Source organism: Enterococcus sp. AZ009 (assembly GCF_050548785.1).
Taxonomy (GTDB): Bacteria; Bacillota; Bacilli; order Lactobacillales; family Enterococcaceae; genus Enterococcus_D; species Enterococcus_D entomosocium.
Genome location: NZ_CP172960.1, coordinates 700,001 through 757,671 on the forward strand (window position 1 = coordinate 700,001; position 57,671 = coordinate 757,671).

Annotated in this window: 51 protein-coding genes, 2 tRNA genes and 1 other annotated feature (2 of these 54 running past the window's edge); of the genes, 40 read left to right on the plus strand and 13 right to left on the minus strand. The window is 44.2% G+C overall.

Features of this window, described 5'->3' with window-relative positions; all coding sequences use genetic code 11:
* Positions 1–159, plus strand: the 3' end of a protein-coding gene (locus tag IGJ74_RS03265; protein ID WP_034872409.1) for an HAD hydrolase-like protein. Its footprint begins 492 nt before the window's first position; only the last 159 of its 651 coding nucleotides appear in the window; the start codon falls outside the window, past its left edge; the stop codon is at positions 157–159.
* 48 nt (positions 160–207) lie between these two features.
* Here IGJ74_RS03265 and IGJ74_RS03270 read toward each other — a convergent pair whose 3' ends face one another.
* Entirely contained in the window at positions 208–564 is a 357-nt protein-coding gene (locus IGJ74_RS03270) for an iron-sulfur cluster biosynthesis family protein (protein WP_008376995.1), read from the minus strand.
* A 391-nt stretch (positions 565–955) separates the two neighbouring features.
* On the opposite strand from IGJ74_RS03270, the gene IGJ74_RS03275 reads away from it, so the two are divergent.
* A complete protein-coding gene (locus IGJ74_RS03275) occupies positions 956–1,390 on the plus strand; it encodes a universal stress protein (RefSeq protein WP_005237544.1) in 435 nt (144 codons plus the stop codon).
* 691 nt (positions 1,391–2,081) lie between these two features.
* Here IGJ74_RS03275 and IGJ74_RS03280 read toward each other — a convergent pair.
* Positions 2,082–2,154: transfer RNA gene (locus tag IGJ74_RS03280), tRNA-Thr, on the minus strand.
* A 194-nt stretch (positions 2,155–2,348) separates the two neighbouring features.
* Between IGJ74_RS03280 and IGJ74_RS03285 the strand changes: the two genes are divergently transcribed.
* Positions 2,349–2,422 (plus strand) — tRNA-Asn (locus IGJ74_RS03285).
* Positions 2,423–2,536: 114 nt separating this feature from the next.
* On the opposite strand, the gene IGJ74_RS03290 is transcribed toward IGJ74_RS03285, so the two are convergent.
* Together IGJ74_RS03290 and IGJ74_RS03295 are read right to left on the minus strand one after the other, a co-directional pair.
* Positions 2,537–3,925, minus strand: coding sequence for a hypothetical protein (locus IGJ74_RS03290; protein ID WP_008377002.1), 1,389 nt, complete (start codon positions 3,923–3,925; stop codon positions 2,537–2,539).
* Complete coding sequence (locus tag IGJ74_RS03295; RefSeq protein WP_005237540.1) at positions 3,922–4,311, minus strand: GntR family transcriptional regulator; 390 nt, start codon at positions 4,309–4,311, stop codon at positions 3,922–3,924. Before IGJ74_RS03295 ends, IGJ74_RS03290 begins: the two co-directional genes overlap by 4 nt.
* Positions 4,312–4,475: 164 nt before the next feature.
* Between IGJ74_RS03295 and IGJ74_RS03300 the strand changes: the two genes are divergently transcribed.
* The 6 genes from IGJ74_RS03300 to IGJ74_RS03325 all read left to right on the plus strand — a co-directional run bounded on the left by IGJ74_RS03300 (position 4,476) and on the right by IGJ74_RS03325 (position 11,233).
* On the plus strand, positions 4,476–5,492 hold the full coding sequence (locus IGJ74_RS03300) for an acyltransferase family protein (RefSeq protein ID WP_087665111.1): 1,017 nt from the start codon (positions 4,476–4,478) through the stop codon (positions 5,490–5,492).
* A 119-nt stretch (positions 5,493–5,611) separates the two neighbouring features.
* The gene (locus tag IGJ74_RS03305; RefSeq protein WP_430608682.1) at positions 5,612–6,940 is read left to right on the plus strand and encodes a C1 family peptidase; all 1,329 of its coding nucleotides are present in this window, start codon (positions 5,612–5,614) and stop codon (positions 6,938–6,940) included.
* Positions 6,941–7,285: 345 nt separating this feature from the next.
* Positions 7,286–8,674, plus strand: a complete 1,389-nt coding sequence (locus tag IGJ74_RS03310; protein WP_008377011.1) for an L-cystine transporter — start codon at positions 7,286–7,288, stop codon at positions 8,672–8,674.
* A 158-nt stretch (positions 8,675–8,832) separates the two neighbouring features.
* Positions 8,833–9,612, plus strand: coding sequence for a tyrosine-protein phosphatase (locus IGJ74_RS03315; protein WP_016611700.1), 780 nt, complete (start codon positions 8,833–8,835; stop codon positions 9,610–9,612).
* Between the two features lie 16 nt (positions 9,613–9,628).
* Positions 9,629–10,459 carry a fructosamine kinase family protein gene (locus IGJ74_RS03320; protein ID WP_087665112.1) on the plus strand — a complete coding sequence of 277 codons (831 nt, stop codon included), beginning with the start codon at positions 9,629–9,631 and terminating at the stop codon, positions 10,457–10,459.
* A gap of 15 nt (positions 10,460–10,474) precedes the next feature.
* Positions 10,475–11,233, plus strand: a complete 759-nt coding sequence (locus IGJ74_RS03325; RefSeq protein ID WP_005237534.1) for an acyl-ACP thioesterase domain-containing protein — start codon at positions 10,475–10,477, stop codon at positions 11,231–11,233.
* Positions 11,234–11,283: 50 nt separating this feature from the next.
* Here the strand turns inward: IGJ74_RS03325 and IGJ74_RS03330 are convergent, their stop codons facing one another.
* On the minus strand, positions 11,284–12,252 hold the full coding sequence (locus IGJ74_RS03330) for an asparaginase (RefSeq protein WP_005237533.1): 969 nt from the start codon (positions 12,250–12,252) through the stop codon (positions 11,284–11,286).
* An 88-nt stretch (positions 12,253–12,340) separates the two neighbouring features.
* Between IGJ74_RS03330 and IGJ74_RS03335 the strand changes: the two genes are divergently transcribed.
* The 3 genes from IGJ74_RS03335 to IGJ74_RS03345 all read left to right on the plus strand — a co-directional run bounded on the left by IGJ74_RS03335 (position 12,341) and on the right by IGJ74_RS03345 (position 14,675).
* Complete coding sequence (locus IGJ74_RS03335; protein WP_016610430.1) at positions 12,341–13,171, plus strand: DUF72 domain-containing protein; 831 nt, start codon at positions 12,341–12,343, stop codon at positions 13,169–13,171.
* A gap of 8 nt (positions 13,172–13,179) precedes the next feature.
* Entirely contained in the window at positions 13,180–14,040 is an 861-nt protein-coding gene (locus IGJ74_RS03340) for a Cof-type HAD-IIB family hydrolase (RefSeq protein ID WP_016611697.1), read from the plus strand.
* A 104-nt stretch (positions 14,041–14,144) separates the two neighbouring features.
* Positions 14,145–14,675, plus strand: a complete 531-nt coding sequence (locus tag IGJ74_RS03345) for a haloacid dehalogenase (RefSeq protein WP_005237530.1) — start codon at positions 14,145–14,147, stop codon at positions 14,673–14,675.
* Between the two features lie 71 nt (positions 14,676–14,746).
* Here the strand turns inward: IGJ74_RS03345 and IGJ74_RS03350 are convergent, their stop codons facing one another.
* Positions 14,747–16,096, minus strand: coding sequence for an aspartate kinase (locus IGJ74_RS03350; protein ID WP_430608683.1), 1,350 nt, complete (start codon positions 16,094–16,096; stop codon positions 14,747–14,749).
* Positions 16,097–16,454: 358 nt separating this feature from the next.
* Here IGJ74_RS03350 and ezrA point away from each other — a divergent pair, with 358 nt between their 5' ends.
* From ezrA to IGJ74_RS03400, 10 genes are all read left to right on the plus strand, one after another.
* Positions 16,455–18,176 carry a septation ring formation regulator EzrA gene (gene ezrA / locus IGJ74_RS03355; protein WP_016611694.1) on the plus strand — a complete coding sequence of 574 codons (1,722 nt, stop codon included), beginning with the start codon at positions 16,455–16,457 and terminating at the stop codon, positions 18,174–18,176.
* A gap of 186 nt (positions 18,177–18,362) precedes the next feature.
* On the plus strand, positions 18,363–19,505 hold the full coding sequence (locus IGJ74_RS03360) for a cysteine desulfurase family protein (RefSeq protein WP_304414156.1): 1,143 nt from the start codon (positions 18,363–18,365) through the stop codon (positions 19,503–19,505).
* A 47-nt stretch (positions 19,506–19,552) separates the two neighbouring features.
* Complete coding sequence (gene thiI, locus IGJ74_RS03365) at positions 19,553–20,761, plus strand: tRNA uracil 4-sulfurtransferase ThiI (protein WP_430608684.1); 1,209 nt, start codon at positions 19,553–19,555, stop codon at positions 20,759–20,761.
* A 153-nt stretch (positions 20,762–20,914) separates the two neighbouring features.
* Positions 20,915–21,568: a redox-sensing transcriptional repressor Rex gene (locus tag IGJ74_RS03370; protein ID WP_016620881.1), complete on the plus strand. Its 654-nt coding sequence runs from the start codon at positions 20,915–20,917 to the stop codon at positions 21,566–21,568.
* 65 nt (positions 21,569–21,633) lie between these two features.
* Positions 21,634–22,125 (plus strand): thiol peroxidase, encoded by a 492-nt coding sequence (gene tpx / locus IGJ74_RS03375; protein WP_008377033.1) that lies wholly within the window; start codon positions 21,634–21,636, stop codon positions 22,123–22,125.
* Between the two features lie 57 nt (positions 22,126–22,182).
* Positions 22,183–22,417, plus strand: a binding site (T-box leader).
* 557 nt (positions 22,418–22,974) lie between these two features.
* Positions 22,975–25,620 (plus strand): valine--tRNA ligase, encoded by a 2,646-nt coding sequence (locus IGJ74_RS03380; protein WP_061053800.1) that lies wholly within the window; start codon positions 22,975–22,977, stop codon positions 25,618–25,620.
* 148 nt (positions 25,621–25,768) lie between these two features.
* Positions 25,769–27,082, plus strand: a complete 1,314-nt coding sequence (locus IGJ74_RS03385) for a bifunctional folylpolyglutamate synthase/dihydrofolate synthase (RefSeq protein WP_008377037.1) — start codon at positions 25,769–25,771, stop codon at positions 27,080–27,082.
* Positions 27,075–27,749, plus strand: coding sequence for an HAD family hydrolase (locus IGJ74_RS03390; protein ID WP_016611929.1), 675 nt, complete (start codon positions 27,075–27,077; stop codon positions 27,747–27,749). The genes IGJ74_RS03385 and IGJ74_RS03390 overlap by 8 nt, the downstream gene beginning before the upstream one ends.
* 82 nt (positions 27,750–27,831) lie before the next feature.
* Positions 27,832–28,524, plus strand: a complete 693-nt coding sequence (radC, locus tag IGJ74_RS03395) for a RadC family protein (RefSeq protein WP_008377042.1) — start codon at positions 27,832–27,834, stop codon at positions 28,522–28,524.
* 200 nt (positions 28,525–28,724) lie between these two features.
* A complete protein-coding gene (locus IGJ74_RS03400) occupies positions 28,725–28,925 on the plus strand; it encodes a cold-shock protein (RefSeq protein ID WP_005225155.1) in 201 nt (66 codons plus the stop codon).
* Positions 28,926–29,068: 143 nt separating this feature from the next.
* Here the strand turns inward: IGJ74_RS03400 and rnjA are convergent, their stop codons facing one another.
* A complete protein-coding gene (gene rnjA / locus IGJ74_RS03405; protein WP_087665117.1) occupies positions 29,069–30,748 on the minus strand; it encodes a ribonuclease J1 in 1,680 nt (559 codons plus the stop codon).
* Position 30,749: 1 nt separating this feature from the next.
* Positions 30,750–30,962, minus strand: coding sequence for a DNA-directed RNA polymerase subunit epsilon (locus IGJ74_RS03410; RefSeq protein ID WP_005225157.1), 213 nt, complete (start codon positions 30,960–30,962; stop codon positions 30,750–30,752).
* 401 nt (positions 30,963–31,363) lie between these two features.
* Between IGJ74_RS03410 and IGJ74_RS03415 the strand changes: the two genes are divergently transcribed.
* The 3 genes from IGJ74_RS03415 (at position 31,364) to IGJ74_RS03425 (ending at position 35,507) form a co-directional block, all read left to right on the plus strand.
* Positions 31,364–33,097, plus strand: a complete 1,734-nt coding sequence (locus IGJ74_RS03415; protein ID WP_008377050.1) for an ABC transporter ATP-binding protein — start codon at positions 31,364–31,366, stop codon at positions 33,095–33,097.
* Entirely contained in the window at positions 33,094–34,851 is a 1,758-nt protein-coding gene (locus IGJ74_RS03420; RefSeq protein ID WP_005237514.1) for an ABC transporter ATP-binding protein, read from the plus strand. The genes IGJ74_RS03415 and IGJ74_RS03420 overlap by 4 nt, the downstream gene beginning before the upstream one ends.
* Positions 34,852–34,913: 62 nt before the next feature.
* Positions 34,914–35,507 carry a gamma carbonic anhydrase family protein gene (locus IGJ74_RS03425; RefSeq protein WP_016611938.1) on the plus strand — a complete coding sequence of 198 codons (594 nt, stop codon included), beginning with the start codon at positions 34,914–34,916 and terminating at the stop codon, positions 35,505–35,507.
* A 60-nt stretch (positions 35,508–35,567) separates the two neighbouring features.
* Here IGJ74_RS03425 and clpP read toward each other — a convergent pair whose 3' ends face one another.
* Entirely contained in the window at positions 35,568–36,158 is a 591-nt protein-coding gene (gene clpP, locus IGJ74_RS03430) for an ATP-dependent Clp endopeptidase proteolytic subunit ClpP (protein WP_005225161.1), read from the minus strand.
* 175 nt (positions 36,159–36,333) lie between these two features.
* On the opposite strand from clpP, the gene IGJ74_RS03435 reads away from it, so the two are divergent.
* The 6 genes from IGJ74_RS03435 to glnA all read left to right on the plus strand — a co-directional run bounded on the left by IGJ74_RS03435 (position 36,334) and on the right by glnA (position 42,048).
* A complete protein-coding gene (locus IGJ74_RS03435) occupies positions 36,334–36,852 on the plus strand; it encodes a hypothetical protein (RefSeq protein WP_218193261.1) in 519 nt (172 codons plus the stop codon).
* A gap of 221 nt (positions 36,853–37,073) precedes the next feature.
* Positions 37,074–37,823 carry a glycerophosphodiester phosphodiesterase gene (locus tag IGJ74_RS03440; protein WP_218193262.1) on the plus strand — a complete coding sequence of 250 codons (750 nt, stop codon included), beginning with the start codon at positions 37,074–37,076 and terminating at the stop codon, positions 37,821–37,823.
* Positions 37,820–38,737 (plus strand): tRNA (adenosine(37)-N6)-dimethylallyltransferase MiaA, encoded by a 918-nt coding sequence (miaA, locus tag IGJ74_RS03445; protein WP_008377061.1) that lies wholly within the window; start codon positions 37,820–37,822, stop codon positions 38,735–38,737. The genes IGJ74_RS03440 and miaA overlap by 4 nt, the downstream gene beginning before the upstream one ends.
* Positions 38,734–39,978, plus strand: coding sequence for a GTPase HflX (gene hflX / locus IGJ74_RS03450; RefSeq protein WP_218193263.1), 1,245 nt, complete (start codon positions 38,734–38,736; stop codon positions 39,976–39,978). Before miaA ends, hflX begins: the two co-directional genes overlap by 4 nt.
* 289 nt (positions 39,979–40,267) lie before the next feature.
* Positions 40,268–40,648, plus strand: coding sequence for a MerR family transcriptional regulator (locus IGJ74_RS03455; RefSeq protein ID WP_005225166.1), 381 nt, complete (start codon positions 40,268–40,270; stop codon positions 40,646–40,648).
* A 59-nt stretch (positions 40,649–40,707) separates the two neighbouring features.
* On the plus strand, positions 40,708–42,048 hold the full coding sequence (glnA, locus tag IGJ74_RS03460; protein ID WP_005225167.1) for a type I glutamate--ammonia ligase: 1,341 nt from the start codon (positions 40,708–40,710) through the stop codon (positions 42,046–42,048).
* Positions 42,049–42,367: 319 nt separating this feature from the next.
* Here glnA and IGJ74_RS03465 read toward each other — a convergent pair whose 3' ends face one another.
* On the minus strand, positions 42,368–42,757 hold the full coding sequence (locus tag IGJ74_RS03465; RefSeq protein WP_005237494.1) for a DUF1093 domain-containing protein: 390 nt from the start codon (positions 42,755–42,757) through the stop codon (positions 42,368–42,370).
* A gap of 234 nt (positions 42,758–42,991) precedes the next feature.
* Between IGJ74_RS03465 and IGJ74_RS03470 the strand changes: the two genes are divergently transcribed.
* From IGJ74_RS03470 to IGJ74_RS03480, 3 genes are all read left to right on the plus strand, one after another.
* Complete coding sequence (locus IGJ74_RS03470) at positions 42,992–43,594, plus strand: LysM peptidoglycan-binding domain-containing protein (RefSeq protein WP_016620555.1); 603 nt, start codon at positions 42,992–42,994, stop codon at positions 43,592–43,594.
* Positions 43,595–43,747: 153 nt separating this feature from the next.
* Complete coding sequence (nagB, locus tag IGJ74_RS03475) at positions 43,748–44,449, plus strand: glucosamine-6-phosphate deaminase (protein WP_005225171.1); 702 nt, start codon at positions 43,748–43,750, stop codon at positions 44,447–44,449.
* A gap of 230 nt (positions 44,450–44,679) precedes the next feature.
* Positions 44,680–45,390, plus strand: coding sequence for an MgtC/SapB family protein (locus IGJ74_RS03480; RefSeq protein ID WP_008377072.1), 711 nt, complete (start codon positions 44,680–44,682; stop codon positions 45,388–45,390).
* Between the two features lie 61 nt (positions 45,391–45,451).
* Here the strand turns inward: IGJ74_RS03480 and IGJ74_RS03485 are convergent, their stop codons facing one another.
* Positions 45,452–46,276, minus strand: a complete 825-nt coding sequence (locus IGJ74_RS03485) for a DUF92 domain-containing protein (RefSeq protein WP_218193312.1) — start codon at positions 46,274–46,276, stop codon at positions 45,452–45,454.
* Between the two features lie 136 nt (positions 46,277–46,412).
* Here IGJ74_RS03485 and IGJ74_RS03490 point away from each other — a divergent pair, with 136 nt between their 5' ends.
* The 6 genes from IGJ74_RS03490 (at position 46,413) to IGJ74_RS03515 (ending at position 54,522) form a co-directional block, all read left to right on the plus strand.
* Positions 46,413–47,720, plus strand: a complete 1,308-nt coding sequence (locus IGJ74_RS03490; RefSeq protein ID WP_144330677.1) for an NAD(P)/FAD-dependent oxidoreductase — start codon at positions 46,413–46,415, stop codon at positions 47,718–47,720.
* Positions 47,710–49,152, plus strand: coding sequence for a helix-turn-helix domain-containing protein (locus IGJ74_RS03495; RefSeq protein WP_218193313.1), 1,443 nt, complete (start codon positions 47,710–47,712; stop codon positions 49,150–49,152). Before IGJ74_RS03490 ends, IGJ74_RS03495 begins: the two co-directional genes overlap by 11 nt.
* Before the next feature lie 131 nt (positions 49,153–49,283).
* Positions 49,284–50,804 carry a glycerol kinase GlpK gene (gene glpK / locus IGJ74_RS03500; protein ID WP_008377082.1) on the plus strand — a complete coding sequence of 507 codons (1,521 nt, stop codon included), beginning with the start codon at positions 49,284–49,286 and terminating at the stop codon, positions 50,802–50,804.
* Between the two features lie 3 nt (positions 50,805–50,807).
* Entirely contained in the window at positions 50,808–52,637 is a 1,830-nt protein-coding gene (gene glpO, locus IGJ74_RS03505; protein WP_005237472.1) for a type 1 glycerol-3-phosphate oxidase, read from the plus strand.
* The gene (locus IGJ74_RS03510; protein WP_218193314.1) at positions 52,630–53,346 is read left to right on the plus strand and encodes an MIP/aquaporin family protein; all 717 of its coding nucleotides are present in this window, start codon (positions 52,630–52,632) and stop codon (positions 53,344–53,346) included. The genes glpO and IGJ74_RS03510 overlap by 8 nt, the downstream gene beginning before the upstream one ends.
* Positions 53,347–53,436: 90 nt before the next feature.
* On the plus strand, positions 53,437–54,522 hold the full coding sequence (locus tag IGJ74_RS03515) for an alpha/beta hydrolase (RefSeq protein WP_218193315.1): 1,086 nt from the start codon (positions 53,437–53,439) through the stop codon (positions 54,520–54,522).
* 58 nt (positions 54,523–54,580) lie between these two features.
* Here the strand turns inward: IGJ74_RS03515 and nrdF are convergent, their stop codons facing one another.
* Entirely contained in the window at positions 54,581–55,546 is a 966-nt protein-coding gene (gene nrdF, locus IGJ74_RS03520; protein WP_005225180.1) for a class 1b ribonucleoside-diphosphate reductase subunit beta, read from the minus strand.
* Between the two features lie 97 nt (positions 55,547–55,643).
* Positions 55,644–57,671 carry the 3' portion of a class 1b ribonucleoside-diphosphate reductase subunit alpha gene (nrdE, locus tag IGJ74_RS03525; RefSeq protein ID WP_008377092.1) on the minus strand. The gene runs 132 nt beyond the window's last position, so only the last 2,028 of its 2,160 coding nucleotides appear in the window; its start codon lies beyond the right edge, outside the window; it ends in the stop codon at positions 55,644–55,646.

A 57,671-nucleotide genomic window follows, 5' to 3' on the forward strand; every position in this document is an offset into this window, starting at 1 on the left:
GACCGTGAGCATGATATTTTAGGTGCAAAAGAAAACCAGTTACCGGCAATCGGTGTTTTATATGGTTTTGGGTCACGAGAAGAATTGCTTGATGCTGGTGCAATCGCTTTAGCCGCTGAGACACAAGAACTTCTTTCGTTGATTTCCCATTCCGTATAGAGAAAAAGAGCTGACAAGCACCTTACAAGGCGTTTGTCAGCTCTTTTGTTACACATTCGTTTGCTTCAACTGCGGAGAAGCTTCCAATAAAAGATTGGTATCCAAATAGCCGCTTTCGTTTTTCAAAATCAAGGTTCCTGAAGTTGGGTGAACATCTAGAATTAGATGACCAGTCAAGAACATTTGATCATAGGTTGATGTAAAAAAAGTAAACTGATTGCTTGAGACTAACTCATTGTATGGGTCTAACGGTTCGTCGATCGGTGTGATCAAAAAACGTTCGCCGATCATACAGCATCCAGCTGCTGAAGAAAATTGGTTCGATCCGTCATTACTCGTCAGAATATATAAGTCGTGTCCTTCTGGAAAGCGAGCAGCGGCATTAGGGGTAATATGTAAGTCCATTTTGCATGATCTCCTTTTTGAAACGAGTGAGCAGCAAGCTGTTCGTTTCGATAATTGTTGATAAACCAAGTGTATCACTCCTCTTAGGGATGTGACAGCAACTTGCTTTTCAACAAACCAAGCTTAAAGTTTTAGCAAGAAAAAGGCGATAATACCGATTATCAGCAAGAAAAGCCCTAAGTACAAGAGCACAGTGACTGCAGCATGGAAAAAAGAGCGCATTTCTTTCACCTCGAATCATTGTTCTTCTTATTTTACTGCATAATTGCGGAACCAAGTAAGGACCTTCACAAATCTTAAAGGAAGTTTTAGGTCTCTTAAGAGTAGACCTCGTCCTTTTTTGTAACGCTTCCATTTTTTGTGGTAAAATAAAGAAAAGGAGGCGATTTGGATGTTACGTAATTCTCAAAATGTACTTGTAGCCTTAGATGGGTCGGATCAGTCAGAAAAAGCGTTCCAAGAAGCACTCGCGATTTGCCGTAGGAACAAAGCCAAATTGTATGTCCTCTCTGTTATCAACAATGCTGAGTTATCCACAAGTGCCTATGCTTTTGCGAAAATTTTTGATCAAGAAAAATTACGTGTGGAAACGGATATGTTGAAAAAAATCTATGATGCCAATCAACATGGGGTGGAAGATGTTGAGGTGATCGTTGAAGTCGGTGATCCAAAACGTTTTATCATTCATGCAGCGACTGAATTGTATCCAATTGATTTGATCGTTATCGGTGCAACTGGTAAAGGCACATTGACCCGAGCTGTCGTGGGCTCAACCACCGATTATGTCGTTAATCATTCGAAATGTACGGTGCTGGTCGTGAAGTAAAAATTTAAATTAAACGGAAAAATATGTTATTTTTTAAGTCAGCATAAGGCATATCCTTTCAAAAAAATTCAGTTTAGTTGAAAAATCTGCTCTCTTAGCTTTAGGAGAGCGGGTTTTTTGTTGTAAAAAAGAAGTGCCTAAAATTGAGCTGTGAGTAACGATTGAAAACCCATTTTAATCTTTTTAACAAAGAATAACTATGTAAATTGAACAAGTTTGACCATTAGAAGAGAAAGTTTGTTACACTTTTAATAAGCAAAGGATGTAGGAAAAGTATTGGAGAGAGGGGCTGATAATTTACTGAGTTTCCATGATTCAGCTGGTTGCAAGTGGCTATCATTGGAAAGGAGAATGAAATGAAGCGTGTTGCAGAAAACTATTAGGTTGTTTTTTCGATTCTTTTGCTGAGTATATGGTTAGGCTTGATCCAAGTGAAGGAATATTCGCAAGAAGCAGTCCTGTCGATCATTTACTTTATTAATCTTTATACGCTCTTGTTCAAATTTAAAGATGCAGCGAGAATGGTGAAAGCCGTTGTATCTTTCGTACTATTGGGTTTTACGATCTTATTTCTTTTGTATATCGCAAGTAATTAGAGGCAATACGAATTGTTAACTTTAGAAATTATCGCTATATATTGGGAATTAGATGTACAAAAAAAGACAACGTTCGACAAACGTTGTCCTACCAAAGCCACTTGACGGGCTTGAACCGTCGACCTCATCCTTACCATGGATGCGCTCTACCAACTGAGCTAAAGCGGCGTGTTATTTAACACAAGATATAGAATACCGTAAAGGCGCTACTTTGTCAATGAGATTTTCGGATATTTCTTGAGAAAAACGCTTTGCGGGAAGGGAAGTTTCTAAAAGGGGATTTTCTTGAAAAAAAGGATCAAAAAATTGATTTTTGCTCTTGCTAAATTATCTGACTATTTGGTATAGTACAGATAGATTCTTCCGGCATAGCTCAGTTGGTAGTAGCGCATGACTGTTAATCATGATGTCGTAGGTTCGAGTCCTACTGCCGGAGTATCAAAAACGACCTTCGTTTCTGAAGGTCGTTTTTTTGTTGGAAAGAGTCCGTTCTTTTGTTGGTTGTGGATAGCCTGGGGATAATGGGTTCCCCAGTTTTTTTCCAGAACACTCACTCCGCTGAGGAAATCTTCTGTACTAGTTCCTCGTATAAATCCGTCGTTTCGGCGGCTTTTTTATTTGTGTAAAAAACGATTGGGCCATCGTTAGTAGTGACTTTTAAAATGGGCGTCACCTTTGTGTCGACGAACATTCTGGCAGGCTCACCGGCAACGGTAAACTGACCGATTTGGTAACTGGCGGTTCCTACACCCATGGTACGAACACGAGGCGATGGCAAAGCTTCGATCAATTCCACCGTTTCTATATCTGCCAAAGAGACCGTTGTTTTCCCGGTCATTGGTGCATCAAAGGTGACTTCTTGTCCTTGCACTTCACCGGTGATCGCATCAGGAGCGAAATCTAAGCGGTACATTGGAATGATGGTACCGACCATTAACACAAGTAAGAAGACCGCGGTGATGCCTGCGACGATTTGTCCGCTGCGTTTGCCTAAATTGATGCCGATATTCATCCCAACACGGTCAGGAACGAACAGTCGCGCATCATTAGGATTGATGTAAAAACCATATCGCCAGTAAGCATCTTCGCCATAATAGCGCGGTTGTGCTGCCGGTTCTAAGAGCTGATCTTGTTTTTTACGCAGATCTAGCAACAAGAAGAAGGTAAAGACGATCAAGAAAACCACCAAAACAACAAAGAGCACTAAGAGGATAGTACTGAATGCTCCAGTGGCGGACATGGACGCCAGCGGGACAGTCAATAAGAGCAGTGTAATGGTACAAGTGACAGCGATCAATAAGGACCAATAGCGCTTTGTTAAATCATTGATGTGCTGGTCGATAGCTGAATCACCGCTGATCCCGCGAACGGGTAAGCGGCTGATGATCACCCAGAGATAGAGGAACAGCGCAAAAATTGCTAAGGAGACACCGCCCATCAAGTATCCTGTAGAAAGATCAGGCAACTGCCATGCTTGGTACAAACTGATCATCAACAAAATCCCCGCAGGAACGAGGCTATACCACGGCAGCATCCGCTTATTTTTGGTTTGAACGAGTTTCGTATCGATCCGAATCGGATCGATGGGTAGTTCCCATCCATTGGTAAGGATCAATTGCCGCATTTTTCCGATGTAATGTACTTGCACCAAGTAAGCTGTCCCCAGCAAAGCGGCCATATAAAGCCAGAACAGGGTAAGGATGATGGAGTCAGATAAATTGAACAAAAAAAGGAGACTTGCTACACTAAATGTACCAACGACTTGTAAGATACGCTTGCGAAATTCTGTGATCAAGCTGTGGACGCTAGGATCATCCAGATGCTCAGGGGCAAGGGTATTTTCGAGTAAAACATTTTTGTGGGGTTTACTGATCAAGCGTAAACCAAATGCGGTCGTCCCACAGAGGACGAGGGCAATAATGAAAAAAAGATAAGTCATTTGCATTCATTCCTTTCAGGAAATTGGTCCAGAAGTTGTTGAACATCCGTTAAAAGCGCTTGCTTGCTTTTGCCGTGTAAGAGAGCGGTTGCTAGCTGTAGCTGTAAGTTTTGGCGATACTCCGCTTCTTGTCCGGAAGTAAACGGTGGTGGCGCGGCAACGGCGGTTCCTTTGCGGCGATCTGTGACTAACAAGCCTTCTTCTTTGAGGGAATTGTAGGCTTTTGAGATCGTCATGGTATTGATGCCGATCTCTTCGGCTAATTGACGGACGGATGGCAGCAATTCGCCAGCGGCCAAATCGCCTTTTGCGATACCGACAATGATCTGTTCCCGCAACTGCTGGTAGATGGGTTGGTTGCTTTGGGTTTGAATATCAAATATCATCGAAAACAGCTCCTTTGTATTATATATATTAATACAAACTATACAAAATAGCAACTGGTAATCAAATGAACAAGAATCGTTAGAAAAAAGTAAATAGCTTGTTACAGTTCTGTTTCATGGATCAGGTATCCTTTGACAGATACAACTTAGAGGAGGAACTTTTTATGAGCCAATCGCAAAGAACGGCTTACTTTGATAATGCAAAATTTTTACTGATGAGCTTGGTCGTCTTCAGTCACTTGCTGCAGCCTTTTATCGGCGATCAGAAGTTTTATCATGACCTATATTATTTTATCTTCACTTTCCACATGCCAGCTTTTGTTTTTCTGGCTGGGTACTTTGCCAAACCGTTGACGAAGGGACACAAGCTTCGTGAGTTGATGAAAAAGTTCTTGCTGCCTTATGTCTTCTTTCAGGTGTTTTACACCGTCTATTACTGGTTGATCGGTCTACGGGAGTCGCTAAAAATCCAACTGTTGAATCCGCAATGGGCACTTTGGTTTTTGCTTAGCATGTTCTTTTGGCAGCTCTCGCTGTTGATCTTTCAAAAAATGTCCAAAAAGCAGGCGATCCTGCTGAGTATTGGCTTGAGCATCTTTGCTGGCTACGTGCCGTTTTTAAATCAAGTGTTGACCTTGCAGCGGACCTTTGTCTTTTTGCCGTTTTTCATTATCGGGTTTTATTTTCCCAAAAATGAGATGCGCTTTTTATTGAAACCAAAGATTCGAACCATCAGTTTGCTTTTCCTACCGATCATCTACACCTTTATCGCGTTTTTTCATGGGATGAACAAGTACATGGTTTTTGGTTCCAAGCCTTATGACGATTACTTGAGCTATCCGTTGTTCGGCGGTCCCTTGCGTGCGGTCTTTTTCGTGATCGGGCTGATGGGGATCATCGGTTTTCTGAGCCTCGTGCCCAGAGAGCACCTATTTTTTACGAAGTGGGGCAAAAACACACTGCTGGTCTATCTTTTACAGGGGATCTTCATCAAGGGCTTGCGGGCATTAGCCATCACCGACTTGAATCTGTCGGTATTAGGCTTTGTGACGTTGGTGTTAGCCAGTGTTTTACTGACGATCTTGCTAGCTAGCCGCCCGATCCGCTTCCTGTATGCACGATTTGAACGAGGACTATCCTTTGTTTTACTTGGCTTTTTGCTTTTGATGCTAACCCTTTAAATCCTTGATACGAGCAACCGCTCTTAGAAAGATGATTTTTTCATTTTTCTAGGAGCGGTTGTTATTTGAGAGGCAGAGGCGTAAAATGGAAGGAACGGAAAGTGAAAGGATGAAGAAATATGTCAGAAATTTCAAAAAAGACCACCGCTGCCTTTGCGCAAGCGTATCAAGAAAATAATAAACAAACGGCACTGCAACGGAGTGTTGTGAAAAATGGGATCACCGCTTCTACAGAAAACGTGTCAGCAAAAGTCAACAATGTGCCGGTTTTCTCAGTCGATGTGACAACAGGGAAAGTCTCAAACCAAAAACAATCAGGCCGCTGCTGGATGTTTGCCGCATTGAATACATTCCGTCATAAGATGCTGAATGATTTCAATTTAAAAGAATTTGAATTGTCGCAAAACCATACCTTCTTTTGGGACAAATACGAAAAAGCCAACTATTTCTATGAAAATATTTTAGCAACTGCTAACGAACCTTTAACAAGTCGCAAAGTTGCTTTCTTATTGCAAACACCACAACAAGATGGTGGGCAATGGGACATGATCGTTTCGATTTTCCAAAAATATGGTGTCGTACCAAAAACGGTCATGCCAGAAAGCAGCAACTCTTCCAATTCTCGTGACCTAAACAATTACTTGAACAAAAAACTGCGTAAAGATGCGGTTGCTTTGCGTCAGCTAGTGGCTGAAGGCAAAACAGCTGAAGACATCCAAACAGCCAAAGAAGCGATGTTGGAAGACATTTATCGTTTCTTAGCGACTTCTTTAGGCACACCGCCAGAAACCTTTGATTTTGAATACCGTGATGAAGACAAAAACTATCACATTGATCGCAACTTAACACCACAAAGCTTTTATGAAAAATATGTCGGGGTGGATCTTGACGATTATGCCAGTATCATCAACGCACCAACTGCCGACAAACCTTACAATCAATCGTATACCGTAGAAATGCTAGGCAACGTGGTTGGCGGCAAAGAAGTCAAATACTTGAACGTCGATATGCCGACCTTCAAAAAATTAGCGATTGCTCAATTGGAACAAGGGGAGTCCGTGTGGTTCGGTTGTGATGTCGGTCAATCTTCTACCAGAGATACTGGGATCATGGCATTAGATGCGTATGATATTAACGACCTATTTGATATCGACTTTACGATGACCAAAGCAGAACGCTTAGATTTTGGCGAAAGCTTAATGACCCACGCGATGGTCTTGACTGGCGTTGACTTGATCGACGGCGAATCAACCAAATGGAAAGTCGAAAACAGCTGGGGGGAAAAAGTCGGAACGAATGGCTTCTTCGTCATGAGCGATGCATGGATGGATGAATACACCTATCAAATCGTGGTTCGAAAAGAATTCCTGACAGCAGAACAATTGGCTGCCTTTGAAGCAGAACCAACGGTCTTAGCACCTTGGGATCCAATGGGCGCTTTGGCGTAAGTCAGCAATTTCTAATGGCCAACTGAATATTTACTGAAAATTTTCAAAAAGACGAAATAAAAAAATAACGAACCAGTTGCCGCAATCTAACTGTTAGGAAAGCAGAAATCCTAGCAGCATGGGGGTGTGGCAATGGTTCTTTTTTTATTTACTGACAAAAAAGCGGTACCATCCCAGAAAACTGGGAACTTATTTATTGTAAGATGAAGCAAACTTCTTTAAAATGGAATAGTCACTAATGATGCCACACGTCTCATTAGAGTGAACTGTTGAAGAATGGTCACTGGGAACCTTTACTTCCTCTGACAGACTTTGTCATGTTTATTGAACAAAAGGAGGATTCAAATGACAAATCTGTTAACTATTATTGTTGTTCTACTTTTTGCTGCCCTTATTTATGGGTTCTACTTATTGCAAAAGCGTCACCTGAAGTTTTCAACGCGGGTCTTTGCGGCGTTGTTCGTCGGGATCGTTTTTGGTGGTGTGCTACAGCTGATTTTTGGGACAGGCTCTGATGTTGTCACGCAAGCTCTTGACTGGATCACGATGGTCGGTAGCGGCTATGTGGCCCTCTTGCAAATGCTGATCATGCCCTTGATCTTCGTTTCGATCGTTGGCGCTTTCACTAAGATGAAAGAAAGCGAAAAAATCAAGAAGATCAGTTTTACGGTTCTTGCGACTTTGCTAGGGACAACGGCGATCGCTGCCTTGATCGGGATCGTGATGGTCATGGTCTTTGGTCTTGACGGTGCCAGCTTTACCGAAGGGGCAACGGAAACAGCGCGGATCGCAGAATTAGCGGAACGTTCGACACAAGTCCAAGATCTATCGATCCCACAACAAATCGTTTCTTTCATCCCAAGTAATGTCTTCGCCGACTTTGCTGGTACTCGTTCGACAAGTACGATCGGGGTCGTGATTTTCTCAGCCTTTGTTGGGATCGCCTTTCTTGGTGTCAAACGCAAATCACCGAAAGAAGCGGAAACTTTTGCGAATTTGATGGACAGCTTATATAAAATCGTGATGCGTATCGTCACGTTAGTTTTGCGCCTGACACCTTATGGCGTTTTGGCATTGATGACAAACGTATTAGCTTCAAGTGATTTTGAAGCCATCTTGAACTTAGGAAAATTTATCATCGCTTCTTATGCCGCTTTGATTTTGGTCTTACTCGTTCATTCATTATTGCTGATCGCTGTTCGGGTCAATCCAGTAACGTATTTCAAAAAGGCCTTTCCAGTCTTGAGCTTCGCCTTTACTTCTCGTTCAAGTGCGGGTGCCTTGCCATTGAACATCGAAACCCAAACCAAAGCGTTAGGTGTTGATGAAGCCACGGCTAACTTTGCAGGCAGCTTTGGGTTATCGATTGGTCAAAACGGCTGTGCGGGTGTTTATCCAGCGATGTTGGCAACGATCGTTGCACCAACGGTTGGGATCAATGTCTTTGATTGGCAGTTTATCCTGCTGCTAGTTGCAGTAGTTACGATCAGCTCATTCGGCGTTGCTGGTGTCGGCGGTGGCGCAACCTTTGCTTCATTGATCGTCTTAGGCTCAATGAACTTGCCGATCGCCATCGTAGGCTTAGTTATTTCTGTTGAACCATTGATCGATATGGCACGGACACTCGTTAATGTCAGCGACAGTATGGTTGCGGGAATGGTGACCAGCAGCCGTATCAACGAACTGGATCGTTCGATCTTAGATGATTCTGCCGCCGTGATCGAAGCCGAATAGAAACATTTTTTAACAAGCGAAAGCAAAGAAAGACTGCGTGTGGTCTTTCTTTTTTTTGTCCGTTAAAGCTCAGCTCATAGAAAAATCTAGGTTTCAGTGCCCTTAATAGCGAAGTTTCTGCTATACTTTTAACTAGAACATCGCGGGAGGGATAAGCAATGACACAATTGATTCAACTAGAACGAGCAGCAAACGTCAGAGAACTTGGCGGCTATCAAACGATAAACGGCACGACGATCAAACGAAAAAAATTGATCCGCAGTGCGGCGATCAATGAATTGACTGCTTCAGATCAAGCAGTACTGGCAAACTATGGGGTCAATCAGGTCATTGATTTTCGCTCCATCGCTGAAGCCAATGCACAGCCTGATCGACCGATCGCCACAGCAAAGCAGCTTTTTTTACCTATTTTCAAAGAAGACGAAACGATGGTTTCCTTGTCGCCAGAAAGCTTGAAGCAGCGCTTGGAAGATGGGGAAGATGCCGAAGAGCAGATGAAAAAAGTCTACCGTCACTTTGTTGAAAGCGACTATGCCCGCCAACAATATCGGCAGTTCTTTGATCATGTGATCGACAATGCGGAAGGCGAAGGAGCAACCTTGTTCCACTGTACCGCCGGCAAAGATCGCACAGGCTTTGGCGCCTTTTTATTGCTGCATGTGTTGGCGGTGGCACCAGCGACGATCAAAGAAGATTATTTAGCGACCAATCGCTATCTAGCCCCAATGCTAAAAGAAAAATTTGCCCCAATGACCCAGCATTTGCCGCAAGAGCTGTTAACGGCGATTACGGTTTTGATGAGTGCCAAAGAGAGTTTTCTTGAGGAAAGTTTGGCTGCGATCGATCAGCATTTCGGTTCGGTCGATCAGTATCTCCTGCAAGGACTAGGTGTGACGAAAGAAGAGCAAGCGTATTTGACTGCCCAACTGACTGAGTAAAGAAAGGGAGATCCGTATGGAGGAAGCATTGTTCGCAGCAATCGGGATGACCGGCTCGCTGACGCCCATCAGTGGTGGGGATGTCAATCAAACGTATCGGTTCACTACAGGAGAAAATCGCTATTTTTTAAAGACCCATCCTCATGTTTCATCGATGTTCTTTCAAGCAGAAATCAACGGCTTAGCTGAATTAGCCCCTTTCGTGCGGGTGCCAAAAATCGAACGCCTCGGTCAGACCGAAGAGGGGGCATTTTTATTGATGGAATGGATCGATAGTGGGGAAGGACAGCAGCGGCGCTTAGGCCAATGCTTGGCTCGGCTTCATCAGCAGACGCAGGAGTCTTTTGGTTTTTACGAAGACAATTACATCGGCTTTTTGCCGCAAGTCAATCCGAAAACCACCGATTGGCTTGATTTTTACACAGTCTGCCGTTTGGATGTGCAAGTCGAATTAGCGAAGCTGGGTAATCACTGGCATGCCAAACGGGAAGCCGCTTATCTGCGTTTGAAAGAATTTTTGCATGAGAATTGGCGTGATCGCAGCGTCACACCTGCTTTATTACACGGTGATTTTTGGCGGGGGAATGTGCTGTTCGATCAACAAGGAGAACCAGTGTTTCTTGATCCAGCAGTCGCTTATGGGGATCGAGAAATGGATATTGCGATGTCCCAGCTCTTCGGCGGTTTTCGTCAGGAATTTTTGGAAGGCTATCAAGAAGTCTATCCATTAGATGAGAATTGGAAAGAGCGACTGCCAGTGTATCAATTGTATTATTTATTGGTCCATTTGAATCAATTTGGCGAAAGTTATGGACCAACTGTCGATGAAATATTGAGTCGTTTTTAGGAGGCAATTAGAACTATGGCAGCAAAGTATCAAACCACGCATGAAGTGGCGTATTATGAATGTGATGTCAACCAAACGATGACGTTTCCAGCCATGCTAGGCATCGCCATCAAGACATCAGAAGAACAAAGTGCGGCGTTAAACCGCGGACCGGAAGTCATCGCTAGTTATGGCTTGACCTGGATCATTACCAGCTATCACATAACGGTAACTCGTTTGCCGCGCGTAGGGGAGCAGATCCAAGTGGCGACCCAGGCGAGAGAATACAATAAGTTTTTCTGCTACCGTTACTTTTGGTTATTGGCAGAAGACGGAACGGAATTGGTCAAAATCGAAGCGGTTTTTGCGTTGATGGACCCGGAGACGCGCAAAGTCAGCAGTGTTCCGGATGAGATCGTGGTACCTTTTGGCAGTGAAAAAATTAAGCGAATCAAACGCTATCCGAAGATCACCCCTATCACGCAAGGACAATTTTTGCCGTATCGGGTGCGTTTCTACGATATCGATAGCAATCAGCATGTCAACAACGCCATGTATTTCAATTGGCTGATGGACGTCTTAGGCTATGAGTTTTTAACAAAACATGAAGTGACACAAGTGACGATCCGCTTTGATCGGGAAGTTGCTTACGGCCATTTGATCGAAAGCCATTTTCAAATCAATGAAAAGACAGTCGATGAAGCCGGCGAGGCTGTGCCGCTGCAAACGATCCACGAGATCAAGATCGGTGAGGATACTTACTGCGAAGCCATCTTTACTTGGCGAGAAAAATAAAACAACCCTTTTGCCTCCGTTAACGGAATGGCAAAAGGGTTTTTGTTTGGTCAATTCTCCATGAAATCAGGAAGCTCATCCATGGTCAACCCACGGTTTTTCGCTATCAACAATTTGATGCGGGCTTTTTGGCTATTGATGCTATTGCAGAAAATCACCCCAAGAGCTTGCAATTCGATCCCGCCGCCTAAGTAGTCATAGACCGGCTCGGCAACTCCGTTGAAGCAGCGAGAAACTAAGACGACCGGAATGTTTCTAGCGATCAGTTTTTTCAAAGGCTCAATGGTTTGAGGCGGCAGATTGCCAGCGCCTAAAGCTTCGATCACTAGTCCATCGATCAGCGAGTCGGCTAAAGCATCGAACAATTCCCCGGTCATCCCAGCATAGGCTTTGACGATCGGAAACAAACCATCGACACGATCAACATCCAAATGGCGGTTATTTAACAGCTCTTGCATAAACAAGATTCGGTGCTTTGTGACTAAGCCGATCGGACCTAATGTCGGGGTGCGGAACGTCGCAATATTGGTGGTGTGGGTTTTCGTAACATAACGTGCGGAATGGATCTCATCGTTCATGACGACTAAGACACCTTTTCCTATGGCATCGGGGGACTTGGCGACCCGAATCGCACTTTCAAAGTTATAAAGCCCGTCACTGCCGATTTCATTACTTGAGCGCATGGCACCAGTCACCACGATCGGTAACTGACCGCCGATCGTGGTATCTAAAAAGAAGGCCGTTTCTTCCAGCGTATCGGTTCCGTGAGTGATCACGACCCCATCGACACCGCTTAAATGCGCCAGCTGGATACGTTCTTTCAGTTGCAGCATTTCTTTTGGCGTCATATGAGGACTAGGAATATTAAAAATGTCTTCGACGATCAATTCAACATCGTCATCAATGTGGATCGGTGCATCCATCAGCGGATTGCTGACATCGGGGCTGACGCCGCCTGTCAGGGTATCTTCTTTCATGGCGATGGTGCCGCCAGTGTGCAACACGAGAATTCGTTTCATTTTTTCATCACCTGCAATGATTTATTTACTCTTAACTCAAAACTATTGTATACTATTAAAATAAGAAAACAAGGAGCGATGGGAAAAAATGATTCGAATTGGTTGTACCACATTTAGTGAACATGGCAGTCTCGTGCAAAGAAAAAACTCGAAATTATTTGAGTATGCCCGTTATTTTCCGTTAGTTGAGCTGGATACCACCTATCATTTTTTGCCAAAAGAAAAAGACGTGCGCAATTGGTTGACCCAGATTCCCGAAAATTTCCGCTTTGTGTTGAAAGTCCATCAAAGTGTGACCACCCAAGGGGATTTGCCAGATCAGTTGACCATGACCGAAGCGCTGCAGCTTTATAAAGAAGCGATCGCGCCAATGGTAGAAGCGGGCAAACTGTTTTGCCTATTGGCGCAATTTCCCAACAGCTTTAAATGTACGAAAGAAAATGTCGCCTATTTAGATCAAGTGCGAGAATGGTTTGCGGGTTACCCAGTGGCGATTGAGCTGAGAGACAGCAGCTGGTATCAGCCGAAACTGTATCCGGGAATGATCGATTATATGAAGCGAAAACAGTTTTCCTTAGTAGTCGTTGATCAGCCGAAAAAGCTATCGACCACGATTCCCCTTGATCCAACCGTGACCAATCCTGCGTTTGTCCTGTGCCGTTTTCATGGACGCAACGACAGCGGCTGGACAGCGACGGGGCCAGATGCCAAAAATCTGCGGACCTTGTATCGCTATGACCAAGCCGAACTAACGGAGTTAAAACACGCAGTCCAAGCCATCGAAGCCAATGCCAAAGAAGTCGCAGTGGTCTTCAATAATAATGCCGGTCGTGATGCCGCTGACAATGCTCGCGCATTGATCGATGCGCTGCAGATCGATTACGAAGCATTAAATCCTAATCAGTTGAAATTATTTTGAGGAGTCATATGATAAAAGCAATCTTTTTTGATATTGATGGCACGCTGATTGCCAGCAACGGCAAGGCGCTTGCCAGTACCCGTGAAGCCATCAAACAAGCCCAAGCCAATGGCGTCCTCTGCGGCATTGCCACCGGACGTGGTCCGGTTGATTTAGAGAAGGTGATCGATTACTTGTCGTTAGACATGTTTATCACCTATAACGGCCAATATGTCTACACGAAGGAAACCTTGATTTATGCTAAACCTTTTCCAAAACAAACGCTGGAAGCGATCGTAGAATACGCAGATGAAAATTACCGCCAAGTCATGTTTGGCGGAGAAACCCAAGTGGCTGGCAGCTTAACGATCCGCTTAAGCCAATCACCCGTCATGCAGCGCTACTTGCGCTATGTACCGAAAAAATTTCCCGTCGGTTTTTTAAAGAAAGTCTTGCAGCGCTTCAGTCCCAATCGCAACGCCAAACGTTATGAATCATTGGACATTTTACGAGAGCCAATCTATCAGTGCATTATGCTGAGCCCTGAATCAGAGCGCGAAAAATTACGCTCCAAGCTGCCGCAATGTGATTTTAAGCGATCCAATGCCTATTCTGTTGATATCGTGCCGAAAAACGGTTCGAAAATCAAAGGGATCAAAGAATTTTTGGCCTATGAAGGAATCGCGATGGAAGAAGCGATGGCCTTTGGGGATCATTTTAATGATGTGGAAATGTTAGAAGGCGTGGGGATCGGGGTTGCGATGGGCAATGCCCAGCCCATCACCAAAGCCAGTGCTGACTTTGTGACGGACACCAACGATCATGACGGCATCAAGAAAGCCTTGATCCATTTTGGGATCATTGCCGAGGATGCCCAAGCAAGGGATTGAATTAAAAAAAATAAACAAGGTGTAGCCAATCCATGAAGCAACGTAGGAGACAGCGCAGAACCATGAAACAGAACCATTAGAAAAAGCAGAAAGAAGCGAGAGAAATGAGTCCATTTGAAATGACGGAAGAGTTTCATAAAACCTTTGATCCAACACGACCGCCATATCCACAAGCTTTTTCAGCGGAAAAAGCCCAGTTTCGTGCTGGTTTTAAAATTGAAGAATTAGTTGAGTTCCTTTATGCTGCCAGCAACAATGACGAAGAGACCTTTCAAGCAGGGTTGACCCATTTGCATCAAGCGATTGATCAAGCCCAAGCCAAGCTGGCTGCCAAACAACAGCCTGTCAGTGATTCCCTAGTAGAACAAGTCGATGCGCTCTGTGATCTGCTGTATTTTACCTATGGCTCTTTTTCACTGGTAGGGGTCGATCCAGCGCCGATCCTGGCTATCGTTCATGACGCCAACATGGGGAAACTTTTTCCAGATGGGCAGCCCCATTATGATCCTGAGACCCACAAAGTCATGAAGCCTAGCGATTGGGAAGAACGGTTTGCTCCTGAACCGCGAATCAAGGCAGAAATCAAACGCCAATTGGCACAAAAACAAGCGCAAGCCCAAGAATCGTCAGAATAATAAAGAAACGTGCCAGTTGCCCGTTCCGATTGCTTATCAGCAAAAGGAGTGGTGCAACTGGCACGTTTGGTTTAATCAAAGAAAGTGTAGTAAAGGGTTCTGACAGCGGCTTTTTCTTGTTCTTTGTGGATGCCGAACATGATGCTGACCTCAGAGGACCCTTGGTTGATCATCTCTAAGTTGATATTTTTCCGCGCAAGGGCAGCGGTACTGTCGGCAGTGATCCCGACCCGCTGACGCATCCCTTCACCAACGACGACGACCATGGATAGATCGTGGGTCATTCGCAGTTCATCGGGATCGATCTCGTAGGCGATCTTGCGCAGCAGTTCTTCTTCCAATACTGGATTCAACTGGTTGGAGCGCATAATGATCGAGATATCATCGATTCCTGAAGGCATGTGTTCATAATTTAAATCAAATTCCCGGAAAATCTCTAAGACCCGTAACGTGAACCCAACTTCGCGGTTCATCAAGTATTTGCGGATATAGATCATACAAAAGCCTTCGTCACTGGCAACGCCGATCACCGGCTGATCCAAATTGTCTCTTTGGTTGGTGATCAAGGTGCCGGGATGACTTGGGTTATTGGTGTTTTTGATCACCACGGGAATTTTCGCATGGTATGAAGGCATCAACGCCTCATCGTGCAACACAGTAAAACCGGCATAAGACAGCTCCCGCATTTCTCGGTAAGTCACTTCTTTGATGGACTCTGGATGATGAACGTAGCCTGGATGAGCAGAAAAAATCCCATCGACATCGGTAAAGTTTTCGTACAATTCTACTTGCAGACCAGCCGCCACGATGGCACCAGAAATATCAGATCCCCCTCGAGAGAAGGTACAGATTTCGCCGGCTTCTGTGTAACCAAAGAAGCCAGGAATCACTAAGATTTCAGGACTATCGCGCCATTGTGCGATCTTAGCGTACGATTTGTTCAAGATACGGGCGTTTTGGGGTTCATCCGTCACCAGCAACCCAAGTTCTTGTGGATTCATGTAGCGAGCAGCTAATCCACGGCTTTGCAAAATATCTGCGATCAATTTGGCATTGTTGTCTTCGCCGCTTGCCAAAACCGTATCATAAAGATGCGGATTGTCTTGGATAGGCAGCGTTTGAAAAGCCGCCAATGATTGCCAGATACGGTCTAAATGGACTTGGTCGATACCAAAAGGGGCGGCGATCGCTGTATAGCGGGCATAGATTTCTTCTATTAAATCAGTAATTTCTTCTTGGGCACACAGACGGGTACAGACTGCTAGTAAAAGATCGGTGACTTTCTGATCGTCGCTGGAACGCTTACCAGGCGCTGAGACAACAACAAACCGTCTTTTAGGATCACTTTCAATTATCGCAACAACTTTTTCGACTTGTTCGGCTGAGGCAAGGGAACTGCCTCCAAATTTCGCTACTTTCATTTGACATTACTCCTGTTCAAGCTTTTTACTAGAGTACAGTTTCAATAGGGAGAAATCAAGCGGTTTCTTGAAAAAAATCGGAAAAATCAGAAAAAAAGTCACTTGTTGATGTAAATTTCACGATTTGTTTTCATTATCGATGGAAAAGCCGTGAATGATTTTATTCAATGCGAAAAAAGTCGATCTTTTTTGCCTCAATCTAATGCTTGATTTTTTTCTTTATGCTATAATCTAGCGTAGATGCTTTTTTATAAAGGGACTGTCTGTCCTTTTTATACTCAATGAACTTATCAATCAATCTGCTGATCAGCAGATTTTAGACGAAACATGTATATTTGAAAATTGGAGGAACCACAAAATGGGAACTAATATCATCTTTGGAATTGTCATTGCCATCATCATCATCGCAGCGGTCTTGTATGCAATTGGCTTTTTCATGCGGAAGAAAAACCAAGAAAAGCTAAATGACTTGGAAAAACGCAAAGAAAATCTGTTTGACTTACCGGTGATCGAAGAAGTCGATGAAGTAAAAAGAATGCACTTGGTTGGTCAAAGTCAAAACACCTTCCGTGAGTGGAACCAACAATGGACAGATATCTCCACAAAATCTTTTGCTGAACTTGAGAGTCAAATCTTTGAAGTGGAAGAACTAAACGAACGCATCCGCTTTTTCAAAGCAAAAGGGGCGATTGTTCAAGCGGAAGCGACCATGGATGAGATGGAACGCCAAGTAGAAGAGATTCGCGCCGGCTTGAAAGAATTACGAGAAAGTGAAGAACGAAATTCACTGGAAGTCCAAAAAGCGTTGGACGTTTACGAAGACTTGAAGAAGAAGCTACGGGATCAAGGCGAAGAATTCGGTCCTGCTTACAATGAGCTGCAAAAACAAATCAAAAACATTGAAATTGAGTTCACCCAATTTGTTACCTTAAATACTTCAGGCGATCCTGTGGAAGCACGGGAAGTGTTAGACCAAGCAGAAAAACACACCTATGAAGTAGAAGACTTAATGAAACGGATCCCAGCGGCCTACGAAGAATTAAACCGTACCTTCCCAGATCAGTTGAAAGAAATCCAAGATGGCTACAAAAAATTATTAGAACAAAAATATGTGTTCCCAGAAGCAAACTTCCAAGAAGAAATCAACCGTGTGAAAAAACGAGTTGAAAACTCCATGAATGATCTAGCGAAAACAGAAGTCGCTTCCGTTGAAGTGGCAAGTCGTGATACTGCAAGTGATATCGATGCCTTGTATACGGTGATGGAACGTGAAATCAATGCCAAGAAATATGTCATGAAAAACCGCCAAATCATTGAAGACTATATTGACCACGCAACGAAGAACAACCGTCAATTGTTGATCGAGTTGGATCATACGGCACAAAGCTACACATTGAATCATAATGAATTAGGTCGCGTTCGTGGTTTCCAAACGGAAGTCGACGAATTGGCTCGTCGCAACAACGAGTACCTACCACAATTAGAAAAGCACGAAATTCCTTATTCAGAAGTGCAAAGCTTCTACAAAGATGCCTACAAGATTTTGGATGATGTGGAAAGCCAGCAAGTCGAAATCGATGATTCCCTTGCGGAATTACGTCGTGGCGAAAAAGTTGCGCAAGAAAAAGTGGAAAGCTTCGAATTCCGTCTACGCAACTTGAAGCGGTTTGTTGAGAAGCAACGCTTACCTGGTTTGCCAGGCGAGTATTTAGAATTCTTCTTCGTGGCAACAGATCGGGTGGAAGAATTAGGCAAAGAATTGAACAAGATTCGCATCAACATGCAAGAAATCAATAAATTGGTTTCTGTCTGTGAAGAAGATCTTGATCTTTTAGATGAACAAACGAAAGACTTAGTGGATGCTGCGGCATTGACTGAGCAAATGATGCAATATGCCAACCGCTATCGTCATTCTCATCCAGATATCAAGGCAGCGATCGACAAATCACTTTACTTGTTCAGTAAAGAATATCGCTATCAAGATGCGCTAGATGAAATCGGCACAGCGTTGGAACGAGTAGAACCAGGTGCCTTCAAACGGATCGAAAACTTCTACTTCAATAACCGCGACTTAGTATAATACGAAAGCCAGCAGTGAAAAACTGACTGGCTTTTTTCATGGAAAGAATGGCTCGCTGCATGAGTACCGCTTACGAAGGAAGGAAAAGTTTCCTTTAAATAAAGCCAAAGCCAGCGAGTCACCTTGAAACTCAGCCCAAGAGCAGTTATAATGGGAAAGAATTTTTTTAGAGAAAGGGTCCTATCATTGATCTATTTTGACAACAGTGCAACAACCGCTATTTATCCACAAGCTTTAAATACATATGTCCAAGTCAGCCAGCGAATCATCGGCAATCCCTCAAGCCTGCATGATTTGGGAAATCAAGCCAATCGCCTGCTACAGCAATCCCGTCAGCAGATCGCCGATCTGTTAAACGTTTCTTCCAAAGAGATCGCATTTACCAGTGGAGGGACCGAAGGAGACAACTGGGTCATCAAAGGGACTGCTTTAGCAAAAAAAGCCTATGGAAATCACCTGATTATTTCCAGTATTGAACACCCAGCCGTCAGTGAAACAGCCGCTCAATTAGCCGAGTTAGGGTTTGAGGTCAGTGTGGCACCTGTCGATGCTCAAGGCTTTGTCAACGTGTCAGAATTAGCAAACATGATTCGCAAAGAAACGATTTTGGTTTCGGTTATGGCGGTCAATAATGAGGTGGGATCGATCCAACCGATCCATGAGATCGCAGCCGTGCTAGCGGACTACCCAACGATCCATTTCCATGTGGATGCTGTCCAAGCCATCACAAAGGTGCCGCAAGAGCAATGGTTCAATGAGCGGGTCGATTTTGCCGTGTTCTCTGCGCATAAATTTCATGGACCTCGTGGTGCCGGCTTTATCTATTGGAAACAAGGCCGTAAGCTGGCGCCATTGATGACCGGCGGTGGGCAAGAGCAAAATCAGCGCAGCGGCACCGAAAATGTACCAGCAATCGTTGCCATGGCAAAAGCCCTGCGTTTAGCGACGGAACACAAGGCTGAAAAGCCGAACCATGTTCAATTATTAAAAGGCTATTTGCAAGAAGCACTGGCTGGCTATGAGAAAGTCACGCTTTTTTCTGGCACTGAAGGGTTTGCGCCACATATACTTTGTTTCTCATTAAAAGGGATCAGAGGAGAAGTCTTAGTCCATGCCTTTGAAGAAAAGCAGATCTATCTTTCGACGACGAGCGCTTGTTCCTCCCGTAAAAAGATGGCCAGCAGTACGCTTCATGCGATGCACGTTCCGGAACAATTAGCGACATCCGCTGTTCGTATCAGTTTAGATGAGAGCAATACGATGGCAGAAGTCGAGCAGTTTCTAATCGTCTTCCACCAGTTGTACCAAAAATTTTCGAAAATCAATTAAGCACGACATAGCACTATAAAATCAATCCAAATCAAAGGAGTTTTCTCGTGAATTATTCAGAAATCATGGTTCGTTACGGCGAACTGTCAACAAAGGGCAAAAATCGTCGTAGTTTTATTATGCAATTAGCTTCAAACGTCAAACGTACCTTAGCCGATTATCCCCATGTCAAAGTTCATGCCGAGCGAGATCGCATGCACTTGCTATTGAACGGTGAAAACAGCCAAGAGATCATTCCTAAGCTGCAAAAAGTCTTTGGGATTCAAAACTTTTCCCCTAGTATTCGGGTTGAAAAAGACATTGAGGTATTAAAGAAAGCCGTTCAAGACGTTATGGCAGAGATCTACACCGGTGTTAAGACCTTCAAAATCACAGCTAAGCGCAGCGATCACTCGTTTGTGCAAGATAGCAACCAGTTGAATTTGACCTTAGGTAATGCGGTGATCGACCGTTTTCCTGATATCAAAGTCCAAATGAAAAAACCAGACATCAATCTGCGGGTGGAAATACGGATCGATGGCGCCTATCTGTCCTATGAAACGATCCAAGGAGCAGCCGGCTTACCCGTTGGCACCAGCGGTAAGGGAATGTTGATGCTTTCTGGTGGTATCGATTCGCCAGTTGCAGGCTACTTTGCCATGAAACGCGGTGTTGAGATCGAAGCAGTCCATTTTGCAAGTCCTCCTTATACGAGTGAACAAGCATTACAAAAAGCCAAAGATCTAACGAAGAAGCTTGCTCCTTATGTGGGAAGCATCCAATTTATCGAAGTTCCGTTTACGGAAATCCAAGAAGAAATCAAAAACCGTGTGCCGCAAGGCTATTGGATGACCATCACCCGTCGGATGATGCTGCGTTTGACAGATGCGATTCGTGAGGCTCGTCATGGCTTGATTATCTTAAATGGTGAATCATTAGGACAAGTCGCTTCACAAACTTTGCATAGCATGGTCGCCATCAATGAAGTAACCAATACGCCAATCGTGCGCCCAGTGGCAACGATGGACAAATTGGAGATCATTGAAGTTGCCGAAGCCATTGATACTTTTGAATTGTCGGTTCAACCATTTGAGGATTGCTGCACAATCTTTGCCCCCCCTCAACCAAAGACACGCCCAAGACTGGATAAAGTACATCAATATGAAGAGCGTCTCGATATCGAAGGGATGATGGAACGTGCGATGGCTGGGTTGAAACTAGAAGTAATCACGGCAAATCAAGAAAAAATAGCAACCGAATTCGCTGAATTCTTATAATAAAGTTTCTTTTTTAAACTACGACCACAACTGTTAGGGAACATTTGTGGTCGTTTTTCATCGAGTGAGAGAGTTTGTGAATATTTTCTTGCTATTGAAAATGGAACATGCTACACTCAATATGTGAATCATTTAACAAGGAGGGTGGACAGGATGGAAGCACTAAGAGATAAAAAACTTCCGAAAGCAACGGCAAAACGTTTGCCAGCTTATTTACGACATTTAAAATTACTGGATGCCTCTGGTGTTCAGCGAATCAAATCAAAAGAGTTTGCAGAAATCACGCAAGTTCCTTCAGCCACGATCCGCCGAGATTTTTCTCATTTAGGAGAATTAGGCAGAAGTGGGTATGGCTATGATGTTCCTTATTTGATTGAGGTTTTGAGCTATATTTTAGAAACCAATGAGGAGAAAAAAATTGCCTTGATTGGTTATGGAAATTTAGGAAAAGCGTTAGCTAACAACAATTTTCGCAGAAATGAAAATCTTTCCGTAATCGCGGTTTTTGACAATGATCCAGAAATAATTGGCCAGACCATTAGTGGACGTTATGTCTATGGAATGGACCAATTGGCGGAAGTCGTAGCAGAAAAAGGAATCACCGTAGCGATTTCGACCGTTCCTAGCCGTTATTCACAAATGGCGATCGATGCGATCGTAGATGCTGGGATCACAGCAATTTTAAATTTTGCCCCTGATCCCGTCATCGTGCCAAAAGACGTCAATATCCAATACATTGATTTGACGACAGAATTGCAAACATTGATTTTTTTTGATACGACCTACTCGCAAAAATCGAAAGTCTGAGCAAATCCTTTTCGTTTTTTGACAATCTTTCTTATACTGGGAGAAAATGCTATAGGAGAGATGATATGCAAGTTACACGCAAAGAAACGGTTTATGAGATGCCCGGCAACCAACCAAAAGTAGGGGATAAAGCAGCTGATTTTCGCTTGAAAAGTTTAGAGGACAAGGAATATACACTGACTGATTTTTTAGGAAAACCAACGATCATCAGCGTGGTTCCCGATATCGTGACACGTGTCTGTGCGTTGCAGACCAAGCGTTTCAACCAAGAAGCAAGTCAATTGGATGATATAAATTTTGTAACGATCTCTAACAATACAAAAGAAGAACAAGCACAATGGTGCGGCCAAGAAGGCGTCGACATGATCATGCTTCATGATCCGGCGAATACCTTCGGTGAGGCCTATCAAATCATGATCCCAGACTTCGGTCATTTTGCCCGAGCAATTTTCGTTTTAGACCGTGAAGGCGTGATTCAACATGTTGAGATCGTGCCTGAGATCTCCCACGAACCGGATTATCAAGCAGCCATTGATGCGGCGAAAGCAAACCTCTGATTGACTTTCAAAAAAGTTCATTGTAGAATGTAGCAAGATGAAACAAGAATCTATGATAGCAAGACAATGTTCAAGAGGAGTATCAGTGACCCTGGCGGTCAGAGAGAAGTCGGTCGGTGCAAGACTTCCCCAGACACTGAAAAGGTAGCTTGAAGGTCTTTGATCCGAACCACGGTTTGTTTCTTGCAGACAAAGCCGCACAGTAAGATCAAGCGCGTCGTGAACGTTACCTCACGTCAAAGTGGCAGAGCAATCTGCAATTTAGGTGGTACCGCGTATCAGCGCCCTAATGCCTCGGCATTAGGGCGCTTTTTGCTGTGAATCACTGCGACTGGTCCACAAAGTGGGACAGAGCAGATGATGAACAGTACTAGGCGACCAAAGGGAGCGTAGTAACCATACTGGGAATCACTGCGACTGGCCCACAAAGAGGGACAGAGCAGATGATGAACAGTACTAGGCGACCAAAGGGAGCGTAGTAACCATACTAGGAATCACTATGACTGGCGCACAAAGAGGGACAGAGCAGATGATGAACAGTACTAGGCGACCAAAGGGAGCGTAGTAACTATACTAGGAATCACTATGATTGGCCCACAAAGAGGGACAGAGCAGATGATGAACAGTACGCGAAGTCACCAAAATTGGTTCACGAAGCGAGCCATGACCTCTGTAAGAAACGTACTTTTTACGAACAACAAACGAGGCGTCAACAAACAACGGATAATCATCTCTACCACTGCACTCATCCTGAACGATTCGAACATTTTCGTGCTTTACCCAGCAACAGGCACCAAAAAACCACACCAACCATTACGTTTAAAAAACGTAACTTTAGGAGGACCAACTATGACAGAAACTGAGAATCTATCCACCAAGTACAATCCCCAAGAAGTAGAAGCCGGGCGTTACCAAGATTGGTTAGAGCATGACCGTTTTAAACCAAGCGGCAATAAAGAAGCAAAACCTTATTCTATCGTGATTCCACCACCAAACGTAACAGGAAAATTGCACTTAGGTCATGCCTGGGATACCACGTTACAAGACATCATCATTCGTCAAAAACGGATGCAAGGGTATGACACCTTATGGCTGCCAGGAATGGACCATGCCGGGATCGCTACCCAAGCCAAAGTAGAAGAAAAGCTGCGGGAACAAGGAATTTCTCGCTATGACCTTGGTCGGGAAAAATTTGTTGAACAAGTATGGGATTGGAAAGAAGAATATGCCGGTCACATTCGGGAACAATGGGCGAAACTAGGCTTATCCCTAGACTATAGCCGTGAACGGTTCACATTAGATGATGGATTATCCGAAGCGGTTCGTAAAGTTTTCGTGACGCTATATGAAAAAGGCTTGATCTATCGTGGCGAGTACATCATCAACTGGGATCCGCAAGCCCGCACGGCATTATCTGATATTGAAGTGATCCACAAAGACATCGAAGGTGCTTTTTACCACATGTCTTACGAATTAGCGGATGGCAGCGGCGTGGTGGAGATCGCAACGACTCGCCCAGAAACGATGTTGGGGGATACAGCAGTCGCGGTTCATCCAGAAGATGAACGCTATCAAGCATTGATTGGTAAGAAAGTGATCTTGCCTTTGGTCAATAAAGAGATCCCAATCATCGCTGATGAGTACGTGGACCAAGAATTTGGAACAGGGGTCGTAAAAATCACTCCTGCCCATGACCCGAATGACTTCGAGGTCGGTAACCGCCATGACCTACCACGGGTCAATGTCATGAATGATGACGGAACAATGAATGACTTAGCAGGTACCTATGCAGGCATGGATCGTTTTGCTGCTCGCAAGCAAATCGTGAAAGATTTAGAAGCGTTAGGTCGTCTGATCAAAATCGAAAAAATGGTCCATAGCGTAGGTCACTCAGAACGGACAGGCGTAGTAGTCGAACCTCGTTTATCGACACAATGGTTCGTAAAAATGGAACCATTAGCAAAACAAGCCATCGACAACCAAGAAACCGACGATGCGGTGGACTTTTATCCGCCACGTTTCAACCAAACATTCTTACGTTGGATGGAAAATGTCCATGACTGGGTTATCTCTCGTCAGTTGTGGTGGGGCCATCAAATCCCAGCTTGGTACCACAAAGAAACGGGGGAAATGTATGTAGGACTTGAAGCGCCAGCAGATGCCGAAAATTGGCAGCAAGATCCAGACGTATTGGATACATGGTTTAGTTCTGCTTTATGGCCGTTTTCAACGATGGGGTGGCCAGATGAAAACAATGAAGATTTCCAACGCTACTTCCCAACGAATACATTAGTAACTGGTTACGACATCATTTTCTTCTGGGTAAGCCGTATGATTTTCCAAAGCTTGGAATTTACTGGCAAACGACCATTTGAAAATGTCTTGATCCACGGATTGATCCGTGATGAACAAGGTCGCAAAATGAGTAAGTCTCTTGGAAACGGGATTGATCCGATGGAAGTCATTGAACAATACGGTGCTGATGCATTGCGTTGGTTCTTATCAAATGGCTCTGCACCGGGACAAGACGTGCGTTTCAGCTATGAGAAAATGGATGCTGCTTGGAACTTCATCAATAAAATTTGGAATGCTTCCCGTTTTGTCTTAATGAATGTCAGCGAAATGACTGCAGAAGACATTGATTTTTCTGGTGAAAAATCAGTGGCGGATCGTTGGATCTTGACGCGCTTGAATGAAACGATTGAAAAAGTCACTGACCTTTTTGAACGCTTCGAATTTGGTGAAGCAGGTCGTCAATTATACAACTTTATCTGGGATGATTTCTGTGACTGGTACATTGAAATGTCGAAAGAAACGTTATACGGTGACAATGAAGCAGCGAAACAAGTTAATAAGAGCATCTTAGTCCATGTTCTTGATCAAATTTTACGCTTGTTGCACCCAATCATGCCATTTGTTACAGAAGAAATCTGGAGCAAGCTGCCGCATACAGGGGAATCATTAGTCGTTGCTGAGTATCCACAAGTGGCTCCAGAATGGACGGATGAAAAAGCGGCGCAAGGGATGGAAGTGTTGAAAGAATTGATTCGTTCGGTTCGAAACATCCGAGCAGAAGTAAATACACCACTTTCGAAACCAATCACTTTGCTGATCCAAGCAAATGAGCCTGAGATCGAAGAATTCTTGATCGCTAACAAAAACTATATCGAACGCTTCTGTAATCCAGAAGAACTAGAAATCTCTAACAGCTTGCAAGCCCCTGAATTGGCGATGTCTGCCATCCTATCAGGTGCGACGATCTACTTGCCACTAGCTGGGTTGATCAACATTGAAGAAGAAATCGCGCGTTTGGAGAAAGAACTAGCGAAGTTCACCCAAGAAGTTCAACGGGTACAAGGCAAACTGGCGAATGAACGCTTCGTTGCCAATGCACCAGAGGAAGTCGTGGCACAAGAACGCAGCAAAGAAGCCGATTATCTTGAAAAACAAAAAGCCGTTCAAGAACGGATCGAACAATTACGCACAATCCAATAGGATGAGCACATCATACGCAAACAAGCATCTTTCGGAGATGCTTGTTTTTGCTTATTCAATAGAAACAGGGCGAACAATTTTCTCGTTTAAAGGAAAGAAATTGGGAAAGCCGTTCATTTTTTGTTAAAATAGGAGCGAGGTGAGCGAGATGACAAGCGAAGAAGCAACAGCGTGGATCCATTCGCGTTTGACATTTGGGCAAAGACCTGGATTGATGCGTGTCGAAGCATTATTAAAACGGATGGGTAATCCTGAAAAAAAGGTGACCATGATCCATATCGCCGGTACGAATGGCAAAGGATCGACCGTCAGTTATTTGCGTAGTCTTTTAGAAGAAGCTGGGCAGCAAGTGGGGACCTTTACTTCCCCACACATTGAAGCGTTCAATGAACGAATTGAAATCAACGGACAATTTATATCAGATGAGGACTTGGTCGCTTGGGTGGAAAAAATCCAGCCGCTGGTTGCTGAAATTGATCGCGATGAAACGTTGACGGGCATTACCCAGTTCGAGATCATTACCGCTATGGCATTAGGCTATTTTGAAGAAAAAAAGGTCGATGTTGCGATTATTGAAGTTGGCTTAGGGGGACTCTTAGATAGTACCAACGTTATTTCTCCTATTTTGACCGCGATCACGACGATCGGCATGGATCACATGGATGTCTTAGGGGATACCATTGAAGCGATCGCTGCCCATAAGGCAGGGATCATCAAGCCGCAAACACCCCTTGTTACTGGCAATATCGTTGAAAGTGCGCTTTCGGTGATCGATTTGAAAGCTACAGAAGCACAGGCACCTGCTTATCATGCAGGGCAAGAGTACCGTGTGACCTATCGTCGTCCCGATGAAGAATGGGGCGAATTATTTGATTTTGAAAATGAGCATGGCAAAATCAAAGGCTTGAAAACACCGATGTTAGGCCGCCATCAACCAGAAAATGCCGGTGTTGCGATCCAATTATACAGCCTGTATTGCGACCTGCGGCAACTGCCCTTTTCAGCCAAAGAGATTCGCAATGGCTTGCGAAAAGCCTATTGGCCCGCCCGGATGGAACGAATCAGTAGTGAGCCACTAGTGATTATCGATGGTGCCCATAACGTACACGCCATGGCTCGTTTAGTAGATACGATGAAAGAAGAGTTCAGCGACTATCGCATCCATGTACTGTTTTCAGCGCTTGAAACCAAAAACGTCAATGAGATGCTTCAGCAATTGCTATCGATTCCCCAAGCCGAGATTTATTTAACGACCTTCGATTTTCCCAAAGCACTGCATTTGGCAGACGGCTATCAGGAACTCGATGAAAAACGAATCTCAACCGTTTCTTTATGGCAGTTTGGCTTGGCAGAATTATTAGAAAAAATGACCAATGAAGATTTGCTGCTGGTGACAGGATCCTTGTATTTTGTTTCAGAAGTTCGTGAATTGTTATTGGCAATAGGAGGAAGAAATGGCTAAGTTACGTGGTGTGATTTTCGATATGGACGGCTTGATTTTTGACACGGAGCTGCTTTATTACCAAGCGACTCAAATCGTGGCTGATCAAATGGGTATTCCCTATACAAAAGAGTTATACCTAGCCTATGTAGGTGTTTCGGATGAAGAAGTCTGGGCAGCTTATCATGAGAGATTCGATGAAGCCTTTGGTCATCAGATGATTGAAGAATTTATTCAAGCGGCTTTTCAGCAAACGTTGGAAATGTTCCAACGGGGCGAGGCTGAATTGAAGCCGGGGATCCACGAGTTATTGCATTATCTTGATGAGAAAAAGATTCCCCGAGTGTTGGCGTCTAGTAACCAGCGCAAAGTGATCGACACCTTGCTGGAAGCAGCAGACTTAACGGCGGAATTTCCTAAGATTGTCTGCTTTGATGATGTCACACGGGCAAAACCAGATCCTGAGATTTTTGAAAAAGCTCATGCATTACTGGCGGTACCAAAAGAAGAATTGGTGATCCTTGAGGATTCGGCTAACGGTATTCATGCTGCTCATGGGGCAGGGATCTCAGTCATTATGATTCCCGATTTGATCGCGCCGACGACCATCATTGAAGAAAAAGTCTTGAAAGTCTTGCCTTCACTAGAGGATGTCCCAGATTTTCTAGAAACGGCTTTTTCGATTTAACTGTGATTTTTTGCGCATCTTATTCATGAAATACTCTCTCCTTTGCGTATCTTTTATTAGACCGACGCAAAGGAGTTTTTTTATGATCAATGAAACAGAGATTCCCCAAAGCTCGTTTCCACGAGAGCGCTTAGTGCAATATGGGGTTGATGCCCTTTCGAACCAAGAACTGTTGGCAATTTTGTTGCGGACTGGCTCACGGCCCCTAAATGTCTTGGAATTAGCGGCTAGTGTCTTGAATCGTTTTGAAGAATTGTATGAATTAAAAGAAGCGACAATCGATGAATTACAAGAAATTCGCGGCGTCGGACAAATCAAAGCCATCGAGATCAAAGCGATGATTGAATTAGGTGTGCGGATCCAGCGGTCTGTTCAACCAAAGTACGGCAAGATCAACTCCAGTATGGCGATCGCTCATCAGCTGATCCAAGAATTAAAAGACTTTCGTCAGGAGCACTTGCTAGGGATTTATTTGAATACCAAAAATGAGATCATTCAAAAAAAGACGATCTTCATCGGATCGTTGAATCAGTCGATCGCTCACCCACGGGAGATTTTTCATTGGGCGGTACGCTACAGTGCCGCACGAGTGATCGTCGTTCACAACCATCCCAGCGGTAGTCCCCAAGCCTCAGAGGCAGATCTGCTGTTTACACGCCGCTTGATCAAGTGCGGAGACTTGATGGGGATCGAACTACTGGATCATTTAATTATTGGCGACAATGCCTATGTTAGTTTGCGAGAAGAAGGCCTCTGGCATCAAGAAATTTGCTGACACAACGGCTAATTTGCGAACATTATTAAAAATAAAGGTGAATTGTCTAATCGTCTGTCTTGCAAAAAAATACGGGCAAGTGTAAAATATTATTGTAATTTTGTTTGCTGAATAGATGTTGAAACGCACGTTAGGCCTCTATCGCACAAAGGCAATGTTACACATAATTAAGTGCTTATGCACGAGGAGGTTTTTTTATAATGGAACAAGGTACAGTAAAATGGTTCAATGCTGAAAAAGGGTTTGGTTTTATCTCTCGCGAAGACGGTACAGACGTATTTGTACACTTTTCAGCGATCCAAGGTGAAGGATTCAAAACTTTAGAAGAAGGTCAAGCAGTAACTTTCGACGTGGAAGATTCTGATCGTGGACCTCAAGCAGTTAACGTAAACAAAGCGTAAGCTTTCAAACAAACTGCCAGTAAGAGCACTTTGAAATCAAAAACCCAAAAGACCATCGAATCGATGGTCTTTTTTTTGCTTTTTGCAACGGAAAGGAAAAAGGGGAGTTCCCAGTAACCTGAGAACTCCCCTTGCATGTGAGACTATAAATCATCCGGTGTCATGATCATTGAAAGGATCATTGGATGACGCTCGGTTTTTTCAAATAGGAATGGCTGTAAAGCCGATGACATCGCTTCTCTTAATTTGTGCTCTGTTGGGTCTGGTTGGTTCAAGACTTCTCGCAACGCACGGAAGAGAATTTGTTGGGCTTCGTTGATCATCTCGCCGGATTCCCGCATGTAAACAAACCCACGAGAAAGGATATCTGGTCCAGCAAGAACTTCTTTCTTCGCCACATCGACTGTCGCTACCGCTAAGACGAGGCCTTCTTCTGAAAGAATACGACGATCTCGTAAGACGACATTCCCGATATCACCGATACCGCTGCCGTCGACATAAACATCATTGGCATTGAAATGACCAGCCAAGCGAGCGGTATCCGCTGTTAAGGCCAACATGTCACCATTTTCCATAATGAAACAATTTTCTTTTGGTACACCGACATCTTGTGCCAGTTGGGTGTGGATGTTCAGCATCCGAAATTCCCCGTGGACAGGCATAAAGAATTTTGGCTTCATTAGACGCAACATCAGTTTTTGTTCTTCTTGGCCACCGTGACCAGAAGTATGGATGTTGTTCAATTTGCCATGGATCACGTTTGCGCCAGCTTCCAACAGTAAGTTGATCAGCTGGTTGACACTCGTGGTATTTCCTGGGATCGGTGAGCTTGAGAAAATCACGGTATCATCTGGGTGAATTTGGATTTGACGGTGAGTCCCGTTGGCAATTCGACTTAAAGCAGCCATTGGCTCTCCTTGAGAACCCGTACAAAGGATCATGGTTTCGTTTGCAGGCAAACGGTTGATCTCATGAGATTCTACAAAGGTTCCATCTGGCACCTTGATATAGCCAAGGCGCTGTCCGTTGATGATCGCATTTTCCATACTGCGTCCAAAAACGGCGATTTTACGTCCAGTCGCAACCGCCGCATCTGCAGCTTGTTGGAGACGGAAAATGTTGGAGGCAAAGCTGGCGAAAATGATCCGACCATCGATTTTTTCAAAAATCTTTTGGATCGAGCTGCCGATCGTTTTTTCTGATTTGGTAAAGGTCGGAATTTCTGCATTGGTACTATCGGAAAGGAGGCAAAGGACGCCTTCTTCACCAATTTTTGCCATTTTGTGCAAGTTTGCTGGTTCGCCCACAGGCGTAAAGTCAAACTTGAAATCGCCAGTTGCGACGATATTGCCAGAAGGCGTTTTGACAACGACACCTAAAGCATCAGGGATACTGTGAGTCGTTCGGAAGAAGCTGATGGATGTTTTACGGAAACGAATCACCGTATCTTCATTGATTTCGTGTAATTCCGCGTCCCGCAATAAGCCATGCTCATCTAATTTGTTGGTGATCAAAGCAAGTGCCAAGGGTCCCGCATAGATCGGGATATTGGCTTCCCGCAACAAGTAAGGGATTCCGCCAATATGGTCTTCGTGACCATGAGTGACGATCAAGCCTTTGACTTTCGGTAAATTTTGAACGATGTAGCTATAATCGGAAATGACATAGTCGATCCCAAGCAGTTCATCTTCGGGGAATTTGATTCCCGCGTCAATTAAGATGATCTCATCTTGGAATTGAACCCCATAACAGTTTTTTCCGATTTCGCCAAGTCCACCGACGCCGAATACGCCAGTCTCATTATTTTTCAGCGAAACTTTCATCTTAAAACTCCGCTAATTTGAAATCAGCGTTTTCTTTTTCGTAAGCTAAATGTTTTTCATCTAGTTCTTGAACGAACTCGATGTTGTATGGGGTATTTTGTTCAACCAGACGGCGTGCGATCACTGCATCGTCTGCTTCAATGTACAAAGAGTGGGTTTGTTCTCTCTTTGGGTTGCGGTCTTTTGTTTCTTGGTAATAAATTTTGTAAATCATATCTTTTCTCCTTTATCTGCTTTTCGCAGTAGTCTATTTGGTTGATGAATTCGCTGCATCACAAAATCGAGGTCCGAATAAAGTGACCTGAAAAGAAGGCTTCGAGAGCCGCTGCATGCTTTTTTCAGACAATCGTTGTGAGAAAAAAGAGAAAGCCTCGTCTTTGCTTTCCAAATGTCGTCATAAAAAATTCACCGGGTTTGTAAGTCGTTCCACTACAAGTATCCCTAGTTTATCACAGAAAAACGAATAAGTATAGAAACACGTCATTTTGAAAAGGCTTACTGAAAGAAAATGAAAGGACTATCGCTGAAGTTTGCTTTTTTTCGTTGAAAGTGCATTACAATAAGAATATTCCTATGCTATAGTAGAAGTAATGAAGTAAAAAAGGAGGGGATTTTTTGAAATTAATGTGGCACTACACGATGAGAAACAAGAAACTGCTGGTTTTTAATTTCATCTGTGTTTTTGGTTTTATTTTGATTGAATTAGGTTTGCCGACGTTATTGGCAAGAATGATCGACAAAGGGATCGCCGCTGGTGATCGCGACTACATATGGAAAATGGGTGCGGCGATGATCGCGATCACCATTGTGGGGATCACGATGAACATTTTGTTAGGCTATTTCACGTCACGTATCACCACTAACATTGTGGCAGATATTCGTGACGATCTTTTTGAAAAAGTCCAAGGCTATTCACATACTGAATATGAAAAAATCGGGGTTTCATCATTGATCACCCGTGTGACCAATGATGCGTATCAAATCATGCTGTTTATGCAAAGCATCTTACGGACGGGTTTGATGACACCCATGATGTTTGTGGTCAGCTTGTACATGGTCATGCGGACAAGTACACAACTAGGATTATATGTCTTGGGGGCGTTGCCGATATTGCTAATGGCAGTCATCGCCATTGCCAAAATCTCGGAACCATTATCCACCAAGCAACAAGCCAATCTAGATAAAATCAATGGCATTTTGCGGGAAAATCTCTCTGGTTTACGAGTGATCCGTGCCTTCGTCAATGAAAAATTTGAAGAAAAACGCTTTGGCAAAGTCAACCAAGCCTATGCGTCTAGTTCTCGCAGCTTGTTTCGCTTGATGGCAACGGCACAACCGGGCTTTTTCTTCTTATTCAATATCGTGATGATCTTGATTATTTGGACGGGAAGTATTCAAATCGATCAAGGGCAACTGCAAGTCGGTGACTTGATTGCGTTTATCGAATACATCTTCCATGCGCTGTTTTCTTTCATGCTGTTTGCGACCGTCTTTACGATGTATCCACGAGCGGCCGTTTCTGCTCGCCGAATCCAAGAAGCGTTAGATGCGACTTCTGAAATCAAAGAGTCAGAACAGCCAGTGACAGAAACTAAGACAAAAGGTTTCTTGGAATTTAAAAATGTTACCTTTGCTTATCCGGGACATGCCCAAAGTCCAGTGATTCGTAATGTTAGCTTTACCGCTTCACCAGGTGAAACTGTGGCGTTTATCGGTAGTACCGGGAGCGGGAAATCGACCTTGATCCAATTGATTCCGCGTTTTTACGACGTCAGTGAAGGCCAAGTCTTGGTGGATGGCGTTGACGTTCGGGATTACAGTTTAACGACTTTGCGCAACAAGATCGGGTTTATCCCTCAAAAAGCGTTGCTATTTACAGGGACGATCGCAGAAAACCTGCGCTATGGGAAAGAAGATGCCACGCAAGCAGAGCTGGAACGAGCAGCCGAGATTGCGCAAGCGGCCGATTTCATTTCTCGCACACCAGATGGCTTTGATGCTCATTTGGCAGAAGGCGGAAGCAACTTCTCTGGCGGACAAAAACAACGTCTAGCGATTGCCCGTGCGGTGATTCGCCAACCAGAGATCTATATTTTTGATGATAGTTTTTCTGCATTGGATTACCAAACGGATGCAAAATTGCGGGCACGTTTGAAAAAAGAAACCACGGAATCGACCGTTTTGATCGTTGCTCAACGAGTAGGAACGATCATGAATGCCGATAAGATCGTCGTCTTGAATGAAGGCGATGTGGTTGGGATCGGTACCCACAAAGAACTGCTGCAAACTTGTCCAGTATACTACGACATTGCGGCGTCACAATTATCAGAGGAGGAGTTGGCACAATGAAAGCAATCTCTTCTTTAAAACGGTTAGGTGCTTACATCAAACCATACAAAGTACAATTTATCCTAGTCTTGCTGTTTACAGTTGCAACCGTCGGCTTCAATGCGGCAATGCCGTATGTTTCTGGATTGCCGACGACAGAGATCAGCCGCAACATCGCTGCAGGCGAAGGCGTTAATTTTGATTACGTGATCCTTTGCTTGATCTGGATCGCAGTCGTTGGTGTCGGTTACTGTTTCTCACAATTGATGTCAGGGCTGCTGATCACCAACGTTGTCCAATCTGCGATGCGAGATTTGCGGCAAGACATTGAAGAAAAAATCAATCGTCTGCCCGTTTCTTACTTCGACCGCAACCAGCAAGGGAATATCCTGTCAAGGGTGACCAATGACGTGGATGCCGTCAGCGGTGCGATGCAGCAAGCCTTGATCGGGATCGTCAATGCCTTCTTAGGAATCATTATGGCGGTTTCTATGATGTTTTATATCAATACTTACATGGCATTGGTTTCATTGATCATGATCCCAGCCTCCTTATTGATTTCTCGCACAATCGTCAAAAAGTCGCAAAAGGACTTCCAAGGCATGCAAAATGCGTTAGGAGATCTGAACGGCTACGTACAAGAAAACATGACTGGATTCAGTGTGTTGAAAGTGTATGGACGGGAAAAGCAAACACTTGAAGGGTTTAAAAACGTTAACCACCAGTTGCGCTATTACGGCTTTCGTTCTGCCTTTGTGTCAGGATTGATGATGCCACTGGTGCAAATGACCGCTTACTTTACCTATATCGCAATGGCAGTCATGGGTAGTTTTTACGTGATCAGCGGCGTGATCGTTGTTGGTCAGCTGCAAGCGTTCATTCAATACATTTGGCAAGTCAGTCAGCCAATGGGGAACATTACCCAGTTGTCTTCCGTCTTACAAAGTGCCTCAGCAGCAGCAAAACGGGTCTTTGAAATCTTAGATGAGGAAGAAGAGCCAGTCAATCGAACCGATATCCAATTGCCGGAACAAATCAGAGGCGACGTGACCTTTGAACATGTCGGCTTTGCTTATGATCCGAAAAAACCATTGATCAAAGACTTGAACTTTGAAGTCAAAGCTGGACAAACTGTGGCGATCGTTGGACCAACAGGTGCTGGGAAAACGACCTTGATCAATTTGTTGATGCGTTTTTATGATGTCAATGAAGGGGCCATCAAGATCGACGGCATCGACACGAAGAAGATGGAACGTCACGATGTCCGCTCACTGTTTGGGATGGTTTTACAAGATGCGTGGTTGTATGAAGGCACGATCGGCGATAACATTCGCTTTGGGAAATTAGATGCCACCGATTATGAAGTCGTTGATGCAGCAAAAACCGCCAATGTGGATCACTTCATTCGTACGATGCCAGATGGCTACGAGATGATCATCAATTCTGAAGGCGACAATGTCTCTTTGGGACAAAAACAATTGTTGACCATCGCCCGGGCAGTCATCTCTGATCCGAAGATTTTGATTCTCGATGAAGCCACCAGTTCGGTAGATACCCGCTTAGAAGCGCTGATTCAAAAAGCAATGGATAAAGTGATGGAAGGTCGTACCAGCTTTGTGATCGCCCATCGTTTGTCAACGATTCGTGAAGCGGATCTGATCTTAGTGATGGATCAAGGGTCGATCATTGAAAAAGGCAATCACGAGACCTTGTTGGCAGCTGGCGGCTTTTATAGCCAACTATATCAAAGTCAATTTTCAGAAGAAGCCGAGTAAGCCGAAAAGAGCGTCCAGTCTGACTGGCGCTCTTTTTGCATTGTAGCAAGGGTGGTGCTATAGTGAAAAAAGAAAGCGCAGATCCGTTTATGGATTGGAAGGAGAAGTTGATGGACAAAGAACAATCAGGGAATGAAACCCAAAAAACAGTTTCGCCCGCCTCGCCGCAAGCGACACCTTGTTTTGTGGCAAAAAATGCGACGATCGTAGGAAACGTGACTCTAGGAAAAGATAGTACGGTCTGGTTTCAAGCAGTGATTCGAGGCGATGCCAATCGAATCGAAATCGGCGCGCGTACCAATATTCAAGATGGAACGATCATCCACGTTGATCACGATGCCCCGACGATCGTTGAAGACGATGTGACTGTTGGGCATCAGTGTATGCTCCATGGCTGTACCATCAAAAAAGGGGCTCTGGTCGGCATGAGCTCGATCGTTTTGAATCATGCCGTGATCGGCGAAAATAGTTTGTTAGGTGCCGGTTCGTTAGTGACGGAAGGAACCGTCATTCCTCCTAATGTGTTGGCGTTTGGTCGTCCGGCACGAGTGATCCGCCCGTTGACAGAAGAAGAGATCGCCAAAAATCAGGCAAACATCACGCATTACGTGGAAAATGGGCATGCTTACCAACAAGGCCAATATGGCGAAGTCTGACGATGAACCAAAAGACGCAAAAAGGTGTACGAATTGCTTCGTACACCTTTTTATGCAAGCTTATTTCAATTTGTTTGATTCCATGATCTCGTCGATCAAGCCGTAGTCTTTGGCTTCTTGTGCGGTCATGAAGTTGTCGCGATCGGTATCGCGTTCAATCACTTCGATTGGTTGACCAGTACGTTCTGACAAGATTTTGTTCAGACGTTCGCGGGTTGCCAAAATGTGGCGGGCAGCAATTTCGATTTCAGTTGCTTGACCTTGTGCGCCACCTAATGGTTGGTGAATCATGATTTCGGCATTTGGTAACGCAAAGCGTTTGCCTTTTTCACCAGCGGTCAATAAGAATGAACCCATAGAAGCAGCCATCCCCATAACGATGGTTTGGACATCGGCTTTGATAAAGTTCATGGTATCAAAGATCGCTAGACCAGCAGTAACGCTTCCGCCAGGCGAGTTGATGTACAAGTAGATGTCTTTTTCAGAATCTTGCGCGTCTAAGAATAAAAGCTGAGCAATGATCGAGTTTGCTAAGTCATCGGTTACTTGACCACTCAACATAATGATCCGGTCTTTTAATAGACGAGAATAGATGTCATACGCTCTTTCACCGCGAGATGATTGTTCAATGACAGTAGGAATTAAATTCATAGTGATAGTCCTCCTAAAAATCGTTATAGATATAGTTTAGCATAAAGTTTTCGCAATATCTAAGAGATAGTATACCGATTAGGTCAAGAAAGGTCAAATAAAAAGTTCGTTATCTTTTTTGCGAAACTTTCAAATATGATACAATATTAAAAAAGGAATGAGGAAGGATCGAAGAATGGCAGTAGCAATAGCAGGTTTGATTGGCGTCTTAGTGGGCGCATTGTTAGTAACCATCATTTTTAATTTACGCATTCGGTATGAGGAACAAAAAGAAAAACAACGCCGTTTGTTGGAGCATAAAGTCAAAGAAATCGAAACGCTGGTTTTATTGAATCAAAAAATCAGTGAGATTCTACAAAAACGGGTCATGTTGATGGATGAGTATGTCAGCTTTGATGCCTTTGATGACTGTTATATCACCATCGATGATTTCGCCTATCTACAATCTTTTGCGGCGCAAAATAGTTTTTATCTACCGAATTTTTTCTTGGAAGAATTTTTCAAAAAAATCGGGACACGTCGGGTGATTTTGTCGCCAGAGGAAACCGTTAAGTTCGGTGGGTATACGTATAAAGGCGGTCGGATCATTATGGAAAATTTCCTTGATCAATTGGTTGAAATGGTCAATGAGCGTAAAAACCAAATGAAAAACATGACGAGCGAACCGTTGACCTATTTTTCAAAAACGATTTGATTCTTCTGGTCAGTCGGTCGCCTTGGTTAAGGTAACCAAACCATAGTATCGACGATTGCACTTTTTCAACTGATCACACACACTCTTACTGCGATCATAGTAAGAGTGTTTTTCTTTGACCGAAACAAAGCGCTGTCCCCTTAAAAGGATCAAAACAAACAGAGGCTTTTTGGTTCTAGCAGATTCCATGGTAAAATAAAGAGTGAGAATGGAGTGAAAGAATGATGGTACAAATCGTTGCCCACCGCGGGAGTAGCGGCAACCGACCTGAAAACACGCTACCGGCATTTGCGGAAGCGGTGCGGGTCAAAGCTGATATCATTGAGTTAGATGTGCATCTATCAAAAGATGGCGGCTTGATCGTCATGCATGATGAAACGGTTGATCGAACGACCAACGGCAAAGGTCGGATCTGTGACCTGACGGTTGCTGAACTAAAAGAACTCAATGCCGGCAGCTGGTTTTCTGAGGACTTCCAAGCCGCCAAAGTCCCCACGCTAAAAGAAGTGTTGGATTTACTTGCAGCGAAGAATTATCGTGGCATTTTGACGATTGAATTAAAAACCGATCATTATGAGTATGAAGGAATCGAAGCCAAAGTATCCGACTTATTGAATAGCCAAGAATGGCCTTTTACTCATTGGTATTGTTCCTTCAATATCGAGACTTTGGATCGGATGCATGCGATCGAACCGGATGCGATCCTTGATTTTATTATGGGACGCGGGGAAGACAAACCACCGTTGGCGCTCAGCCGACCGTATATCGAAGGAATTCATCCGGCCTATCGCTGGGTCCAAGAGACAGCAACGGTCTTGACTGATTTTCCGATTGCGATCCGTCCGTGGACTGTCAATGAAGAAGCGGCGATTCGCACCTGCTTGGCTTTGGGGGTGACCGGGATCATCACCGATTTTCCAGAAAACGCTCGGGCAATTGTGCAGCAGGTCCGCGAGGAAACAAAAGGATGAAAAAAGTCTTAGTGATCGTGGGACCGACCGCAGTCGGTAAAACCGCCTTGAGTATCCAATTAGCTCAAAAATACCATGGGGAGATCATCAGCGGGGATTCCATGCAAATTTATCGACAATTAGATATCGGTACCGCCAAAGTGACGAAGGAAGAAATGGCAGGGATTCCTCATCATTTGATCGATATTCGTGCAATGACGGAAACGTATTCTGCGGCTGATTTCCAGCAAATGGGGCGTGAGGCCATTGAGACGATCCAGCAGCAAGGAAAGCTGCCGATCGTTGTGGGGGGGACAGGGCTATACATCCAAGCGCTTTTGTATGACTTTCGTTTAGGGGCAGAAGAAGGCGACCCAACGATTCGTCAGCGCTATGAACAAGAAGCAGCAGCCATCGGCAAAGAAGCTCTATGGCAAAAGCTGCAGGCGGTCGATCCCTTGGCAGCAGCGAAGATCCACTACAACAATGAGCGGAAAGTGATTCGTGCGTTGGAGGTTTTTGAAATGACTGGCGAAAGTATTGCTGCACCAAAAGAAACACCGCAAGTTTTGTACGATTTCTTCATGATCGGTTTAACCACTGAGCGAGAATTGTTATACCAGCGAATCAATCAGCGAGTGGACTTAATGATGGATCAAGGTTTGATCGAAGAAGCAAAAGCTGTTTTGCAGTATCCAGAAACGCAAGCCGCCAAAGGGATCGGCTACAAGGAATTTTTGCCCTATTTTCACGGGCAGGCCACATTGGATGAAACAATTGAGCAAATCAAGCAAAACTCACGCCGCTATGCCAAGCGGCAGCTGACGTGGTTCAATAACCGAGCACAGCCCCGATGGATTGATTTAGTGAGACAACCTGAAGAACAACGTACCCTTGAAACAGAAATCAACCAATGGTTGGAGGAGAAAAGATGAGCCAAGAACGTGTGATTCTTGTCGGAGTAGAAACGGAGAAAAACTATCTTCATTTTGATTCGTCAATGAAAGAATTGAAAAGCTTAACAAAAACCGCCAATGGTGAAGTTGTTTTTTCACTGGTGCAAAAACGGCAGCAAGTCGATCGACAAACCGTGATTGGCAAAGGGAAAGTTGCGGAATTGCAGCAGTTGGCAGAAGCACATGAAGCAGATCTAGTGATCTTCAATCATGAACTGACACCAAGGCAAAGCCAGTTGATCGGTGATGCGCTAGAAGTGCCAGTGATTGATCGCGTCCAGCTGATCCTCGATATTTTTGCGATGCGTGCCCGTTCCAAAGAAGGAAAGCTGCAAGTAGAATTGGCGCAGCTGGATTATTTGCTTCCACGTTTGATAGGGCAAGGAAAGAACATGTCTCGGCTAGGGGGCGGAATCGGAACGAGAGGGCCAGGGGAAACCAAGCTGGAGACCGATCGTCGACACATCCGCAACCGCATCACCATCATCAAACGGGAATTGAAGGAAGTGGCCGCCCATCGAGACCGGACACGCCAAAAGCGCAAAGACAGCCAAGTCTTTCAAATGAGCTTGATTGGTTATACCAATGCCGGAAAATCAACTATTTTAAATATTTTAACCAGTGCGGATACCTATGAACAAGACCAGCTGTTCGCAACACTCGATCCTTTGACGAAACGCTGGCGGATGCCGGAAGGATTTGAAGTCACCATTACCGATACGGTTGGCTTTATCCAAGAATTGCCGACCCAATTGATCGATGCGTTTCATTCCACACTGGAAGAAAGTCAAAACATGGACTTCTTGCTGCATGTCGTCGATGCCAGTTCCGAAGAACGGGTTCAGCAAGAGGAGACCGTCTTGAAGTTAATGGAAGAACTTTCTTTGACCCAATTACCGATGTTGACGGTCTATAATAAGGCGGATCGCATCGACGCCGATCAGTTTGTCCCAACGCTCTTTCCCAACGTCTTGATTTCGGCAAAGAGTACCAAAGGCAAAGAACGCTTGACTCAGGCAATCAAAATGGAGTTGATGCAGATCATGCAGCCTTATCATCTGGTTCTGCAAGCCGATGAAGGCAATGCGCTGAATCGTTTAAAACGGGAGTCACTAGTTTTGAGCAATGCCTTCGATGAAGCAACACAGACCTATCATATCAAAGGATTTGCGCTTGAGGATACCTATCCACTACGCAGAATGGCGCAAGAACAGGAATAAGCAGAAACGGTGCAACCGATGCACCGTTTTTTTTGTCGTGACAAAATTATGAAGTATAAGTGGTTTGGCTTGCTTTGAACGCAAAAACCGAACATTTTTGGCTAAAGCACCATTTCTTCCATAAAAACAACTGCTTGAACATACGATCAAATCAAGGACCTAATGAAAAAATCAAAAAAATTTGCATTCATGTCACTTTTTCTAACATGAGGGGTTGACACGCAAAAAAAGAATTGGTATAGTTTCCATAAAGTTACGCAGCATCATTGAAACGGAGGGGAGCCAAGTTATGCGGGAAAAAGAATTGCGGCGCTCAATGTCAGTCTTTCCTATCGGAACAGTCATGAAATTGACCGATCTCACCGCCCGTCAAATTCGTTATTACGAAGAACAAGAATTGATCCACCCGGAACGCAGCGATGGCAATCGACGCATGTATTCGCTGAATGATATTGATACCTTGCTAGAGATCAAAGACTATCTTTCCGATGGACTGAACATGGCTGGGATCAAACGAGTTTATGAAATGAAAGTTGCCAAAGAAAAAGAAGCGAAGAACAAACCGCCGCTGACCGATGAAGATGTTCGTCGAATTTTTTATGATGAACTCTTGGCTCAAGGTGGATTGAATCAACAACAGCCATACCAGCAAAAAGGTCCACGAATGTAGAACATTTGTAGATCATTGCTGTGATATAAAAAAAGAATTGGGAAAAAGGAAGGGATACTATGCCAAAATTTGAAAGAACTGCCGAAGACATCAAACAAATCGTAAAGGATGAGAACGTGCGCTTTTTACGCTTGATGTTTACTGATATTTTAGGAACAAACAAGAACGTTGAAGTACCTGTAAGTCAATTAGATAAAGTACTGGAAAACAAAATGATGTTTGACGGTTCTTCTATTGAAGGATTTGTCCGTATTGAAGAAAGTGACATGTATCTGTATCCTGATTTGTCGACATGGATGATCTTCCCTTGGGAAAGTGAACATGGCAAAGTGGCTCGTTTGATCTGTGATATCTACAATCCAGATGGCACCCCATTTGCAGGCGACCCTCGCGGCAACTTAAAACGGGCATTAGCGGACATGCAATCCCTTGGCTTTACTTCTTTCAATCTTGGACCAGAACCAGAATTTTTCCTATTCAAATTAGATGAAGCAGGCGAAATCACAACGGAATTAAACGACAAAGGCGGCTACTTCGATTTTGCCCCAACCGATCTAGGGGAAAACTGCCGTCGCGATATCGTATTAGAATTAGAAAGCCTTGGCTTTGAAGTTGAAGCGTCTCACCATGAGGTAGCACCAGGGCAACACGAGATCGATTTTAAATATGCGGATGCAGTGGAAGCATGTGACAACATCCAAACCTTCAAACTTGTCGTGAAAACTATTGCTCGTAAACACGGCTTGCATGCAACCTTCATGCCAAAACCATTATTCGGCATCAACGGTTCAGGCATGCACTGCAACATGTCCTTGTTCAAAGGCGATGAAAATGTCTTCTTTGATGAAGAAGGGCCAATGCAATTAAGCCAAACAGCGTATCACTTCTTAGGCGGTTTGATCGAACACGCCCGTGCTTACACAGCTGTCTGCAACCCAACCGTCAACTCCTACAAACGCTTAGTGCCAGGTTACGAAGCGCCTGTATACGTGGCATGGTCAGGACGCAACCGTTCACCATTGATTCGGGTACCAGAATCAAGAGGCTTGTCAACGCGTTTGGAATTGCGTTCGGTTGACCCATCAGCCAACCCATACTTAGCAATGGCTGTTTTACTGCAAGCAGGACTTGATGGCGTTAGACGTGAGTTGACACCACCACCAGCAGTCGACCGCAACATCTACATCATGAACGAAACAGAACGTGCAGAAGCACAAATCGAAGATCTGCCATCAACGATCCACAATGCCATCAAAGCATTGCGCAAAGATCAAGTGATGATCGATGCTTTAGGCAAACACATCTATGCCAACTTTGTCGAAGCAAAACGATTAGAATGGGCAGCCTTCCGCCAAACAGTCTCCGAGTGGGAAAGAGAACAATACTTGGAGCTATACTAAAATCGCAAGAAAACCGCTAGAGATAAACAATCTAGCGGTTTTTTTATGATGAACTCAGCTTTTATCCTAATAATTCTCGGTTTATTTATTTCCGATAGTCAATAACTGGTTGATCAAAATTTGAACAGAAAAACATTGCGAAGCTAGAGCGGTTCTGTCTATAAGGCGCGTAAATTTTGCCTGATCATTGAGAAAAAATAAAAAATACCAGTCGGGCGAGGACTGGTAAGAGGAAGAAAAATAGTTTTGGTATAAAGCTAGCATAGCCGGTCAAAGTAAAATGAACCTTAAAAAGTAGAAAGTTTCTTGTAAGAAGTCCTTATTCGTCAAAGGTTTCCAGCTCAGACAGTATTTTTGCTGGGACTTCTGATTGAGGGACTTCATTGGGACCCGAGATGACACGGGTTTTACTGATCTCTGCTTTGACTAAGGTATTTGGCGCGAATGGTTTCACATTTTCACCAGAAAGATCATAGGTCATGAGTTCTTTCTCGCCGTTTTTCTTAACAAACTCAAACGTGTACTTATACGTAAAGGAGCCATCGATTTTTTCACCGGAATCGCTGTACGTTTGGGTCTTTTCTGGGACTTTGTTGGGCGTGATGGCATAGGCCGTTATCCCTTGATAAGTTGTTGTATAGTAAGTGTAGCCAAAATAGCCACCTACTGCTAAAATCAAAACGCCAAGCGTCAAAAGTAGTTTTTTCATGTGCATCGATCCTTTCAATTACTGGGTTTACTATAGCATGATGGAGCCGAAATCATTCATCGAAATGGATAACAATATTGTAAGTTTACTGTTTATTATCAAAAAGCTTGTAATTTTCTGTTTAACAATTGTGATAATGAAAAACATTTCTGAAACCTTCCTGCAACATTGTAATGTTATTCTCTTACTTGTGCCCGATAGCGGGACAAATAATCAAAAGAGAGGTTTTTTCATTTGAAAAAATTTGCATTTACAGTTGTTGCAGGATTTGGTTTATTCGTTGGAGGAACAGTTGTTTCAGCAGCAGAACAAACCCATGTTGTCGAACCAGGAGACACCCTATCTGGGATCGCTGCTACTTATCAAACAACGATCGAAGACCTTTTAGCTTTGAATGATTCGATCGAAAATCCAAATATGATTTTTGATGGCGAAACATTGTTGGTTTCTAACGATGGCCAATCAGTAGAAAACAAAGAAACAAGTACGAAAGAAAGCACAGAAAAAAGTGAATCTACAGCGACTGCTAACGTGAGTCAAACCCGTTCAAGCATTCCTGGTGCTGGTTCTGGAGTCCTGAATCCAGTGGATGGGATCAACTACTTCAATGGTGTGAGAGAATCGTACTACTCACAAAAAGTTTTGCCAGGAGGCGGATTGAACATCCCTGGACGCCATGTGGCCTCTGACGGAACGATCCGTGATGCCGATGGGTACATCGTTGTTGCCAGTGACAATCAACCGAAAGGTTCGACCGGTCAATCATCCTTAGGTGCCTACAAAGTCTATGACACAGGTGTCGGTCATAGCGGTATTGATGTTTATACGAATTGGTAAACAAGTAGAATACGAGTAGAGACGAGCGCATTTTAGAGCTCGTCTTTTTTTGATTGCCGAGAAAAAATCGTCATCTGGTCTAGACTAATTATTGTAATTCAACACAACCTGTGGTATTATTGGACTATACCAAATAGAAACGGAGCGCTGATCATGGAAATTATTCGCGTTAAAGATGCTGCTCAAGGCGGAAAGAAAGCTTTTGAATTGATACAAGAAGGCATGGCAAATGGCGCCAAAGTCCTAGGCTTAGCAACAGGAAGCACGCCAGAAACCCTTTATGCAGAAATGACTGCCAGTGAAGTTGATTTTTCAGAAATGACTTCAGTCAACTTAGATGAATATGTTGGATTAGGCGGCGAAGACGAACAAAGCTATCGTTACTTCATGAATGCACATTTATTCAACAAAAAACCATTCAAAGAAACCTTCGTACCAAACGGCAAAGCGGAAGATTTAGAAGCAGAATGCCAACGCTACGATAGCGTGATTGCGGATCACCCAGTTGATATCCAAATCTTGGGTATTGGTCAAAACGGACATATCGGCTTCAACGAACCTGGTGCATCCTTTGAAGGAACGACCTCAGTCGTTGATTTGACTGAATCGACCATCAATGCCAACAAACGCTACTTTGATAAAGTCGAAGACGTCCCAACGACGGCAATTTCCATGGGGATCGGTTCAATCATGCAAAGCAAAAAGATCATTTTGATGGCATTTGGCGAAGTCAAAGCGGATGCGATCCAAAAAATGATCGAAGGACCCGTAACCAACGAATTACCAGCTTCAGTTTTACAAAAGCATGATGACGTGATCGTGATCATCGATGAGGCTGCTGCCAGCAACCTGTAAAACAAAATCAGCCCTTTTCAGAAATAAGTCAGAAGGAAAACGCGCCATCCTTGCAGCTTCCCCCTGCGCTTGTGCAGTAATGCCAGCGCAGCTGCGAGCGATGGTTCGGATCTATCTTGCTTATTTCTGAGGAGGCTTTTTTTATTTGGCCGCTCTAGCGATGTTTTTTCCTTTTTTCCATCAGAGATGCTATAGTTAAAAGAGAGAATACGAAGAAAAGAGGGATGCAAATGGTTGATATGCATTTATCCATTCCTGAAGTAGCACTGAGGTTGCTGTTGGCGATGGTCATGGGTGGCGCGATTGGGTACGAGCGGCAGTACAAAAGCCGACCAGCTGGTCTTAGAACCCATATCTTGGTTTGCATGGGGGCTTGTGTCATTGCTTTGATCCAAGTGGAGATCGCCACAGGTGCCATGCGAGATGCGCTGGATCATCCAGATTTAGCAGGCGTGATTCGTTCGGACGAAGCACGATTGATCGCACAAGTCGTCAGCGGGGTCGGTTTTCTAGGCGCCGGAACGATCATTGTGACGAAGCGCTCGGTGACGGGGTTGACGACGGCTGCTTCCTTATGGGCGATCGCCGGTTTAGGAATTGCCATCGGGATGGGCTTTTACACCATCGCATTAAGCAGTTTTATCGGGATCTTCTTTGCATTGACGATCGTTAAGCGGATCGTCCGCGTACCAACAGCAAAGAAATTGGAGATCCAATACATTCATCGCACCGAGACCAAAGAGTTTTTGACGGAGTACTTCCAAGAGAAAAATATCGTGATCGAAGATGTCAATTTTGATGTCAAATTCATGGAAGACTATCGCATTTATACCAACATTTATACGATTGATCTCCCGCGAGGACTAGGCTTTTCTGAAGTGATCGAAGAATTGTCTGTTTACAAAAATGTCACGAAGATCCGCTTGGTGGATATTGCTTAACGGGTATTGAATCAAAAAGCAGCAAGACACATCACATTAGTGAGATGCCTTGCTGCTTTTTTTATGATGCGATAGACATTTTTAAGTAAAAGAAACACACAGTCAAAATAACGATCACTATTGAAGTCAGCAAATTGACCCCTTCATTCGTTACAAAGGAAAGACCGCCGACTTGCTTGGTCGCAACGTCGTGGTGGACTTTTTTTTCGGTGTATTGGTGACAGACAGGGCATTGATAGCGCACCTGAATCGCTGCGCCCAGTAAGCTGTCCAAAAGACTACCGCAAAAGCCTAAAGCAGTCAAAGTCAACCAGAGATCAAAGGAGAACGGCTTGCCGTTCAACCATAAGGCTGCTGCGAATAAACCAGTGATGGCGAGACTCCCTGCTAGGGAAGCGGCAGTTCCCAACCAACTGACACCGCCGGAAAGTCCCGGTGGTAATTTTTTTCCCGTTAGTAAGTGACGCGGTGGACTTGGACTCAGCACGCCGATTTCTGAGCCCCAAGTGTCAGCCGTACAGCTAGCGACTCCCGCCACAAATCCCCAAAGGAATAGCGGTTCTTTCGTCCCAAAGGCAAGCAGGAGCGCAAAGATACTGGGTGCGATGTTCGCAAAGACTTGTTTTGCATCACGGCGAGCACCTTTGGCAAGCACCGCTGACTCTGGCTGACGGCGCATTTTCTTTAAAAGACCAATGATGCCAGAGCTGGCAAAGAAAAAGCCAATCAAAAAGATGCTGTACCACGGACCAAAGCCAATAACCAGTGTGCCGCAAAGAATCGCAGCCAGTGCGCCAGAAATAGTCAGCCACTGAAAGACGAATGCTGCCGCTGCAACGAATATGCTGGCAAACAATCCTAGCATGAATTGATAAAAGAAAACCATTTGAACACTCCTTTGCGTATAGTGTAGCATAGGTCTCATTTATTTTACCGCAGTTAACAAAATAATAGTAAGGAAGATAGCTTTTTACTCGTCAAATGAGAGCGTTTCATTTAAGCTAAGGGAGAGAGGTGATCCAATGAAAATCATAATTATAGGTGGGTCTTTTGGTGGTGTCAGCTGCGCCCGTGAAGCACGTCGATTATACCCTAACGCAGAGATTTTATTGATAGAAAAAAAAGCCCATCTTGGGTTTGTTCCTAGCGGCTTGTTATTGCTGATCGAAGGCAGGATCGCTTCACTGGATGAAGCATTCTTTTGTACGAAGGAGCAGCTGGAGGCAGAAACAATCGACGTAGCCTTAGAAGAAACCTTTCTAGAAGTCTTTCCTTCTGATCATCGGATTCGGACGGATCAGCGGGAACTAAGCTATGATCGACTCGTCTTGGCGGCAGGTTCCAGTCAAGATTCCACTGTTTTGCCGCAACCAGAAGAAGCACTGCTGACCTACAAAGAATATGAAGCAGCGAAGCATTTCTTACAGCAATTGCCCCAAGCAGAGTCGATTACCATCGTCGGTGCTGGTCAAGCCGGGATGGAAGCGGCGAATACCTTAACGATGATCGGCAAAAAAGTCAGTGTGATCGAATCAATGTCGTATCCTTTATTCAAATATTTTGATCGCGATTTTTTGCAGCCCTTTTTAACGGAGATCGAAAAAATCCCCAACTTGCAGCTGCATTGGTCGGAGCCAACTTTGGCAGTCGTTAAAACGGAAACAGGCTTTCGGATCGAAACCGCCGATCAAGGTTATGAAAGCGATCTGGTATTGACGACAGTTAACGTTCATCCTCGCTTGCCAGAGGCATTTACGGTCTTTGAATTACACAGTGATCAAACTATCTGGACAGATGCCTACTTGGAAACTTCTGCCACGGATATTTTTGCGGTCGGCGACTTGATCCAAATTCCAAATGCTATTACGAAAGACACGGTCTACATGCCCTTAGTCAATAATGCTGTTCGCTCAGGGATTGCGGCAGCTCGCAATCTAGCAAACAAAACGACCCCGTTTCGTGGTGGATTGCGGACAGTCGGTACACAATTGTTTGAGTGGTATTTAGCCAGTACCGGCTTGACCGAGTCGGATCAGTTTTTCTATGAATCACCGATCGTTTGTCACACTTTTACGGCTACCGTTTCCCTTTTTGATTCGACGCAGGTTCATGGAAAAGTGATGATCGAACAAGCCAGCGGTCGAATCGTTGGTGCACAGCTTTTATCAAAAGCCAATATTTTGGAAAAAATCAATTTACTAGCGTTTGCGATCGAGCAGCAGGCAACGATGGAGGAGCTGACCCAAAAAGACTTTTTCTTCCATCCACGATTCACTAATGTGTTGGATCAAACCTTCATATGGTCGGGAAGTGATGCCGATGAGACTTGATCAGTTATTAGAAAAAAAAGAAGCAAAACAATTGCAGCTGCTCAAAAAACTTTTACTAGTTGGCGGTCAAATGGATCTACATGAATTAGCGCTCTATCTTGGCATCAGTAAGCCTTCTCTGGAAAAGTATGTGGATGAGCTGCAAGATGAGTTGACGCACTATCATGAGCAGTGTCGATTGTATTACCGAAATGGTTCACTGGTTTTTGAAATGAGTCCCACCTTTTCTCTTAACCAAATTGAATGGGCATTTTATCGTTCGGCCTTGAAATTTCAAATTCTCGAGCATCTTTTACAACATCAAGAAGTGACAACTGTCCAGCTGGCACAAAAATTAACAGTCAGCGAGTCATCCTTGTTTCGCAAAATCAAAGAGCTAAATGGTTTGCTAGCAGAATTTGAGTTAGAGATCTGGCAAGGAAAGCTGATTGGAGAAGAAACCCAAATTCGTTATTTCTATTTTGAACTCTTTTGGTATGTTCATTCTTTTGACAGTCAGCCATTGCCGATCGATGAGAAATATGTCGGTCTGATCACTCGCGGCCTGAACATGCGCTTTACGAAAGAAGCCCAGCAGCGCTTGTCCCTATGGCTGAGGATCATGAAGGCGCGACTTAAAATTGCTACTCAATCCTTTCAAGTTTTACGGGAGAAAATGGCACCTTACATGAAAGACCCTTTGTTTCAACAATTACGTGAGTTGGTATTTCGTGGCTTTGGCCATTACGCATTAGAAGTCAGAGAAGAGGAGGCGATGCTGCATTTTGTCTTTTTGTTGTCGTTCTCGGTGTTATCCGAACACGATCTGCAGGTGTATATGCTGCAGCGTTCTCGGTTTACGCCAACTGCCTTGACGGATACATTGATTTTGGAACATATTTTGCATCTTTACCGCCCATCGTTTGTTCCTCGTGAAATGGAAGCCACTTGCTATGGTCACCTGCTGCAGATCCACAGCCGCGTCTATTTTTTCAAAGGGGATGTGGAGGTTTTTGATCGAGAAAATATTTGGCAGTTAGAAGCGCAGTTATCCAGCCGCAACATTCAGCAAATCAGTCATGAACTATTAGGTAAGGCCTTAACAGAGTTAAATATCAAGCTGTCCGAGAAAAATAGTCTACTGATGATGACGATGGTCAAATACTTGAGTGTCATCACGATCATCGACTATCAAATCAATCGAGAATTTCGTGTTGGGATCGCCTTGAAAATGGATGAGCTATTTAAAGAAGCTCTCTATTATATGTGGCTGCTGTATCTCAAAAATTTGAATGGCGTAGTTGTCGAACGCTATCGTCCAGAACAAGAATATGATTTGATCTTGGCGAATTATGCCATCGAGACCAAAACACCGACTTATCGAATCAGTGAATTAGGGACTGCTTATGATCGTGAGACAATCAAAAAAATGATCCGTGAACGCTTTAAATAGTGGATTTCGTCAATTTCTTAGAGATTTGAAAAAAAATTGACGAACCATATAGCAAAAGTTCAGCTAAAATAAAAGCAAGTCAGAAAGCGCTAACAAAAAAAGCGCGTATAAAACCAAAGGGAGCGAATCAAATGGCAGAAAAAAATTATGTAATGGCGATCGACCAAGGAACCACTAGTTCAAGAGCAATTATTTTTGATCGTAACGGGAAAAAAATCGGCAGTTCACAAAAAGAGTTTCCGCAATACTTTCCAAAATCAGGTTGGGTAGAACATAACGCCAACGAAATTTGGAACTCTGTCCAATCAGTCATCGCAGGGGCATTTATTGAATCAGGTATCCGACCAGAAGCAATCGCCGGCATCGGGATCACCAACCAGCGTGAAACGACAGTGGTTTGGGATAAAACGACAGGGCAGCCAATCGCGAATGCGATTGTTTGGCAATCCCGTCAATCTTCACCGATCGCTGACCAATTAAAAGCAGATGGCCATACAGAGATGATCCATGAAAAAACTGGTTTAGTCATTGATGCGTATTTCTCAGCGACCAAGGTGCGTTGGCTTTTAGACAATATCGAAGGGGCACAAGAAAAGGCGGATAATGGTGAGTTACTCTTCGGAACGATCGATTCATGGCTTGTGTGGAAACTGACAGATGGACAAGTCCATGTCACCGACTACTCCAATGCTAGTCGGACGATGCTTTACAACATTCATAAATTAGAGTGGGATCAAGAAATTTTGGATCTTTTGAACATTCCAAGCTCGATGCTACCAGAAGTCAAAAGCAACTCAGAAGTCTATGGTCACACCCGCAGCTACCATTTTTACGGCAGTGAAGTACCAATCGCTGGAATGGCTGGAGACCAACAAGCCGCCCTCTTTGGACAAATGGCCTTTGAAAAAGGTATGATCAAAAATACTTACGGCACTGGGGCATTTATTGTCATGAATACGGGTGAAGAACCACAATTGTCTGACAATGACCTACTGACGACTATCGGGTATGGCATCAACGGCAAAGTCTATTATGCCTTAGAAGGAAGTATCTTCGTTGCTGGATCAGCGATCCAATGGCTGCGGGATGGTCTACGCATGATCGAGACTTCGCCACAATCAGAAGAACTAGCTGCCAAAGCAAAAGGAGATAATGAAGTCTATGTGGTACCTGCCTTTACTGGATTAGGTGCGCCTTACTGGGATTCAGATGCAAGAGGAGCAGTCTTCGGCTTGACTCGTGGGACGACGAAGGAAGATTTTGTTCGGGCAACACTGCAAGCTGTTGCGTACCAATCAAAAGACGTCATCGATACGATGAAAAAAGATTCCGGTATCGATATCCCATTGTTGAAAGTCGATGGAGGGGCAGCCAAAAACGATTTATTGATGCAGTTCCAAGCGGACATTTTAGACATTGACGTACAACGAGCAGCGAATCTGGAAACAACCGCATTAGGTGCAGCCTATTTAGCAGGGCTAGCGGTTGGCTTCTGGAAAGACTTAGATGAATTGAAATCAATGGCAGAAGAAGGGCAAATGTTTACGCCAGAAATGCCAGCAGAAGAAAGAGACAATTTGTACGAAGGTTGGAAACAAGCGGTGGCGGCTACTCAGACCTTCAAATTCAAAGCGAAGAAAGAAGGCGAGTAAGCCATGACCTTTTCTCAGAAAGATCGGAAGGAAACCATTCAAGAAACGGCAAAGACCACCTATGATGTGTTGATCATTGGTGGTGGGATTACCGGCGCAGGGGTTGCCGTTCAAACAGCAGCGGCTGGGATGAAGACGGTTCTTTTGGAAATGCAAGACTTTGCCGAAGGGACGTCTTCGCGGTCCACGAAACTCGTTCATGGCGGTATTCGCTATTTGAAAACCTTTGACGTGGAAGTGGTCGCTGACACCGTGCGGGAACGGGCGATCGTCCAACAAATTGCTCCGCATATCCCGAAACCAGATCCGATGCTTTTACCGATTTACGATGAACCGGGGGCAACCTTCTCCTTGTTTTCTGTTAAAGTGGCGATGGATCTTTATGATCGCTTAGCGAATGTGACAGGCAGTAAATACGAAAATTATCTGTTGACGAAAGAAGAGGTCTTAGCACGCGAACCACAGCTGCAGGCGGAAAACTTAGTTGGTGGCGGAGTCTATCTTGATTTTCGCAACAACGATGCCCGCTTGGTGATCGAAAACATCAAACGAGCACAAGCCGATGGGGCAGCAATGATCAGTAAAGCCAAAGTCGTCGGCATCTTACATGATGAGCAAGGCATCATCAATGGGGTAGAAGTGGAGGATCAACTGACAAACGAGCGCTTTGAGGTTCACGCCAAAGTCGTGATCAACACGACCGGCCCTTGGTCAGACATCGTTCGTCAATTAGACAAGAATGATGAGCTGCCGCCACAAATGCGTCCGACGAAAGGTGTCCATTTAGTGGTCGATCGGGAAAAACTAAAAGTGCCGCAACCAACCTATTTTGATACTGGGAAAAATGATGGTCGGATGGTTTTCGTGGTACCAAGAGAAAACAAGACCTATTTTGGCACAACCGATACGGACTATACAGGCGATTTTGCCCATCCGACGGTCACACAAGAAGATGTCGATTATCTACTGACCATCGTGAATGAACGCTTCCCACATGCACAAATCACCCTTGATGATATCGAAGCGAGCTGGGCTGGTCTACGTCCATTGATTACGAATAATGGTGGTTCGGATTACAATGGCGGCGGTAAAGGCAAACTATCGGATGAAAGCTTTGAGCAGATCGTTGAAAGCGTCAAAGAATATCTTGCAGATGAGCGGCAGCGACCAGTTGTAGAAAAAGCAGTAAAACAAGCGCAAGAACGAGTAGAAGCCAGCAAAGTGGATCCATCGCAAGTTTCTCGCGGCAGCAGTTTGGAACGCTCAAAAGACGGACTATTGACGTTGGCAGGCGGAAAAATCACCGACTATCGTTTGATGGCGGAAGGAGCAGTCAAACGGATCAATGAATTGCTCCAAGAAAGCGGTGCTTCCTTCGAGTTGGTGGATTCAACCACGTACCCAGTTTCTGGTGGGGAGCTTGATGCAGCCAATGTAGAGGAAGAATTAGCGAAGCTGGCTGACCAAGCACAAACCGCTGGGTTCAATGAAGCAGCTGCGACGTATTTGGCTCATCTTTATGGGTCGAATCTTCCCCAAGTGTTGAACTACAAGACGAAGTTTGAGGGCTTAGATGAAAAAGAAAGCACTGCCTTGAACTATTCCTTACATGAAGAAATGGTTCTGACGCCCGTTGATTATCTATTGCGTCGGACCAACCATATCCTATTTATGCGAGACACCTTAGATGATGTCAAAGCCGGTGTCGTTGCAGCTATGACCGACTTCTTTGGCTGGAGCGAAGAAGAAAAAGCAGCCCATGTATTAGAATTGAACCAAGTGATCGCAGAATCAGATTTAACAGCCTTAAAAGGAGGAAAAAAAGATGAATGAAGCAACCCAGATCTTTAGTGAATTTCTAGGAACGGCTATTTTGGTTTTGTTAGGGGATGGCGTGTGTGCGGCTGTCAATCTGAAAAAGAGTAAAGCAGAAGCCTCTGGCTGGATCGTGATCGCGATGGGCTGGGCAACGGCGGTGACCATAGCCGTATACGTTTCAGGGTACATGGGACCTGCTCACTTGAATCCAGCCGTTACATTAGGCATGGCGATGACAGGGAATTTTTCTTGGAGCTTAGCTGTACCGTTTATGCTGGCGCAGATTGCTGGTGCGATCGTAGGGGCAATCCTCGTTTGGCTCAACTACTTGCCATTATGGGATGAAACAAAAGACCAAGGCGCGATTTTAGGTACCTTTGCAACAGGGCCTGCAGTTCGTAATTTAGTATCGAATACGATCACTGAAGTAATTGGTACCTTTGTCTTAGTCTTTGGCTTATTGGCTTTTGGTGCCAATACCTTTACGGATGGATTAAATCCCATCGTTGTTGGGATCTTGATCTTAGCGATCGGACTGTCTCTTGGTGGACCAACAGGCTATGCCATCAATCCGGCACGGGACTTAGGACCACGGATCGCTCACCAAATCTTACCAATCAAAAACAAAGGGACTTCCGATTGGGGCTATGCGTTAGTACCAATCATCGGTCCAATGATCGGTGCAGCGATCGCAGCTGGTTTGTTTATGATGTTGCCATTATAAACGATGTTATTTTAAGGATGGTGCCTATTGGTATCATCCTTTTTTAATCTTTAGCGATTGTCATTGAATTTGCTAAAAAAACATGGTTAAATGAAAAAGCTGAAACAGAACGAAGGAAGGAGCTTTTGCGTGAAAAAAATTCTGCGCTTTTTCATGTGGGTGGCGATTGTCCTGATCGGACTCTTAGCTGCCGTTTTTCTGGCTTTTCAACTCTCCCCACGACCGGGGGCTTTTTTGATCGGTCATCTGTTTAACCAAGAAGTGACCATCAAGGATGAGGCGGCTTATCAAAAAAGTTTGCCGAATGTGACGGTCAAACAGGACTTGACGTATCAATCGGATTATCAACGCAGTACCTTTGATCTATATTATCCCAAAGAGGCACAAGGCCCTGTTCCCGTCATTTTTTGGGTCCATGGGGGTGGCTATGTCGGGGGAGACAAAGAAGGCGTCAAAGAGTTTGCGACCTATGTCGTCGATGAAACCAAAGCCGCTGTGATTTCGATTAATTATGAATGGGCGCCAAGTTTGCATTATCCGGGACAGGTCAAACAATTAGCCCAAGCGGTAGACTCGATCAAAGCAGATGCCCAAGCGGTAGACTCGATCAAAGCAGATGCCCAAGCATACCCCATGCTTGATTTCGATCAACTCTTCTTTGGTGGAGATTCTGCAGGTGCCCAAATTGCCGGGCAATATGTGGCGCTGCAAACCAATCCAGCGTATGCGAAGGAAATGTCCTTTGATCAAGACATTCCTACATCGGCCCTGAAAGGGTTTATTTCCTATTGCGGCCCCCTTGATTTGAAGCAGATCGTTGGAACTTCTTCGGATGATCGTTTTATGAAATTCTTTGTTAAAACGGTGGCTTGGTCGTTATTAGGCAAAAAAGAATGGCAAGATAGTCCCCAACTGCAGGAGATCTCACTGGTGGATAAATTGACGGCTGATTTTCCACCAACGTATATCACGGATGGCAACGCCTATTCCTTTGAAGACCAAGGCATTGCCTTTGCCAACCAGCTGCAAGCTCTTGATATTCCCGTGACAAGTCGTTTTTACAAAGGGGATTCGGAAACAGTGACCCACGAATACCAATTTGATTATAGCTTGCCGCAAGCACAGGAATGTTTGACAGAAACGTTGACCTTTATCAAAGACCAGCTGGCTAACTAAAAACACCTTGTTTCTCACCCTCTATTGGCGAGAAACAAGGTGTTTATTTGTAAGCAAATCAATCAAGTCCGATGAAGTAGTCATCGTCTTTCATCGCTTCAACGGAACCAAGCAGATACCCGTTCCCAACTTGTGAGAAGAAGTCGTGATTGCTGGTACCAGTTGAAATACCGTTCATGACGATTGGATTGACATCGTTGGCGGTGTCTGGGAAAAGCGGGTCTTGTCCTAGATTCATCAAAGCCTTATTGGCATTGTAACGCAAGAAGGTTTTGACTTCCTCGGTCCAGCCGATCTCATCGTATAATTCTTCGGTATAACGCTCTTCGTTTTCATACAACTCATACAACAAGTCGTACATCCAGTCTTTCAGCTTTTGCTGTTCGTCTTCTGGTAATTCGTTGAACCCTAATTGGAATTTGTAGCCGATATACGTGCCATGAACGGATTCGTCACGAATGATCAATTTGATGATCTCCGCTACGTTCGCTAGTTTGTTATTACCTAAGTAGTAAAGGGGTGTATAGAAACCTGAATAGAATAAGAAGGTCTCTAGAAACACACTGGCGATTTTTTTCTCTAGCGGTGTCCCATTTTTGTAAATCTCATTGATTCGTTCGGCTTTCTTTTGTAAGTAAGGATTGGTATTGGTCCATTCAAAAATATCGGCGATCTCCGCTTTTGTATTCAAGGTGCTGAAAATCGATGAATAGCTTTTTGCATGGACAGATTCCATAAATTGGATGTTGTTCAAGACCGCTTCTTCATGTGGGGTGCGGACATCTTTACGCAGTTGATCCATACCGCTTTCTGATTGAACGGTATCTAATAAGGTCAAGCCGCCAAAGACGTAGCCCACCGTCGTTTTTTCTAATGGTGATAGCGTCCGCCAATCATCAAGGTCATTTGATAAAGGGATCCGCGTATCTAACCAGAATTGCTCTGTTAATTTTTCCCAAGTGGATTTATCGATGATATCTTCGATCTCATTCCAGTTGATTGCTTCATAGTAAGTCTTACCCATAGTCGGTTCCTCCAATAATCGTATCAAGACAACAGCCGACCCGCTCTCAATAGAGAGCAGGGGCAGGCTATTGGTTCGTTTTCAGGCAAAAGTTGGATTAGATGACACAGCTTTCACATTGGTTGCTGCCGATCTCTTCTGCATCATCTGTAAAGGTCCGTACATAGTAGATCGATTTGATCCCTTTGTGGAAAGCATAGTGACGCAAGATGTTCAAATCACGGGTGGTTTGTTTTGTCGTTTCTTTCCATTCGTAAAGACCTTCTGGAATATCTGAACGCATAAACAAGGTCATACTCATCCCTTGATCGACGTGTTTTTGAGCAGTTGCGTAAACATCGATCACTTTGCGCATATCCATATCGTAGGCTGATTTGTAGTAGCCGATCGTCTCATTGCTCAAGTAAGGTGCTGGATAATAGATCTTGCCGATTTTCTTTTCTTGGCGTTCTTCGATCATCCGAGTGATCGGGTGGATGCTGGCACTCGTATCATTGATATAAGAGATCGAACCATTTGGTGCAACGGCTAAGCGGTTTTGGTGATACAAGCCGGTTTCTTTGACGGTTTGTGCCAAGGCTGCCCAATCTTCACCAGTTGGTAAAAAGACGCCTTCAAACAATGCTTTGACTTTTTCCGATTTTGGTTGGTAGTCACCTTGGATATAATCAGTGAAGTAGCTGCCATCTGCATAAGCTGATTTTTCAAAGTTATGGAAAACTTCGCCTTTTTCTTTGGCGATGGCATTGCTTTCAACCAATGTCCAATAGTTCAACAACATGAAATAAAGATCAGTAAATTCAAGGGATTCTGGTGAACCGTATTCCATTTGATTTTTTGCAAAATAGGTATGCAAGCCCATTGCGCCTAAACCGATCGTGTGGTTCAAGGCATTCCCATTTTGGATCGATGGTACCACGTCAATGTCAGACGCATCAGTAACGAAGGTCAAGGCACGAGTCATTGCTCGAACAGATTTCCCAAAGTCAGGGCTGTCCATCAAGTTCACGATATTGGTGGAACCTAAGTTACAGCTGATATCTGTTCCTAAAACCTCGTATTCTTGCTTGCCGTTGATCTCAGATGGTGCTTGAACTTGAAGAATCTCGGAACAAAGATTACTCATGATGATCTTGCCATCGATTGGGTTGCTGCGGTTTGCTGTATCGATATTAATGATATAAGGATAACCAGATTCTTGTTGCAATTTAGAAATTTCATTTTCTAAATCGCGAGCTCTGATTTTAGTCTTGCGAATCCGTGGATTCATGACTAAGTTGTCGTATTCCTTGGTGATATCGACATAAGAAAAGGGTACGCCATATTCTTTTTCGACACTGTACGGACTAAAGAGATACATCTCTTCATTTTTACGCGTCAATTCGTAAAATTTGTCAGGTACGATCACACCTAATGATAAGGTTTTGACACGGATTTTTTCATCTGCATTTTCTTTTTTCGCTGATAAAAAGCTGATGATGTCTGGGTGGAAGACGTTCAAGTAGACCACACCAGCCCCTTGCCGTTGACCCAATTGGTTTGAATAGCTGAAGCTATCTTCAAACAATTTCATTACAGGCATCACACCACTTGCTGCACCTTCGTAGCCTTTGATAGGCGCGCCAGCTTCCCGCAAGTTTGATAATGTGATCCCGACACCGCCGCCGATCCGTGAAAGTTGCAGCGCGGAGTTGATCCCACGACCGATCGCGTTCATGTCATCAGTGATTTGGATCAAGAAACAAGAAACTAATTCACCGCGACGTTTGCGTCCTGCGTTCAAGAAAGAAGGGGTTGCTGGTTGGTAACGTTGGTAGATCATTTCATCTGCCAAGCTCATGGCTAACTCTTCATTCCCATCCGCAAAGTAAAGGGCGTTGAACGCCACCCGATCTTCGTAACGCTCAAGATACGCGGTACCATCATTCGTTTTTAATGCATATTGTGAATAAAACTTGTAAGCAGCCATAAATGATTTGAAAGTAAAGTGTTGCTCATCTAAGAATTGATACAAGTCCTCAATAAAAGCAGGACGGTACTTTTTGATAAATTCTTCTTCTAAATAATCATTTTCAATCAAATAATTGATTTTGTCCATTGCAGTCGCAAAGGTTAAGGTATTTGG

Bases quoted from the DNA above. Each gene is read 5' to 3' on its own strand.
- ezrA (WP_016611694.1), top strand. From the start codon at position 16,455: ATGGGAACTAATATCATCTTTGGAATTGTCATTGCCATCATCATCATC.
- IGJ74_RS03410 (WP_005225157.1), bottom strand. From the start codon at position 30,962: ATGATTTACAAAATTTATTACCAAGAAACAAAAGACCGCAACCCAAAG.
- miaA (WP_008377061.1), top strand. From the start codon at position 37,820: ATGAAAAAAGTCTTAGTGATCGTGGGACCGACCGCAGTCGGTAAAACC.
- glpO (WP_005237472.1), top strand. From the start codon at position 50,808: ATGACCTTTTCTCAGAAAGATCGGAAGGAAACCATTCAAGAAACGGCA.
- IGJ74_RS03320 (WP_087665112.1), top strand. From the start codon at position 9,629: ATGGAGGAAGCATTGTTCGCAGCAATCGGGATGACCGGCTCGCTGACG.
- IGJ74_RS03315 (WP_016611700.1), top strand. From the start codon at position 8,833: ATGACACAATTGATTCAACTAGAACGAGCAGCAAACGTCAGAGAACTT.
- IGJ74_RS03290 (WP_008377002.1), bottom strand. From the start codon at position 3,925: ATGACTTATCTTTTTTTCATTATTGCCCTCGTCCTCTGTGGGACGACC.
- nagB (WP_005225171.1), top strand. From the start codon at position 43,748: ATGGAAATTATTCGCGTTAAAGATGCTGCTCAAGGCGGAAAGAAAGCT.
- radC (WP_008377042.1), top strand. From the start codon at position 27,832: ATGATCAATGAAACAGAGATTCCCCAAAGCTCGTTTCCACGAGAGCGC.
- IGJ74_RS03490 (WP_144330677.1), top strand. From the start codon at position 46,413: ATGAAAATCATAATTATAGGTGGGTCTTTTGGTGGTGTCAGCTGCGCC.
- tpx (WP_008377033.1), top strand. From the start codon at position 21,634: ATGCAAGTTACACGCAAAGAAACGGTTTATGAGATGCCCGGCAACCAA.
- nrdF (WP_005225180.1), bottom strand. From the start codon at position 55,546: ATGGGTAAGACTTACTATGAAGCAATCAACTGGAATGAGATCGAAGAT.
- IGJ74_RS03420 (WP_005237514.1), top strand. From the start codon at position 33,094: ATGAAAGCAATCTCTTCTTTAAAACGGTTAGGTGCTTACATCAAACCA.
- IGJ74_RS03370 (WP_016620881.1), top strand. From the start codon at position 20,915: ATGGAAGCACTAAGAGATAAAAAACTTCCGAAAGCAACGGCAAAACGT.
- hflX (WP_218193263.1), top strand. From the start codon at position 38,734: ATGAGCCAAGAACGTGTGATTCTTGTCGGAGTAGAAACGGAGAAAAAC.
- IGJ74_RS03455 (WP_005225166.1), top strand. From the start codon at position 40,268: ATGCGGGAAAAAGAATTGCGGCGCTCAATGTCAGTCTTTCCTATCGGA.
- rnjA (WP_087665117.1), bottom strand. From the start codon at position 30,748: ATGAAAGTTTCGCTGAAAAATAATGAGACTGGCGTATTCGGCGTCGGT.
- IGJ74_RS03350 (WP_430608683.1), bottom strand. From the start codon at position 16,096: ATGAAAGTAGCGAAATTTGGAGGCAGTTCCCTTGCCTCAGCCGAACAA.
- IGJ74_RS03335 (WP_016610430.1), top strand. From the start codon at position 12,341: ATGATTCGAATTGGTTGTACCACATTTAGTGAACATGGCAGTCTCGTG.
- IGJ74_RS03465 (WP_005237494.1), bottom strand. From the start codon at position 42,757: ATGAAAAAACTACTTTTGACGCTTGGCGTTTTGATTTTAGCAGTAGGT.
- IGJ74_RS03510 (WP_218193314.1), top strand. From the start codon at position 52,630: ATGAATGAAGCAACCCAGATCTTTAGTGAATTTCTAGGAACGGCTATT.
- glnA (WP_005225167.1), top strand. From the start codon at position 40,708: ATGCCAAAATTTGAAAGAACTGCCGAAGACATCAAACAAATCGTAAAG.
- IGJ74_RS03300 (WP_087665111.1), top strand. From the start codon at position 4,476: ATGAGCCAATCGCAAAGAACGGCTTACTTTGATAATGCAAAATTTTTA.
- clpP (WP_005225161.1), bottom strand. From the start codon at position 36,158: ATGAATTTAATTCCTACTGTCATTGAACAATCATCTCGCGGTGAAAGA.
- IGJ74_RS03515 (WP_218193315.1), top strand. From the start codon at position 53,437: ATGAAAAAGCTGAAACAGAACGAAGGAAGGAGCTTTTGCGTGAAAAAA.
- IGJ74_RS03485 (WP_218193312.1), bottom strand. From the start codon at position 46,276: ATGGTTTTCTTTTATCAATTCATGCTAGGATTGTTTGCCAGCATATTC.
- IGJ74_RS03435 (WP_218193261.1), top strand. From the start codon at position 36,334: ATGGCAGTAGCAATAGCAGGTTTGATTGGCGTCTTAGTGGGCGCATTG.
- IGJ74_RS03400 (WP_005225155.1), top strand. From the start codon at position 28,725: ATGGAACAAGGTACAGTAAAATGGTTCAATGCTGAAAAAGGGTTTGGT.
- IGJ74_RS03330 (WP_005237533.1), bottom strand. From the start codon at position 12,252: ATGAAACGAATTCTCGTGTTGCACACTGGCGGCACCATCGCCATGAAA.
- IGJ74_RS03270 (WP_008376995.1), bottom strand. From the start codon at position 564: ATGGACTTACATATTACCCCTAATGCCGCTGCTCGCTTTCCAGAAGGA.
- IGJ74_RS03495 (WP_218193313.1), top strand. From the start codon at position 47,710: ATGAGACTTGATCAGTTATTAGAAAAAAAAGAAGCAAAACAATTGCAG.
- IGJ74_RS03275 (WP_005237544.1), top strand. From the start codon at position 956: ATGTTACGTAATTCTCAAAATGTACTTGTAGCCTTAGATGGGTCGGAT.
- IGJ74_RS03440 (WP_218193262.1), top strand. From the start codon at position 37,074: ATGATGGTACAAATCGTTGCCCACCGCGGGAGTAGCGGCAACCGACCT.
- IGJ74_RS03385 (WP_008377037.1), top strand. From the start codon at position 25,769: ATGACAAGCGAAGAAGCAACAGCGTGGATCCATTCGCGTTTGACATTT.
- IGJ74_RS03325 (WP_005237534.1), top strand. From the start codon at position 10,475: ATGGCAGCAAAGTATCAAACCACGCATGAAGTGGCGTATTATGAATGT.
- IGJ74_RS03380 (WP_061053800.1), top strand. From the start codon at position 22,975: ATGACAGAAACTGAGAATCTATCCACCAAGTACAATCCCCAAGAAGTA.
- IGJ74_RS03390 (WP_016611929.1), top strand. From the start codon at position 27,075: ATGGCTAAGTTACGTGGTGTGATTTTCGATATGGACGGCTTGATTTTT.
- IGJ74_RS03310 (WP_008377011.1), top strand. From the start codon at position 7,286: ATGACAAATCTGTTAACTATTATTGTTGTTCTACTTTTTGCTGCCCTT.
- IGJ74_RS03305 (WP_430608682.1), top strand. From the start codon at position 5,612: ATGTCAGAAATTTCAAAAAAGACCACCGCTGCCTTTGCGCAAGCGTAT.
- glpK (WP_008377082.1), top strand. From the start codon at position 49,284: ATGGCAGAAAAAAATTATGTAATGGCGATCGACCAAGGAACCACTAGT.
- IGJ74_RS03480 (WP_008377072.1), top strand. From the start codon at position 44,680: ATGGTTGATATGCATTTATCCATTCCTGAAGTAGCACTGAGGTTGCTG.
- IGJ74_RS03295 (WP_005237540.1), bottom strand. From the start codon at position 4,311: ATGATATTTGATATTCAAACCCAAAGCAACCAACCCATCTACCAGCAG.
- IGJ74_RS03345 (WP_005237530.1), top strand. From the start codon at position 14,145: ATGAGTCCATTTGAAATGACGGAAGAGTTTCATAAAACCTTTGATCCA.
- IGJ74_RS03340 (WP_016611697.1), top strand. From the start codon at position 13,180: ATGATAAAAGCAATCTTTTTTGATATTGATGGCACGCTGATTGCCAGC.